Annotated in this window: 50 protein-coding genes (1 of these 50 running past the window's edge); 23 read left to right on the forward strand and 27 right to left on the reverse strand. The window is 63.3% G+C overall.

All coding sequences use genetic code 11. The features are described 5' to 3' along the window. Together FURADRAFT_RS04295 and FURADRAFT_RS04300 are read left to right on the forward strand one after the other, a co-directional pair. Positions 1–78, forward strand: the 3' end of a protein-coding gene (locus FURADRAFT_RS04295; protein ID WP_008952891.1) for a TIGR02450 family Trp-rich protein. Its footprint begins 147 nt before the window's first position; the window shows 78 of its 225 coding nt (coding positions 148–225); its start codon lies beyond the left edge, outside the window; its stop codon occupies positions 76–78. A 172-nt stretch (positions 79–250) separates the two neighbouring features. After that, on the forward strand, positions 251–688 hold the full coding sequence (locus FURADRAFT_RS04300) for an HIT family protein (protein ID WP_008952892.1): 438 nt from the start codon (positions 251–253) through the stop codon (positions 686–688). Positions 689–818: 130 nt separating this feature from the next. Here the strand turns inward: FURADRAFT_RS04300 and FURADRAFT_RS20425 are convergent, their stop codons facing one another. After that, complete coding sequence (locus tag FURADRAFT_RS20425) at positions 819–1,124, reverse strand: hypothetical protein (protein WP_150105006.1); 306 nt, start codon at positions 1,122–1,124, stop codon at positions 819–821. 8 nt (positions 1,125–1,132) lie between these two features. Here FURADRAFT_RS20425 and FURADRAFT_RS04305 point away from each other — a divergent pair, with 8 nt between their 5' ends. Further along, positions 1,133–1,609: an FKBP-type peptidyl-prolyl cis-trans isomerase gene (locus FURADRAFT_RS04305; protein ID WP_008952893.1), complete on the forward strand. Its 477-nt coding sequence runs from the start codon at positions 1,133–1,135 to the stop codon at positions 1,607–1,609. A gap of 374 nt (positions 1,610–1,983) precedes the next feature. Here FURADRAFT_RS04305 and FURADRAFT_RS04310 read toward each other — a convergent pair whose 3' ends face one another. From FURADRAFT_RS04310 to FURADRAFT_RS04325, 4 genes are all read right to left on the reverse strand, one after another. Continuing rightward, positions 1,984–2,412: a (R)-mandelonitrile lyase gene (locus tag FURADRAFT_RS04310; protein ID WP_008952894.1), complete on the reverse strand. Its 429-nt coding sequence runs from the start codon at positions 2,410–2,412 to the stop codon at positions 1,984–1,986. A gap of 42 nt (positions 2,413–2,454) precedes the next feature. After that, positions 2,455–3,306 (reverse strand): aldo/keto reductase, encoded by an 852-nt coding sequence (locus FURADRAFT_RS04315; protein WP_008952895.1) that lies wholly within the window; start codon positions 3,304–3,306, stop codon positions 2,455–2,457. A 21-nt stretch (positions 3,307–3,327) separates the two neighbouring features. Beyond that, positions 3,328–4,773 carry an MFS transporter gene (locus tag FURADRAFT_RS04320; protein ID WP_008952896.1) on the reverse strand — a complete coding sequence of 482 codons (1,446 nt, stop codon included), beginning with the start codon at positions 4,771–4,773 and terminating at the stop codon, positions 3,328–3,330. A 107-nt stretch (positions 4,774–4,880) separates the two neighbouring features. Next, a complete protein-coding gene (locus tag FURADRAFT_RS04325) occupies positions 4,881–6,029 on the reverse strand; it encodes an iron-containing alcohol dehydrogenase (RefSeq protein ID WP_008952897.1) in 1,149 nt (382 codons plus the stop codon). A gap of 135 nt (positions 6,030–6,164) precedes the next feature. On the opposite strand from FURADRAFT_RS04325, the gene FURADRAFT_RS04330 reads away from it, so the two are divergent. Beyond that, complete coding sequence (locus FURADRAFT_RS04330; RefSeq protein WP_008952898.1) at positions 6,165–7,127, forward strand: LysR family transcriptional regulator; 963 nt, start codon at positions 6,165–6,167, stop codon at positions 7,125–7,127. Between the two features lie 256 nt (positions 7,128–7,383). Here FURADRAFT_RS04330 and FURADRAFT_RS04335 read toward each other — a convergent pair whose 3' ends face one another. Continuing rightward, positions 7,384–8,424 (reverse strand): zinc-dependent alcohol dehydrogenase family protein, encoded by a 1,041-nt coding sequence (locus FURADRAFT_RS04335; protein ID WP_008952899.1) that lies wholly within the window; start codon positions 8,422–8,424, stop codon positions 7,384–7,386. Between the two features lie 134 nt (positions 8,425–8,558). On the opposite strand from FURADRAFT_RS04335, the gene FURADRAFT_RS04340 reads away from it, so the two are divergent. Next, positions 8,559–9,038, forward strand: coding sequence for an Lrp/AsnC family transcriptional regulator (locus FURADRAFT_RS04340; RefSeq protein WP_008952900.1), 480 nt, complete (start codon positions 8,559–8,561; stop codon positions 9,036–9,038). Between the two features lie 738 nt (positions 9,039–9,776). On the opposite strand, the gene acnB is transcribed toward FURADRAFT_RS04340, so the two are convergent. Next, positions 9,777–12,362, reverse strand: a complete 2,586-nt coding sequence (acnB, locus tag FURADRAFT_RS04350) for a bifunctional aconitate hydratase 2/2-methylisocitrate dehydratase (RefSeq protein WP_008952901.1) — start codon at positions 12,360–12,362, stop codon at positions 9,777–9,779. Between the two features lie 186 nt (positions 12,363–12,548). Here acnB and gcvA point away from each other — a divergent pair, with 186 nt between their 5' ends. The 7 genes from gcvA to FURADRAFT_RS04385 all read left to right on the forward strand — a co-directional run bounded on the left by gcvA (position 12,549) and on the right by FURADRAFT_RS04385 (position 22,708). Next, positions 12,549–13,451, forward strand: a complete 903-nt coding sequence (gcvA, locus tag FURADRAFT_RS04355; protein WP_008952902.1) for a transcriptional regulator GcvA — start codon at positions 12,549–12,551, stop codon at positions 13,449–13,451. A gap of 71 nt (positions 13,452–13,522) precedes the next feature. Then, on the forward strand, positions 13,523–16,330 hold the full coding sequence (acnA, locus tag FURADRAFT_RS04360) for an aconitate hydratase AcnA (RefSeq protein ID WP_008952903.1): 2,808 nt from the start codon (positions 13,523–13,525) through the stop codon (positions 16,328–16,330). 269 nt (positions 16,331–16,599) lie between these two features. After that, positions 16,600–17,154: a TRAP transporter small permease subunit gene (locus FURADRAFT_RS04365; protein WP_008952904.1), complete on the forward strand. Its 555-nt coding sequence runs from the start codon at positions 16,600–16,602 to the stop codon at positions 17,152–17,154. Then, positions 17,151–18,659, forward strand: coding sequence for a TRAP transporter large permease (locus FURADRAFT_RS04370; RefSeq protein ID WP_008952905.1), 1,509 nt, complete (start codon positions 17,151–17,153; stop codon positions 18,657–18,659). Before FURADRAFT_RS04365 ends, FURADRAFT_RS04370 begins: the two co-directional genes overlap by 4 nt. Positions 18,660–18,733: 74 nt before the next feature. Next, on the forward strand, positions 18,734–19,819 hold the full coding sequence (locus tag FURADRAFT_RS04375) for a TRAP transporter substrate-binding protein (protein WP_008952906.1): 1,086 nt from the start codon (positions 18,734–18,736) through the stop codon (positions 19,817–19,819). 334 nt (positions 19,820–20,153) lie between these two features. Continuing rightward, entirely contained in the window at positions 20,154–22,262 is a 2,109-nt protein-coding gene (locus FURADRAFT_RS04380) for a putative bifunctional diguanylate cyclase/phosphodiesterase (RefSeq protein WP_236261530.1), read from the forward strand. Positions 22,263–22,426: 164 nt separating this feature from the next. Next, complete coding sequence (locus tag FURADRAFT_RS04385; RefSeq protein WP_008952908.1) at positions 22,427–22,708, forward strand: hypothetical protein; 282 nt, start codon at positions 22,427–22,429, stop codon at positions 22,706–22,708. Here FURADRAFT_RS04385 and FURADRAFT_RS04390 read toward each other — a convergent pair. Further along, entirely contained in the window at positions 22,699–23,091 is a 393-nt protein-coding gene (locus FURADRAFT_RS04390; protein WP_008952909.1) for a cupin domain-containing protein, read from the reverse strand. The genes FURADRAFT_RS04385 and FURADRAFT_RS04390 overlap by 10 nt on opposite strands. Further along, complete coding sequence (gene argE / locus FURADRAFT_RS04395; protein WP_008952910.1) at positions 23,088–24,272, reverse strand: acetylornithine deacetylase; 1,185 nt, start codon at positions 24,270–24,272, stop codon at positions 23,088–23,090. The genes FURADRAFT_RS04390 and argE overlap by 4 nt, the downstream gene beginning before the upstream one ends. Positions 24,273–24,455: 183 nt before the next feature. On the opposite strand from argE, the gene FURADRAFT_RS04400 reads away from it, so the two are divergent. From FURADRAFT_RS04400 to msrB, 4 genes are all read left to right on the forward strand, one after another. Continuing rightward, on the forward strand, positions 24,456–25,820 hold the full coding sequence (locus FURADRAFT_RS04400) for a deoxyguanosinetriphosphate triphosphohydrolase (protein WP_236261531.1): 1,365 nt from the start codon (positions 24,456–24,458) through the stop codon (positions 25,818–25,820). Positions 25,821–25,941: 121 nt separating this feature from the next. Continuing rightward, entirely contained in the window at positions 25,942–26,817 is an 876-nt protein-coding gene (locus tag FURADRAFT_RS04405) for an AEC family transporter (RefSeq protein WP_008952912.1), read from the forward strand. Positions 26,818–26,850: 33 nt separating this feature from the next. Then, positions 26,851–27,498: a histidine phosphatase family protein gene (locus FURADRAFT_RS04410; protein ID WP_008952913.1), complete on the forward strand. Its 648-nt coding sequence runs from the start codon at positions 26,851–26,853 to the stop codon at positions 27,496–27,498. 127 nt (positions 27,499–27,625) lie between these two features. Then, the gene (msrB, locus tag FURADRAFT_RS04415) at positions 27,626–28,021 is read left to right on the forward strand and encodes a peptide-methionine (R)-S-oxide reductase MsrB (protein WP_008952914.1); all 396 of its coding nucleotides are present in this window, start codon (positions 27,626–27,628) and stop codon (positions 28,019–28,021) included. An 83-nt stretch (positions 28,022–28,104) separates the two neighbouring features. Here the strand turns inward: msrB and hflX are convergent, their stop codons facing one another. Next, the gene (gene hflX / locus FURADRAFT_RS04420; protein ID WP_008952915.1) at positions 28,105–29,493 is read right to left on the reverse strand and encodes a GTPase HflX; all 1,389 of its coding nucleotides are present in this window, start codon (positions 29,491–29,493) and stop codon (positions 28,105–28,107) included. A gap of 242 nt (positions 29,494–29,735) precedes the next feature. Between hflX and FURADRAFT_RS04425 the strand changes: the two genes are divergently transcribed. Then, the gene (locus tag FURADRAFT_RS04425; protein WP_236261532.1) at positions 29,736–31,004 is read left to right on the forward strand and encodes a DEAD/DEAH box helicase; all 1,269 of its coding nucleotides are present in this window, start codon (positions 29,736–29,738) and stop codon (positions 31,002–31,004) included. A 106-nt stretch (positions 31,005–31,110) separates the two neighbouring features. Here the strand turns inward: FURADRAFT_RS04425 and FURADRAFT_RS04430 are convergent, their stop codons facing one another. Then, positions 31,111–32,745: an APC family permease gene (locus tag FURADRAFT_RS04430; protein WP_236261533.1), complete on the reverse strand. Its 1,635-nt coding sequence runs from the start codon at positions 32,743–32,745 to the stop codon at positions 31,111–31,113. A 487-nt stretch (positions 32,746–33,232) separates the two neighbouring features. Between FURADRAFT_RS04430 and FURADRAFT_RS04435 the strand changes: the two genes are divergently transcribed. Continuing rightward, complete coding sequence (locus FURADRAFT_RS04435; protein ID WP_008952918.1) at positions 33,233–33,829, forward strand: TMEM175 family protein; 597 nt, start codon at positions 33,233–33,235, stop codon at positions 33,827–33,829. A 31-nt stretch (positions 33,830–33,860) separates the two neighbouring features. Here FURADRAFT_RS04435 and FURADRAFT_RS04440 read toward each other — a convergent pair whose 3' ends face one another. After that, the gene (locus FURADRAFT_RS04440; protein WP_008952919.1) at positions 33,861–34,763 is read right to left on the reverse strand and encodes a ribose-phosphate diphosphokinase; all 903 of its coding nucleotides are present in this window, start codon (positions 34,761–34,763) and stop codon (positions 33,861–33,863) included. Beyond that, positions 34,760–36,241, reverse strand: coding sequence for a thymidine phosphorylase family protein (locus FURADRAFT_RS04445; RefSeq protein WP_236261534.1), 1,482 nt, complete (start codon positions 36,239–36,241; stop codon positions 34,760–34,762). The genes FURADRAFT_RS04440 and FURADRAFT_RS04445 overlap by 4 nt, the downstream gene beginning before the upstream one ends. Before the next feature lie 400 nt (positions 36,242–36,641). Here FURADRAFT_RS04445 and mgtA point away from each other — a divergent pair, with 400 nt between their 5' ends. Both mgtA and FURADRAFT_RS04455 read left to right on the forward strand, forming a co-directional pair. Then, positions 36,642–39,257 carry a magnesium-translocating P-type ATPase gene (mgtA, locus tag FURADRAFT_RS04450; protein WP_008952921.1) on the forward strand — a complete coding sequence of 872 codons (2,616 nt, stop codon included), beginning with the start codon at positions 36,642–36,644 and terminating at the stop codon, positions 39,255–39,257. Between the two features lie 211 nt (positions 39,258–39,468). Next, positions 39,469–40,962 (forward strand): AMP nucleosidase, encoded by a 1,494-nt coding sequence (locus FURADRAFT_RS04455; protein ID WP_008952922.1) that lies wholly within the window; start codon positions 39,469–39,471, stop codon positions 40,960–40,962. Between the two features lie 24 nt (positions 40,963–40,986). Here the strand turns inward: FURADRAFT_RS04455 and FURADRAFT_RS04460 are convergent, their stop codons facing one another. From FURADRAFT_RS04460 to FURADRAFT_RS04470, 3 genes are all read right to left on the reverse strand, one after another. Continuing rightward, a complete protein-coding gene (locus tag FURADRAFT_RS04460) occupies positions 40,987–42,969 on the reverse strand; it encodes a sigma-54-dependent Fis family transcriptional regulator (RefSeq protein ID WP_008952923.1) in 1,983 nt (660 codons plus the stop codon). 257 nt (positions 42,970–43,226) lie between these two features. Then, positions 43,227–44,801: a GMC family oxidoreductase gene (locus FURADRAFT_RS04465; protein ID WP_008952924.1), complete on the reverse strand. Its 1,575-nt coding sequence runs from the start codon at positions 44,799–44,801 to the stop codon at positions 43,227–43,229. Positions 44,802–44,861: 60 nt separating this feature from the next. Further along, positions 44,862–45,407, reverse strand: coding sequence for a gluconate 2-dehydrogenase subunit 3 family protein (locus FURADRAFT_RS04470; RefSeq protein ID WP_008952925.1), 546 nt, complete (start codon positions 45,405–45,407; stop codon positions 44,862–44,864). A gap of 442 nt (positions 45,408–45,849) precedes the next feature. Between FURADRAFT_RS04470 and FURADRAFT_RS04475 the strand changes: the two genes are divergently transcribed. Next, on the forward strand, positions 45,850–47,046 hold the full coding sequence (locus FURADRAFT_RS04475; protein ID WP_236261535.1) for a 2,3-butanediol dehydrogenase: 1,197 nt from the start codon (positions 45,850–45,852) through the stop codon (positions 47,044–47,046). Between the two features lie 86 nt (positions 47,047–47,132). Here the strand turns inward: FURADRAFT_RS04475 and tatA are convergent, their stop codons facing one another. From tatA to FURADRAFT_RS20685, 8 genes are all read right to left on the reverse strand, one after another. After that, complete coding sequence (gene tatA, locus FURADRAFT_RS04480; protein WP_008952927.1) at positions 47,133–47,300, reverse strand: Sec-independent protein translocase subunit TatA; 168 nt, start codon at positions 47,298–47,300, stop codon at positions 47,133–47,135. Between the two features lie 87 nt (positions 47,301–47,387). Beyond that, entirely contained in the window at positions 47,388–47,963 is a 576-nt protein-coding gene (locus tag FURADRAFT_RS04485) for a VOC family protein (protein WP_008952928.1), read from the reverse strand. A gap of 95 nt (positions 47,964–48,058) precedes the next feature. Continuing rightward, positions 48,059–48,793: a lipoate--protein ligase family protein gene (locus FURADRAFT_RS04490; protein ID WP_008952929.1), complete on the reverse strand. Its 735-nt coding sequence runs from the start codon at positions 48,791–48,793 to the stop codon at positions 48,059–48,061. Between the two features lie 2 nt (positions 48,794–48,795). After that, the gene (locus FURADRAFT_RS04495; RefSeq protein ID WP_008952930.1) at positions 48,796–49,497 is read right to left on the reverse strand and encodes a dihydrolipoamide acetyltransferase family protein; all 702 of its coding nucleotides are present in this window, start codon (positions 49,495–49,497) and stop codon (positions 48,796–48,798) included. Between the two features lie 3 nt (positions 49,498–49,500). Then, positions 49,501–49,746 carry a lipoyl domain-containing protein gene (locus FURADRAFT_RS04500; protein ID WP_008952931.1) on the reverse strand — a complete coding sequence of 82 codons (246 nt, stop codon included), beginning with the start codon at positions 49,744–49,746 and terminating at the stop codon, positions 49,501–49,503. A gap of 11 nt (positions 49,747–49,757) precedes the next feature. Continuing rightward, entirely contained in the window at positions 49,758–50,795 is a 1,038-nt protein-coding gene (locus FURADRAFT_RS04505) for an alpha-ketoacid dehydrogenase subunit beta (RefSeq protein ID WP_008952932.1), read from the reverse strand. Positions 50,796–50,821: 26 nt separating this feature from the next. Then, entirely contained in the window at positions 50,822–51,832 is a 1,011-nt protein-coding gene (locus tag FURADRAFT_RS04510) for a thiamine pyrophosphate-dependent dehydrogenase E1 component subunit alpha (protein WP_008952933.1), read from the reverse strand. A gap of 61 nt (positions 51,833–51,893) precedes the next feature. Continuing rightward, positions 51,894–52,109: a hypothetical protein gene (locus FURADRAFT_RS20685; protein ID WP_160165306.1), complete on the reverse strand. Its 216-nt coding sequence runs from the start codon at positions 52,107–52,109 to the stop codon at positions 51,894–51,896. Positions 52,110–52,413: 304 nt separating this feature from the next. Here FURADRAFT_RS20685 and FURADRAFT_RS04515 point away from each other — a divergent pair, with 304 nt between their 5' ends. Next, a complete protein-coding gene (locus FURADRAFT_RS04515; RefSeq protein ID WP_008952934.1) occupies positions 52,414–54,135 on the forward strand; it encodes a PHA/PHB synthase family protein in 1,722 nt (573 codons plus the stop codon). A gap of 147 nt (positions 54,136–54,282) precedes the next feature. Here the strand turns inward: FURADRAFT_RS04515 and FURADRAFT_RS04520 are convergent, their stop codons facing one another. The 3 genes from FURADRAFT_RS04520 to FURADRAFT_RS20065 form a co-directional block, all read right to left on the reverse strand. Then, complete coding sequence (locus FURADRAFT_RS04520) at positions 54,283–54,807, reverse strand: hypothetical protein (RefSeq protein ID WP_008952935.1); 525 nt, start codon at positions 54,805–54,807, stop codon at positions 54,283–54,285. A 312-nt stretch (positions 54,808–55,119) separates the two neighbouring features. Further along, a complete protein-coding gene (locus FURADRAFT_RS20430) occupies positions 55,120–55,341 on the reverse strand; it encodes a hypothetical protein (protein WP_160165307.1) in 222 nt (73 codons plus the stop codon). 52 nt (positions 55,342–55,393) lie between these two features. Further along, positions 55,394–56,434 carry a GlxA family transcriptional regulator gene (locus FURADRAFT_RS20065; protein WP_008952936.1) on the reverse strand — a complete coding sequence of 347 codons (1,041 nt, stop codon included), beginning with the start codon at positions 56,432–56,434 and terminating at the stop codon, positions 55,394–55,396. Between the two features lie 447 nt (positions 56,435–56,881). Between FURADRAFT_RS20065 and FURADRAFT_RS04525 the strand changes: the two genes are divergently transcribed. Then, the gene (locus FURADRAFT_RS04525; protein ID WP_008952937.1) at positions 56,882–57,205 is read left to right on the forward strand and encodes a 2Fe-2S iron-sulfur cluster-binding protein; all 324 of its coding nucleotides are present in this window, start codon (positions 56,882–56,884) and stop codon (positions 57,203–57,205) included. Positions 57,206–57,319: the final 114 nt, after the last annotated feature.

Genomic DNA, 57,319 nt, shown 5'->3' on the forward strand with positions numbered 1-57,319 from the left:
GTCTACAGCCGACGCAGCCGCATCATTCCCTGGAAAACGCTGACCGACGCCACCCAGTGGCGGCAAGGCTGGCATTAACCGTCGGGGCAATCCGTTTCCTGAACTGCGCCATCGCCAACAGCGGTGGCGCTGGTGAGCATAGATCACACTTTGCTATCCGCTTCCTGGAACTGATGGCAAACCGTTCCGGAGCTTCGACCACGCCCGGCCTGCACTACAATGAACCTTGGTTCATCGAACGGAAAGTGCCATGTCTTACGACTCCAACAACATCTTTGCCCAAATCCTGCGTGGCCAAGCCCCATGCATCAAAGTTTTCGAAGACCAGATGACGCTCGTGTTCATGGACATCATGCCTCAGGCAGACGGCCATCTCCTCGTTATCCCCAAAGAACCCGCATCGCAGATTTTCGAGCTGTCCGACGATGCGGCGGCGGCCTGCATGCTGACCGCACGCAAGGCGGCCATCGCGGTCAGGGCGGCCCTGAACCCTCCCGGCATGATCCTGGCCCAGGCGAACGGCAGCGCGGCCGGCCAGACCGTGCCGCACTTTCACATCCACGTGATTCCGAGACACAGCGGGGAATTCCTCGCTCCGCATGCAGCACGGCGGGAAGACACGGAAAAGCTGAAGGAGCTTGCCAAGCGCATCATTGCCGCTTGGCCCGAACTCGACGAGAGCAATTGACCGGAACCACGGCTCCCTCCCGCCTCGTCAGGGGACGCCGCGGCGGATTGGCTCCTGCACGATTGTTGATGACATCGGAAGCGAGCTGAACATGCGCAAAAAAATGCCCCGCACCAGGCGGGGCATTTTTTCAAACCGGAAGCATCCGTGGCATGTCATTGACGGCTAGTTCGGCATGACGAGGGAACCTCAAGGAGACGGTACGGCGGAATTCCGCCTGCTTGCAATCCCAGTGAACCACTCCTGCCAGACAAACCGTCACTTCCTTGCTCATCCGCACCATTACCCAATCCAGTGTTAAGTGCCAATATTCAACAGCAGCCAACACTGCAACGGAAGCATATTCGGCGGATATCGGCGTGAGTGAGGTGACTCGCCCGCCAGTTGACACTCCCCCGCTGAACTGCGAACCTTCCCGCTCCAATTTATTTGCCATTGCCCGCCATGAAAATCACCCAAAACACCGCCGTCACCCTGCGAATGAAAGTCACAGACAGCCAGGGTCTGGTTTACGACGATGGCAAGAACCCAGTCTCCTACCTGCACGGCGATTACGACAACCTCTTCCCCAAACTGGAAGCCGCACTTGAAGGTCAGGAATCAGGCTTTCAAACCACGCTGGAACTCGCTACCGAAGACACCTTCGGCGAACGCGACGAAGCCCTGGTCACCACCATGCCCAAGGCCGAATTCCCCCCCGGCATCAAGGTAGGCGGCCAGATCCAACGCCCCGGCCCGGATGGCACCCCGCGCTATTATTTCGTCACCAAGATCAAAGGCCCAACCGTATTGCTGGACGGCAACCACCCGCTTTGCGGCAAAACCCTGCGCTTCGCCCTCAAGGTTGTGGACGTACGTGAGGCAACCGCCGAGGAAATTGCCCACCAGCATGTACATGGCGAGCACGGGCATCAGCACTGACACCACCCCGCCCCATACAAATAAAGCCCTCCCATCCAGGAGGGCTTTGTTTTGCCTGGACCCCACCTGCCATGTGGAATTGGTGATCTGCTCCTGATCCACTCGCCTCCTGCAAACCCAACTTCGAGTTCTCCACGCGCTCCCTCTCAGATGGCCACACTTAATCCCTAGTGCTGATAGTAGCCATTCTTGATTGCTGAGGATTCGTCTGAAGTTCGGCCAGGGAAGTCTTTCGCATCCGAGGTCCACGGCGGCCACTTTGGAAGGGGAAGCAGCCATAAAAGTACCTAGCAAGTAAGGTACGTTTCACAGTCCATTGTGACTTTCAATTTCTTGAAAAGAGGGGCATTTCAGCCCCCTGCACTTTCTAGAATTTAGCTTCTGTATTGTTCGTCACTAACTTTTTCCAGCCAGTTCGCGGCAATTCCTTGCAACTGCTCCTGAATGGCAATGTGGCTCATAGCGGTAGTAGGTGCTGCGCCGTGCCAGTGTTTAGTTCCAGCGGGAATACTCACCACGTCGCCGGGGCGGATTTCCTGTACCGGGCCACCCCACTGCTGCACGCAGCCGCAGCCGGCGGTCACGATCAGTGTCTGCCCCAACGGGTGGGTGTGCCAGTCGGTGCGTGCGCCCGGCTCGAAGGTTACCAGTGCGCCGGAGCCGGCGGCGGGTTGGCGGGCGGCGAACAGAGGGTCGACGCGCACGCTGCCGGTGAACCACTCCGCCGGGCCGCGGTAGGAGTCTTGCGAGCCAGCGCGGGCCACGGTTACGGCGTCGGCACTGGAGAGAGTTTGCTCAGTCATGATGCTTTCCTTGCTTGATGTCTGGATATAGGGATGCTTGGGTCAGGTGGGGCGATGCGCTTCATACAGCCACTTCACCATTGCCGGGTCGCGGTGGTCGAAGAACGCGCTGCTGCCGGTATCCAGCGTGGCAATGCTAGCCATGTCCTCGGCGCTCAGCTCGAAATCGGCGATGGCGAAGTTCTCGGCCATGCGTTCCGGGCGTACCGATTTGGGAATGGTCACCACGCCGCGTTGCAGCAGCCAGCGCAGCACTACCTGGGCCACCGTGCGGCCATGCCGCGTGGCGATGTCCTGCAGCAGTGCATTGCTAAACAGGTTGTTGCGCCCCTCGGCAAATGGCCCCCAGGATTCGATCTGTATGCCCAGCTGCTGCAGGAACTGCGCGCTAGCGGTCTGCTGGCAGAACGGGTGTGTCTCGATCTGGTTCACCGCCGGCACTACCCGGTTGCGCAGCATCAGGTCCATCACCCGGTCCGGCTGGAAGTTGCTTACGCCAATGGCGCGGATGCGGCCAGCCTGGTACAGCGCTTCCATTGCCCGCCACGAGCCATGCACGTCGCCATAGGGCTGGTGGATCAGGTAGAGGTCCAGGTAGTCCAGCTGCAGCCGCTCCATGGAGCGTTCAAAGGCCTGCAGAGTCTGCTCATAGCCGCTGTCGTGCAGCCACAGCTTGGTGGTGATGAACAGTTGCTCACGCGGGATGCCGCTGGCGGCGATGGCACGGCCAACCGCTACCTCGTTGCCGTAGGAGGCTGCGGTGTCGATGAGGCGGTAACCGATGCGCAGCGCGGCGGCTACGCTGACCTCGCACTCGGCAAGGTCGTGCATCTGGTACACCCCGAAGCCCTGCAGCGGCATCTGGATGCCGTTATTCAATGTGGTTGTCTGCATGTCGGTATTCCTTTTCCGAGGTTATTTGCCGCCCGCTACCTGGCCAATGGCAACCGGCATGCCCGCCGGCACCGGCTTGCGGGCATGCGCCGGCAGGATCAGCACCAAGGAGGCCAGCAGAGCCAGCGATAACATCACGGCGCTGCCATCCATCACCATGGCAATGCGATGTGCCAGCAGTGGCACACCGGCCAGCTGTACCGGCACTGCGGCGGCAAACACCACCACCAGCACGCCCAGGCCGATGGCGCCACCAAGCTGGTGAGCCACGTTCACTAGCCCCGACGCCGCACCGGCGTCCTGCCGGGCAACACCCGCAACGGCAAACACGGTAAGCGGCGGCAGCACCACGCCCTGGCCAAAGCCGATCAGCATCATGGGCAGGGCAACGCCACTGACGTAGTGCGTACCGGCCGACACCTGCCCCAGCCAGGTCAATCCTCCAAGGCAGGCCAGCAGCCCAAACGCCAGCAGCCTGGCGCTGCCTACCCGCGGAGTGAGCCGCGGCACCAGCATGGCGGAAAGGAAGTTGGGCAAGGTGGCAGGCAGAAACGCCAGCCCGGCCTGCAAGGGGGTAAAGCCCAACACGCCCTGTAGGAACTGGGTGGTAAAGAACCAGAATCCCACCATGCCGCCCAGGAACAACATCCGCGCGGCGTAGGCGCCGCTGCGCTCCCGGCTGGCAAACAGGCGCAGCGGCAGAATGGGCTGCCGGGCCCGCGCCTGTATCAGCAGGAAGATACCGAGCAGGCCTAGCCCGCCGGTCAGCGCCGTGATGGTGAGCCAATCGCCCCAGCCCTGCTCTGCCGCCCGCACCAGTCCGTAGACCAGCGCGGTCATGCCCAGGGTGGAGCTGGCAGCGCCGCCGATATCGAGCTGACCACTGTGGGTCGGCGTTTCTTGGATGTAGCGGCGGGTAGCCAGCATCAGCAAGGCACCTATCGGCAGATTGATGAAGAAGCCGGCGCGCCAGGACAACAGCTCGGCAAACAACCCTCCCAGCACCAGGCCCAGCGTGGCGCCTATGCCGGCGGTGGCAGCATACAGCGACAGCGCGCGGGTGCGCTCCGGCCCTTCGGCAAAGTGGGTGGACAGCAGCGCCAGCGTAGCCGGCGCCAGAATGGCGGAGCCCGCGCCCTGCACCGCCCGTGCGGCCAACAGCCAGGCCGGCGTTTGCGCCAGGCCGATGGCCAGCGAGGAAAGAGTGAAGATGGCCAGCCCCAGCAGCAGCATGCGGCGGCGACCGAGGATATCGCCTGCGCGCGCGCCCAGCAGCAACAGCCCGCCCAGTGCCAGCGTGTAGGCGTTCTGCACCCACGACAGCCCCACTGTGCTAAAGCCCAGCCCAGCCTGTATCTTCGGCAGCCCGGTAATGACGATAGACACGTCGATCAGGATCATCAGGTAACTGGCCATGATGATGGCCATGATGGCGCGGCGATTGTCTGGCAAGGTCTGCGTTGTCATGCGGTGTTCACCTCCAGCCTATTGCCTGCGTGGTGCATTTTCATGGTGTTGCTTCCGGATTAAGTGGCCACCGCGGGCGGCACCTGCTACCAGCGGTGGCAGGTGCATCACAGCGCGTTGCGCAGAATGGTAGCCACCACATCGCGGCTATAGATGTCGGCGATGCCAAACCACTTCGCATTGCCCAGTACGTTGTCGGTAATGGCCGGCAGGTCTGCCTCGCCAATGCCCAGCTGCGACAGGCGCGTGGGGGTACCCATCTTGTCGAACCAGGCTTCCAGCGCAGCAATGCCCTGCTGCGGGGTATCCACGCCGAACACGTATTGCGCCAGGCGCTGGAACTGCGCCGGGTTGCGGCCGTGGTACCACTTCATCCAGGCCGGCATGATCACCGACAACCCGGCGCCGTGCGGCACGTTGAACAGCGCCGACAGCGCGTGCTCGATCATGTGGTTTGGGTAGCTGAAGCCAGCCGTGCCGGCGTAGATCAGGCCGTTCAGTGCCTGGGTGGAGGCCCAGGCAAACTCGGCACGTGCCGCGTAGTCGGCCGGGTTGTCCAGCAGCGTTTCCGTGGTGTCGATCACGGTATTGATGAGGGCTTCCACCATGCGCGAGTGCAGCGTGGGCTGCACCGTGGCGGTGAAATAGCCTTCAATGCAGTGCGCGATGATGTCGGCGGCCGAGTACACCAGGTAGTCACGCGACACGGTCTGCATCAGCGCCGGGTTGACGATGGAGACGCGCGGGTAGGTATGCACCGACTGGATGGCGAACTTCTCTTTGGTAGCCTCGTTGGTCACCACCGCACCACTGTTCATCTCGCTGCCGGTGGCAGCCAGGGTAAGGATGGAGAACACGGGTAGCGCCGAGACAATATCTGCCTTGCCGATGAATAGGTCCCAGACATCGCCCTGGTACGGCACGCCGGCGGCGATGGCCTTGGAGCTGTCCAGCACCGAGCCGCCGCCTACGCTGAGCACGGCACCCACCTGGTGGCCGCGCGCCAGGGCGATGCCATCGCGCACTTTCGACAGCAGCGGGTTGCTGACAATGCTGCCAAACTCGATGAACTCGATATCGTGTGCGGCCAGGCTCTTGCTCACCGCCTCGAACAGGCCGTCGCGCTTGATGCGGTAGCTACCGAAGCAGAGCAGCACTTTCCGGATGCCGTGCTCGGCCAGGTGCTGGCCGATCAGCTGCTCCTTGCCGGTGCCGAAATCGATCTTGGTAGGGTTGTAGAAAGTAAAGTTGTCCATGCGTGTCCTCTACTGCCGTAATGGCCGGTGGTCTTGATGGACAGAACTTTAGTTTCCAGGAAAACATTAAACTAGAGCGTTATCATTTGAATAATCTACAACTTTTTGATGTTAATTTGCCGGCGGGATTGAAACATGTCCATGAACGAGCTCCGCTCCATTACCACCTTCGTGCGCACAGCCGAGTTCGGCAGTCTCAGCAAGGCCGCTGAAGCGCAGCAGATATCGCCTCAAGCCGCCAGCAAGGCGCTGGGGCAGTTGGAACAGTACCTGGGCGTGCGCCTATTCCACCGCACCACCCGCAGCATGTCGCTGACAGAGGAAGGCCAGCGCTTTCTGGAGGCAGTACATCCTTCGCTGGTCGGCTTCCAGCAGGCGCTGTCGGCGGTCCGGCAGACCAAGGACGACTTGGCCGGGCCATTGCGGATAGTCGGCCCGCGCACGGTGCTACAGTCGGTCATCGGCCCGGTAATGGACGAATACTGCCGGCTCTATCCCGAGGTGCAGCCAGATGTGCAGCTTGACGACCGTATCGGCAACTGGGTGGAAGACCGCATCGATGTCGGCTTCCGGCTGGGTAACTCGCCGCAGGAAGGCCTGGTGGCCCGGCGGCTGTTCCCGATGCAGCTGATCATCTGCGCCGCGCCCAGCTACCTGCGCAAGTACGGCATTCCGCAGAGTCTGTACGACCTGAGCTCCCACCGCTGCAGCGCCTTCCGCCGGGCAAGCGACGGCCGCGTGGTGCCATGGCGTGTCCGTGTCGGCGATAGCATGCAGGATCAGCCGGTCAACCCTTCTTTTTGTACCAATGACGAGGCGATGGAGTTGCGGGCTGTACTGGCGGGCGAAGTTATCGGTCAGTTGGCCGCTCCTACTGCTGCGCCGCTGATTCGCAGTGGCCGGCTGGTGCCCATCCTGCTGGAGCACATGGCCGATCACTACAGCCTGTTTGTGTATTACGGTAGCCGCGCAGCGCAGCCGGCCAGAGTGCGCAGATTCATCGACCTAGCCGTGGAGCGCCTGACAGAATGTGCTGATTTTGTACTGAGTAGCAAAGAGTTGGTGCAGGCCAATTCCAGAGGCGCAGAAACAAACTGAGTCGTCCCTCAATTACCAGATAGATTTATGGCTGGTTCCTTGAGTAAAGCAGTCATTTTTCATCTGACATTCGAAGGGCCGCTTTGGCCGAGGATCTACCGAAACTCCCTCCAGACCGGTAGTAGTGCCGCCTGAGCTATTTCGGAAGCCCATCATGAGCAATGGCTGCTCTCATACTGAAAAGCAGCCATTGATGTTTCTGGCAAACAAGGGCGATTCAAAACACAGTTACGAGCACCCTTCGCGTTGATGCATCTCAGAACTCCGTGACGACTGTTACGCCTGCAACTTCGAATTTGTCCATATTCATCAGCACATCGATCGACTGCTCAAGGTCGATCGTCCGGCCGATAAGCTTTTCCGGCGCCAACTTGCCCGACTTCATCATCGCGAACATCGCGTCGTAGCGGTGCGCCTGCATGCCGTGGCTGCCCAGAATTTCAAGCTCGTGCGCGATGACCTTGCTCATCGGAATGGCCGGGGTACTGTGCTCTCCCAGCATGAGTCCGACCTGGACATGCTTGCCGCGTTTGCGCAGGTTGCTGACCGAGTTGAAGCAGGTGACAGGGTTCCCGAGTGCATCCAGGGAGACGTGCGCGCCGCCTTGGGTGATTTCCAGCACGGCTTCGACCACGTTGGCCACTTTTGCTGCGTTTACAGTGGCAACCGCACCGAGAGAGCGGGCTAGATCGAGCTTGTCTTCCGAAATATCAATAGCGATGACATTCGCGCCAATGGCATTGGCAATCATGATGGCGGATAGGCCGACGCCACCGCAGCCATGAACCGCCAGCCACTGGCCGGCAAAGGTCTTGCCCTGATCCACCACAGCGCGAAACGAGGTGGCAAACCGGCACCCCAGGCTGGCTGCGGTCGTGAAATCCAGGGTTTCTGGCAAGGACACCAGATTGATGTCCGCCTGATGAATCGACACGTACTCGGCAAATGATCCCCAGTGGGTGAAGCCGGGCTGAAACTGATGGTCGCAAACCTGATGATTACCTGAGTGGCATTCAGGGCAATGGCCGCATCCGGCCACAAACGGAACGGTCACCCGGTCGCCCACCCTCCATTTTGTCACCTGCTTGCCAACCGCCTCCACGACGCCGGAGAACTCATGCCCCGGGACGTGGGGAAGACGAATGTCCGGATCATGACCGACCCAGCCATGCCAGTCGCTTCGGCAAACACCGGTCGCCATAACCTTGATGACCACGCCGCTGGATTCCGGCGTCGGGTCAGGGACAGTCGTAAGTTGCGGCGGGGCGGCAAAGGACTCGTAGACAACGGCTTTCATGAGCGGCTCCTGTGTTGAAGTGTTCCTTCATTGTGAAGCATTGCAGTGAATTTACCTTTCTATTTTCGATTGGAATAACAGGGAATATGAAATAGTATTTCGCCAATGAAAATGTATTGAAAGGTTGTTTCGCCATGACCGCGCTCGACAAAGTCGATATTGCAATTGCCGACCGGCTGCAACAGGATGGCCGCCTGTCCAATGCCAGGCTCGCCGAGCAGCTCGCCCTGAGCGAAGCCTCCTGCTGGCGGCGCCAGAAACGGCTGGAAGAGATGGGAGTTATCGAAGGCTATAAAGCGATACTGAACCGGCGCAAGCTCGGAATCGGCGTGATGGCTTTTGTGCAGATTGTTTGTACGCAGCACAGCGAGGAGGTCACTGCCGCATTCGAGAGAATCATTCAGGCCAGCCCCAATGTGCTTGCTTGTCACAACACAACCGGCGAGGCCGACTTTCTACTGCAGGTGGTCGCCAGGGATCTCGATGATTACAGCCGTTTTGTCGAGACCGTGCTGAGAAAATTGCCGGGCGTGTTGAGCATCCGTACGAATATTTCATTGAGGGAGATGAAAGCGACGAACAAGCTGCCGATTACGGATATTGAACTAAGCTAGATTGGCCCCAGGACTTTACCAACAGGATTATGGTAAACCGCTCATGGACTGCGGGTCACGTTAATGGCTGCTTTAGCCACGGAAGCAGCTACTTCTGGCCAAAAGGCCGGGCGACTCCTTTGGCCGAAGAGTTCTCATTGGCTGTTCGGCAGGTTTCAGAGTGAGCCGCCGCTTGAATGGCGGCTATGCCAAATGAGCGACTGGCAGCAGTTGGCCGAGAGCGGGACTTCATGTTGGTTTCCGATAGCCGACAGGTGGAAACTCAAGGGCCGCTTTCTGGATGCTGTCCGCTACGGCCGCCTTCGCGATCAGGACCGCCCAGAGGCCACCTGGCATTATCCTGGTGCAGGCTAACGGCAGCGCGGCCGGCCAGACCGCACGTACTTTCACATCCACCTGATTCCGAGATACAGCGGAGAATTCCTTGCTCCACATGCAGCACGGCGGGAAGGCACGGAAAAGCTGAAGGGGCGCGCCAAACGCATCATTGCCGCCTGGCCCGAGCTCAAGGAGAGCAATTGACCGGGGCCACGGTTCCTTCCCACCTCGTCAGGGGATACCGCTGCGGATTGGCTCCTTCACGATTGTTGATGGCCCCGGCGCTAGGCTGAGAATGTCCCAAAAAAATGCCCCGCACTTGGCGGGGCAGCTTTTTACATTGGGGGTATCTTTGGGGGTATCCATCCACTGATAAAAGACAGCGCCAGAATACCCAACCAACCGAAACCCTTGCTGTAGTTAGACGTTGACCGTGTCGGCCACTTCCTTGAACTCGTCGATCTGGTCGAAGTTCATGTAGCGGTAAACGTCGGCAGCCTGCTTGTTGATGACGCCGATGTCGGCCATGTACTCTTCCTTGCTCGGGATGCGGCCCAGCTTGGAGCAGATCGCAGCCAGTTCCGCCGAGCCGAGATACACGTTGGTATTCTTGCCCAGACGGTTCGGGAAGTTACGGGTCGAGGTCGACATCACGGTGGCGCCTTCGCGGACCTGTGCCTGGTTACCCATGCACAGCGAGCAACCCGGCATTTCGGTACGGGCGCCGGCAGAGCCAAACACGCCGTAGTGGCCTTCGTTGGTCAGCTGCTGGGCATCCATCTTGGTCGGCGGAGCCACCCACAGTTTGACCGGGATGTCGCGCTTGCCTTCCAGCAGCTTGGAAGCGGCACGGAAGTGGCCGATGTTGGTCATGCACGAACCGATGAACACTTCGTCGATCTTGGCGCCGGCGACTTCGGACAGGGTCTTCACGTCGTCCGGGTCGTTCGGGCAGGCCACGATCGGCTCGTGGATGTCAGCCAGATCGATCTCGATCACGGCGGCGTACTCGGCGTCGGCGTCCGGCTGCAGCAGTTCACCGTTGGCGATCCACTGTTCCATGGCCTTGATGCGGCGCTCCAGGGTACGTGCGTCCTGGTAGCCGTCGGCGATCATCACCTTCATCAGGGTGATGTTCGACTTCATGTACTCGACGATCGGGTCCTTGTTCAGGCGCACGGAACAACCGGCGGCGGAACGTTCGGCCGAGGCGTCGGACAGTTCGAACGCTTGCTCGACCTTCAGGTTCGGCAGGCCTTCGATTTCCAGGATGCGACCGGAGAAGATGTTCTTCTTGCCAGCCTTGGCCACGGTCAGCAGGCCCTGCTTGATGGCGTAGAGCGGAATGGCATTGACCAGATCACGCAGGGTGACGCCCGGCTGCATTTCGCCCTTGAAGCGCACCAGCACCGATTCCGGCATGTCGAGCGGCATCACGCCGGTCGCGGCAGCAAAGGCTACCAGACCGGAGCCGGCCGGGAAGGAAATGCCGATCGGGAAGCGGGTGTGCGAGTCACCACCAGTGCCGACGGTATCCGGCAGCAGCAGGCGGTTGAGCCAGGAGTGGATCACGCCGTCGCCCGGACGCAGCGCAACACCGCCACGGGTAGAGATGAAGGCCGGCAGTTCCTTGTGGGTTTTCACGTCGACCGGCTTCGGATAGGCGGCAGTGTGGCAGAACGACTGCATTACCAGGTCGGCGGAGAAGCCCAGGCAAGCCAAGTCTTTCAGCTCGTCACGGGTCATCGGGCCGGTGGTGTCCTGCGAGCCGACGGTGGTCATCTTCGGTTCGCAGTAGGTGCCCGGACGTACGCCCTGACCTTCCGGCAGACCACAGGCGCGGCCAACCATCTTCTGCGCCAGCGAGAAGCCCTTGCCGGAATCGACCGGTGCGGTCGGCAGGCGGAATTCGGTGGAGGCCGGCAGACCCAGCGCTTCGCGCGCCTTGCTGGTCAGGCCACGGCCGATGATCAGGTTGATACGGCCGCCAGCGCGCACTTCGTCCAGGATCACGTCGGACTTGAGCGCGAACTCGGCGATCTTTTCGCCGTTCTTCTCAATCTTGCCTTGATACGGGTAGATGTCGACCACGTCACCCATGTCCATCTTCGACACGTCGACTTCGATCGGCAGGGCGCCGGAGTCTTCCTGGGTGTTGAAGAAGATCGGAGCGATCTTGCCGCCGAGACACACGCCGCCGAAGCGCTTGTTCGGCACAAACGGGATGTCTTCGCCGGTCGCCCAGATCACGCTGTTGGTGGCAGACTTGCGGGAAGAGCCGGTGCCGACCACGTCGCCGACATAGGCCACCAGGTTGCCCTTGGCTTTCAGGTCTTCGATGAACTGGATCGGGCCGCGCTTGCCGTCTTCTTCCGGGGTGATGCCGGGACGGGCGTTCTTCAGCATGGCCAGGTAGTGCAGCGGGATGTCCGGGCGCGACCAGGCGTCCGGAGCCGGCGACAGGTCGTCGGTGTTGGTTTCGCCGGTGACCTTGAACACGGTCACGGTGATTTTTTCCTGCACGGCCGGACGGCTGGTGAACCACTCGGCGTTGGCCCAGGATTCGACTACTTCGCGGGCGAACGTGTTGCCGGCGTCCATTTTTTCCTTCACGTCGTGGAAGGAGTCGAACATCAGCAGGGTTTTCTTCAGTCCGTTGGCAGCGATCTGGGCCACGGAGGCGTCGTCCAGCAGGTCGATCAGCGGCTTGATGTTGTAGCCACCCAGCATGGTGCCGAGCAGTTCGGTGGCTTTTTCGCGGGAGATCAGCGCGCAGGTCACGTCGCCGTCGGCCACGGCGGCCAGGAAGGACGCCTTGACCTTGGCAGCGTCATCCACGCCCGGCGGCACGCGGTGGGTGATCAGCTCGACCAGGAAATCTTCTTCGCCCTTGGGCGGGTTTTTCAGGAGCTCGACCAGCTCTTCGGTCTGTTTGGCGGAAAGCGGCAGCGGCGGAATGCCGAGAGCGGCACGCTCGGCAACATGTTGGCGGTAAGCTTCAAGCATCGTTCTTAACCTTTACGCTGGAGATGTTGGTGATTGAGTCGGCCGGCAATTGGTATGACTCCTGCCAGCTAGCGCCCTGGGGAGATCGCATTCTCTCCCCTATTTTTTGATGCTGGAAGATTACGCGGTCTGGCCCACGCTTACAAACGAGTAATCGCCACAGCGCCTGTGAGTTAAAATCACAGTATGAATACCTATCCTCCTCTCAATGCCTTGCGCATTTTCGAAGCGGCAGCAAGGCTGGAAAGCTTCTCGGCCGCGGCCAACGAGCTCTTCATCACCCATGGCGCTGTGAGCAAGCAGATCAAGCAGCTGGAAGAATGGCTGGGCGTGAAGCTGTTCGACCGCACCGGCGGGCGGGTCAAGCTGAGCGATACCGGTTGGCGCTATCTGATCCAGGTGCAGGACGGGCTCGACCTGATCGCCAACGCCACCTCGCAGCTGTTGCAGCCGGACCGGCTGCGGCGGCTCACGGTGAACTCCACCCCGACCTTTGCGCGGCATTGGCTGCTTCCCCGGCTGACCCAGTTTCGCGACGCCTACCCGGACGTGGAGCTGCACCTGGTCACCTCCGACCGCGACATCGGCCGCCTCGACACCCCCTTCGATATCGCCATCCGGCGCGGCCCCGGCGACTGGCCGGGCCACATCGCCAAGCCCTTCCTGGAAGAGTGGGAGCTGCCGCTGTGCAGCCCCGCTCTGCTGGAGCGGGCTCCCGTCGCCAGCCCCGCCGACCTGGCCCGCCACACCCTGCTCTACGCCGACACCCGCCCCACCGCCTGGCAGCGCTGGCTCACGCTGGCCGGGGTGCCGGACCTGAAGCCGGCCAGCACGCTGCACTTCGATCGCTTCTCGCTGGCGCTGGAGGCGGCCATGGACGGACTGGGCGTGGTGCTCGGGCCGATGCCGATGGCGCAAGACGAAATTGCCCGCGGCCGCCTGACCACGCCGCTGTCGAGCCCTATCGTACCGGTACGGGCCTACTGCTGGGTCGCACCGCGCACCGCCGTGGACGACCCGACCGTCAGCGCCTTCTGCCACTGGCTGGAGACCTGCGCCGCCGGGCTCAGCGTGCCGCCCACCGCCTGAAGGCAGCGAAATCACGTCGATTGGCCATAATGAAAGGTAGGTTTTAGCGGCGCAACCGGCAGGGAGAGACCATGGACAACAACCCGTTCAACACCCTCAAGACCATCGAGACGCACCCCGGCAACCCCCTGCTCTACCATTCGTTGCCGGCCCTGGAGACGGCCGGACTGGGCGCGGTGTCGCGCCTGCCGGTGTCGATCCGCATCGTGCTGGAGTCGGTGCTGCGGCATTGCGACGGCAAGAAAGTCACCGAGGCGCATGTGCGTCAGCTGGCCGCCTGGCAGCCGAACGCCCCGCGTACCGACGAAATTCCCTTCGTCGTCGCGCGCGTGGTGCTGCAGGACTTTACCGGCGTGCCGCTGCTGGCCGATCTGGCGGCAATGCGCAACGTGGCCGACGAGATGGGCAAGAACCCGAAGCTGATCGAGCCCCTGGTGCCGGTCGACCTGGTGGTAGACCACTCGGTGATGATCGACCATTACGGCGGACCGGATGCGCTGCGCCTCAACATGGAGCTGGAATTCGAGCGCAACCGCGAACGCTACCAGTTCATGAAGTGGGGCATGCAGGCGTTCGATACTTTCAAGGTAGTCCCCCCGGGCATCGGCATCGTGCACCAGGTGAACCTGGAATACCTGTTCCGCGGCGTGCAGATCCGTGACGGTGTGGTGTTCCCCGACACGCTGGTCGGCACCGACAGCCATACCACCATGATCAACGGCGTCGGCGTGGTCGGCTGGGGGGTGGGCGGGATCGAGGCGGAGGCCGCCATGCTGGGTCAGCCGGTGTACTTCCTGACGCCGGACGTGGTGGGCGTGGAACTGACCGGCAGGTTGGCCGAAGGCATCACCGCCACCGATCTGGTGTTGACCGTGACCGAACTGCTGCGCCGCCAGAAGGTGGTCGGCAAGTTCGTCGAGTTTTACGGTGAGGGCACCGCCAGCCTGACCGTGACCGACCGCGCCACCATCGCCAACATGGCCCCGGAGTACGGCGCCACCATGGGCTTCTTCCCGGTGGACGAGAAGACAGTCGATTACCTGAAGAAGACCGGTCGCAGCGATAGCGAAGTGGAACACTTCGAGGACTATTTCCGCGCCCAGGGGCTGTTTGGCGTGCCCCGTGCGGGCGAGATCGATTACAGCATGACGCTGCGGCTCGATCTGTCCAGCATCGTGCCGTCGCTGGCCGGGCCGAAACGCCCGCAGGACCGCATCGAACTGGCGGCGATGAAAGAGAATTTCACCCACCTGTTTTCCTTGCCGGCGGCACAGAACGGCTTCAACAAGCACGCCGACGAGCTGACGCTGCGTTATCCCACCCAGGCCGCTGCCGGCGACGACGCCCCGGTGCCGGCTGTACGTCATCAGATCGAGATGGTCGATGACCACCCCATGCTCGACCGCAGGGAGCCGGGCACGGACACCGAACCCGAAACGCCGGCCATGGATATCGGCAGCGGTGACGTACTGATCGCCGCCATCACTAGCTGCACCAACACCTCGAACCCCAGCGTGCTGCTGGCGGCCGGTCTGTTGGCGCAAAAGGCCGTCGCCAGGGGGCTGACGGTCCATCCGCGCGTCAAGACCAGCCTGGCGCCCGGCTCGCGCGTGGTCACCGACTATCTGGAAACGACCGGCCTGCTGGAGCCGCTGGCGCGCCTCGGCTTCAACGTCGCCGCCTACGGCTGCACCACCTGCATCGGCAACGCTGGCGACCTGCGCCCCGAGTTCAACGAGGCCATCACCCGCCACGACCTGGTCTGCGCCGCGGTGCTGTCCGGCAACCGCAACTTCGAGGCACGCATTCACCCCAACCTGCGCGCCAATTTCCTCGCCTCGCCACCGCTAGTGGTGGCGTTCGCGCTGGCCGGACGCGTCACCATCGACATGACGCGCGAGCCGCTGGGCATCGGCCGGGATGGCCAGCCGGTCTACCTCAAGGACATCTGGCCCAGCTCGGAGGAAGTGGCCGCGCTGCTGCCGCGTGCCATGGACCCGGACACCTTCCGCCGCCTGTACGGCGACTTCACCCACGACCACGATCTGTGGAACGCCATCGCCGCGCCGCTCGGCAACGTCTACAGTTGGCCGAAGTCGACCTATATCGCCCGTCCGCCGTTCTTCGACGGCTTCGCGATGCAGCCCGGCAAGGTCGGCGACATCCGGGGAGCGCGTGCCTTGCTGATGCTCGGCGATTCGGTGACCACCGATCACATCTCCCCGGCCGGCTCATTCCGTGACAGCACCCCGGCCGGGCAGTATCTATTGGCCGAAGGGGTCACGAAAAAGGACTTCAACAGCTACGGCAGCCGGCGCGGCAATCACGAGGTCATGATCCGTGGCACCTTTGCCAACGTCCGCGTCAAGAACCTGATGCTGCCGGGCAAGGACGACGGCAGCCGGGTCGAAGGCGGCTACACCCTGTTCGACGGCCACCAGACCACGGTCTACGACGCGGCGATGAAGTATTGTCACCGCGGCACCCCGACCATGGTGTTCGCCGGTGAAGAGTACGGCACCGGCTCCAGCCGCGACTGGGCCGCCAAGGGCACCCAGCTGTTGGGCGTCAAGGCCGTGGTGGCAAAGAGCTTCGAACGCATTCACCGTTCCAACCTGGTCGGCATGGGGGTCTTGCCGCTGCAGTTCCAGAATGGGGACAGCTGGGAAAGCCTGGACCTCGGCAGTGACGACAGCTTCGACATCGTCGGTATCGAACAGGGCCTCAAGCCTCAACAGGAACTGATGCTACGCATCACCCGTCCGGACGGGAGGCAGCGCGACGTCATCTTGCGCTCTCGCATCGATACCCCGATCGAGGTCGAATACTACCTCCACGGCGGCATCCTGCCCTACGTATTACGGGAACTGATGCAGTAACCCCCTCCCGATTCTTCCCTCTGCTGCAACACAAAGCGGTGCGTCCCGAGGCCGAGCGCGGGCCCGGGACGCACCGCTCTTTCCATCGCCTTCCTTCGCCCGCAGCAAGGCAACCCGGCACGCCCAAGGGTAAACCCGCATACCTAAACACCTTCTCAAAGACTATTCCATATGCTTAGATAGTTCGAACCGGCGCAGACCGGCCTATCGCTCGAACGATAAGGTTCCGCCCAGCGGCGGCATCAGGAAGAACTACAAAGGAGACTTACGTGCACTCGTTGCTCGCCTTGTCGCGTCTCATCGACGGGATCACCGCACGCATCGGCCGTTCCGCCTCATGGATCGTGCTGATCGTCGTGCTCATCAGCGCCGGTAACGCCGTTATCCGGAAACTGTTCAACGTCAGCTCCAACGCCTTTCTCGAAATCCAGTGGTATTTGTTCTCGGCCATGTTCCTTTTGGCTGCCGCCTACACACTGCAACGCAACGAGCACATCCGCATCGACCTCTTGGCGGGCCGGCTCTCCAAGCGCGGCCAGGCCGTGCTCGACATCGTCTGCACGGTGCTCTTCCTGCTCCCGATGACCTCCATCATCGCCTGGTACGGCTGGCCGATCTTCATCGACGCCTTGCGCAGCGGAGAGATGTCGTCCGACCCCGGCGGGCTGATCCGCTGGCCGGTCCTGATGTTGATCCCGATCGGCTTCACGCTGCTGTTGCTCCAAGGGGTATCCGAGATCATCAAGCGCGTCGCGTTCCTGCAGGGCCTGGCACCCGACCCTGCCGAGAAGACGCTGGATCCGCACAAGGAGGAGCACGTATGAACCTGGAAATGATGGCTCCCGTCATGTTCGGATCGCTGATCGTGTTTCTCTTGATCGGCTATCCGGTGGCCTTCGCGCTGGGCGCGGTCGGCCTGCTGTTCAGCTGGATCGGCATTCACTTCGACCTGCTGCGCCCCGAGCTGCTGCAAGCCCTGCCGCGCCAGGTGTTCGACATCATGAAGAACGACACCTTGCTGGCCATCCCCTTCTTCACCTTCATGGGGCTGATCCTCGAGCGCAGCGGCATGGCGGAGGACATGCTCGACACCATCGGCCAGCTGTTCGGCCGTATCCGTGGCGGACTGGCCTTCGCCGTGATCTTCGTGGGCGCCCTGCTCGCCGCCACAACCGGCGTGGTGGCCGCTTCGGTGATCTCGATGGGCCTGATTTCGCTGCCGATCATGCTGCGTTACGGCTACGACAAACGCATTGCCACCGGCGTCATCGCCGCTTCCGGCACGCTGGCGCAGATCATCCCCCCGAGCCTGGTACTGATCGTGCTGGCCGATCAGTTGGGCACGTCGGTAGGCGACATGTACGCCGGAGCAATGGCCCCGGGGCTGCTGCTGTGCCTGTTCTATGCCGTGTTCATCTTCGCCGTGACAATGGCAAGACCGCACTGGGCGCCGGCCTTGCCCGCCGAGGCGCGCACCCTGCACGGACTGGCTCTGGCCAGCCGCGCCCTGTTCGTGATGGTGCCGCCGCTGCTGCTGATCTTCCTGGTGCTGGGCACCATCTTCCTCGGCATCGCCACCCCGACCGAAGGCGGTGCGATGGGCGCCGTCGGCGCGCTGATCCTGGCCATCCTGAACCGGCGCCTGAGCCTATCGCTGCTGCAGCAGGCGATGGATTCCACCCTCAAACTGTCTACCTTCGTGGTGTTCATCCTGATCGGTGCACGGGTGTTCCGCATCGCCTTCCTCGGCGTGGACGGCGACCGTTGGGTAGAGCACCTGCTGACCTCGCTGCCGGGTGGCCCGACCGGCTTCCTGATCGTGGTCAACCTGTTGGTGTTCTTCCTGGCCTTCTTTCTCGATTTCTTCGAGATCGCCTTCATTCTGGTACCGCTCCTGGCTCCCGTGGCCCAGAAGCTCGGTATCGATCTGGTGTGGTTTGGCGTGATCCTCGGGGTCAACATGCAGACGTCGTTCATGCACCCGCCGTTCGGCTTCGCCTTGTTCTACCTGAAGAGCGTGGCCCCCAAATCGATCAAGACCACCGACATCTACTGGGGCGCCATCCCCTACGTCGTGATCCAGCTTTTCATGGTGGGCCTGATCATCACCCTGCCGGGGCTGGTAACGTCGTTCGTCGGCCATGAAGCCCTGACCAGTGCCAGCGAGGCCGAAGCCACGCTGCAGCAGATGGGAGACACCGCTGCCCCAGCCTCATCGGGAGCCATCGAGATACCATCAGCCCCTCAGGAAAGTTCTGCCCCAGCGGGCGAGGAAGCCAGCGACGCCAGCGCCGAGCTGCTCAAGCAACTCACCGGCGACGGCAAGTGAATCACCATTCCTTCAGCCAGGGCGACACCGATCGCCCCAGTGACGACAGCAGCACACAACAAAGGAGACAAAACGTGGAACGACGCTCATTTCTGAAGAAAGCCGGTGCCACCGGCCTCGCTGCAGCGGCCGTTTCGGCCCCCGCCCTCGCCGCCGACACACCGACCGTCCGCTGGCGCCTGGCCTCCAGCTTCCCCAAGAGCCTGGACACCATCTACGGCGGCGCCGTGACCCTGTCCAACCGCATCAGTCAGCTCACCGGCGGCAAATTCCAGATCCGGGTATTCGCTGGTGGGGAAATCGTGCCGGGCACCCAGGTGCTGGACGCGGTCCAGAACGGCACCGTCGAATGCGGCCACAGCTGCGGCTATTACTACGTCGGCAAGAACAAGGCCTTCGGCTTCGATACCTCGGTGCCGTTCGGTCTGACCTCGCGCCAGCAAGCCGCCTGGATGTACTACGGCAACGGCCTCAAGCTGCTGCGCGAGCTGTACGCCCAATACAACATCGTCAACTTCCCGGGCGGCAACACCGGCACGCAGATGGGCGGCTGGTTCCGCAATGAAGTGAAGTCGCTGGCCGATCTCAAGGGCCTGAAGATGCGCATCCCGGGCCTGGGTGGCGAGGTCATGGCCCGCCTGGGTGCCGTACCGCAGACCATCGCCGGCGGGGATATCTACCCGGCACTGGAAAAAGGCACCATCGACGCCACCGAGTGGGTCGGCCCGTACGACGACGAGAAGCTCGGTTTCTACAAAGTGGCCAAGCACTACTACTACCCCGGTTTCTGGGAGCCGGGCCCGCAGATCACCTTCTTCGTCAACACCAAGGAATGGGCCAAGCTGCCGAAGGAGTACCAGGCGGCCTTCGAAGCGGCGGCAGCCGAAGCCAACATCCTGATGCAGGCGGAATACGATGCCAAGAACCCGCAAGCGCTGGTGAGCCTGTTGCAGAAAGGCGTCAAGCTGCACAAGTACCCATTGGACATTCTCAAGGCGGGGCAGAAGGCGGCCTTCGAGATGTACGAGGAAGAAGCCGCCAAGAACCCCATCTTCAAGAAAATCTATACCGACTGGAAGAAATTCCGCACGCTCGAACATGGCTGGTTCAACCTGGCGGAAGCGTCGATGGAAAGCTTCATGTACAGCAACCGCAAGTAAACCAGCCCACCCGGCCCCGGGTGCGTCAAGCCCTCGCCGAGATACGGCGAGGGCTTTTTTTGCGGTTGTTCCACACATGCCGCAGACGTAAAGGCAAGCCCGCACGCCAGGTCTCACGTCTTGCCCGTGACCGTCGAACACAGTGCGGCCTGCCGCACCGTCGCCCGCTTACCCGCCACGATTTCGCTAACGAGTCCGCAAGTATCCCGGATAGATGCAGTAGAATATGGCCAGTCTGGCGCGGCAATTGCCACTGCCGACGCGTCGCTCAGCCCCTATCCAACTCATGGTTTATCCCGACCGGGACAGATCCGCCCCTTGTGATTACCGCCAGATGGAAGCCTCCCGCCTCGATTCACTGACCGAAGACCTGCTGCGAGAGGCGGACAGCCTGTTCCTCGAGCTTCTGCACAACGATCTGGTCGGGGTGTATATCATCCAGGACAACCGCTTTCTCTACGCCAACACCCATCTGGCCGAACTTTTCGGCTACACGCAGGCGGAATTGTGCGGAACACTCGGACCGATGGACCTGACGGCGCCAGAGTTTCGACACATCGCCAAACGTGCCATCGACCGCCGCATCAACAACGAAGCAACGACCAGCCGCTATTCATTCGACGGTCTGTGCAAAGATGGCCGCCGTATACAGGTCGAGGTTTTCGGCATCCGTACCGAATTTGCCGGCCGGCCGGCGATCATCGGCATGATGATCGACAATACCGACCGCCGCCAAGCCGAGCACGCGGTGGAAGAACAGCTGAACTTCACCTCCCAGCTCATTGAAACCATCCCCAGTCCTGTTTTCTACAAGGACGAGGCGGGGCGCTATCTGGGCTGCAACGAGGCGTTCGAGCACTATATTGGGCTCCCGCGTGAAGAGCTGATCGGCAAATCGGTTTTCGATATCTCCCCCCGCCACTTGGCCGAACGCTACCACGCCGCCGACCAGGCCCTGTTCGACGCCCCCGGCACCCAGACCTACGAGGCAGAAGTGCAGTCCACCGACGGGACGCTCAAGAACGTCGTGTTCTACAAGGCGACCTTCAACAAGTCGGGTGGCCAGCTTGGCGGCCTGGTGGGCGTCATCCTCGACATCACCGACCGCAAGCGAAGCGAGAAAACCATCTGGCACCAGGCCAATTACGATCTCTTGACCGAGCTGCCGAATCGCCGCCTTTTCCTCGAGCGGCTACAGCAGGGTATCGAGCACGCAAAAGGCTCGGGCAGCGCGCTGGCACTGATGTTCATCGATCTCGACCGCTTCAAGGAGGTCAATGACATGCTGGGGCATAAGGTGGGGGACCAGCTACTGTCGCAAGCCGGCCAGCGCATTGCCGACTGCGTGCGCGAGACGGGCCTGGTGGCCCGCCTGGGAGGTGACGAATTCACGGTCATCCTCGAGAACCTGTCGCAACCGACGCCTATCGAGCAGGTGGCGCAATCGATCATCGAAACACTCAGCAAGCCATTCCAGCTGGGGCCGGACGTGGCCTATGTCTCGGCCAGTATCGGTGTCACCTTGTATCCCAAAGACGCGCAGGACATGGATACGCTGCTGATCAACGCCGACCAGGCGATGTACCACGCCAAGGCCCTGGGCAAAAACCGTTTCTGCTACTTCGTGCCGTCGATTCAGGCAATATTTGCGGAACGGCTCCAACTCGGCCATGACCTGCGCAGTGCCATGGCCCAGGGCCAGCTGGACGTGTACTACCAGCCCATCGTCGATCTCGCCACCGGGCACATCGTCAAGGCGGAAGCCTTGGTGCGCTGGCACCACCCGCGTCGGGGCTGGATCAGCCCGGCGCAGTTCATCCCGATTGCGGAGGACATCGGCCTCATCAACGGGATCGGCGACTGGGTGTTCCGGCGGGCTGCGGGCATGGCCAAGCGCTTATGGGAGTCTGGCTGCAGCGGAACCCCCGCAGGCGCGCCGCTGCAGATCAGCATCAACAAATCGCCACGCCAGTTTTTCACCGGCCACGCCCATGAAACCTGGATCGACCATCTGCAGGAAATCGGTCTGCCCGCCGAGTGCATTGCCATCGAAATCACGGAGGGGCTGTTGCTGGACGAGCGTCCGGACGTCACCAGCAAGTTGCAGCAATTCCGCAGGGCGGGCGTCCAGGTCTCGCTGGACGATTTCGGGACCGGCTATTCGGCCATGGCGTACCTGAAGCGGCTCGATATCGACTATCTGAAGATCGACCAGTCCTTCGTGCGCGACATGACGTCCACCCCCAGTGACCGGGCCATCACCGAGGCTATCATCGCCATGTCCCACAAGCTCGGCCTCCGGGTGGTGGCGGAGGGGGTCGAGACGAGGGAGCAACGGGATTTATTGAGTGCGGCAGGCTGTGATTTTGGCCAAGGCTACTGGTTTTCCAGGGCGCTTCCCGAGGACGAGTTTTTCAAGCTCCTGCAGCGCTGGCCAGACTGACGCCTATCCGCCAAGGAGGCCAGGCACCACGAGAACGGCGACCGGTGCCGGGCCCAGGCAGCGCCCGGAGGTTCGGGCGTTTTTTGCTTTTGGCCCACTCCCTGACTAGGCTGGAACAGGAAGGCCGGCTTCGGCCAACCATGATCTAAAGGGGTGTTGTCGTCATGAAAAAAGCCATCCTGCTGTTCTGGCCGTCGTTCCTGATCGCCGGTTTCGCCACCATGATGTTCTTCTCGATCTTCGATCCCTACGAACTGAGCCTGCACGGTGCCCGGCTGTTCGCCGACAAGTTGACGGCCTATTCGGTATTCTTCCTCATCGCCTGGTCGTTCGGTGCACTCAACACCGCGATCGTGCTGCTGCTGGAAAAGCCGGTGCAGGACGTCAACCGCTTCTGTCCCGTGCCGCCGCCCTCTGCCAGCATGGGCGATCCGGATCAGGCGTGAGAGGCGTTGTGCTCCACCACGACAAAATACTTGCGCACCGGCTCCACCACCTCGAACACCCCGGTAAAGCCGGCGGGAATGACCGCGGCCTCGCCGGCACGGACGTCCACCGCCTGGCCGTCGGCTTCGTGCAGCCGGACGTGACCTTCGATCACGGCAAAGAACTCGTCCTTGTGCTCGGCAAAGGCGATGCGCCAGGCCCCCTTTTCGCATGACCAGATGCCGGCGCTGACTTCACCGGTCGGGCTCTCGAAATGGCTCCAGGTGAGGCGCCGCGGATTGCCGGCGACCAGCCGGTCCGGCCGGGGGTAATCGACGGAGGGCTCAACGGCGAGGTCGGCAAACAGGGTAATGCGCTTGGGTGCCACGGAGTGATCGGTCATGCGGGTCTTTCTGCTGCCGGGGTGCAGAGCAGCTCGCCCAGCCTGGCAAGCCACTCGCTGCAGGCGTAGAGCTGCTCCACTTCGACGTACTCGTCGGGGCGGTGGGCCTGCTGGATCGAGCCCGGGCCACACACCACGCTCGGCATCCCCGCTTGATGGAACAGGCCGGCTTCGGTGGCGTAGGCCACACCCTCGCCCTGGCAACAACCGGTCAGCGTTTCGACATACTGCATCACCGCACTCTCCGGCACCGCCTCGAACGCCGGGCAGTACACCGTGGGCTCGATGGTGATGTTGCTCTCCTCTGCCACCGCGCGCATCTCTTCCAGCAGGTTGGAAGCGTAGTCGCGCACCGAGTCGACGTAGCGCTCCGGCTGGTCGCCAGGCAGCCAGCGACACTCGAACACGAACTCGCAGTCCTTGGGGACGATATTGGGCGCGGTACCGCCCTGGATGGTGCCGGTCTGCAAGGTGGTGAACGGTACATCGTACAGGGTATGGCGATGCCCGAACGACGCCTCGGTATCGGCCAACTTGCGGATGTGCGTGATCAGCCGGGCCGCGTACTCGATGGCGTTGACCCCGTACGGCGTCAGCGAGGAATGCGCCGCGCGGCCGCTGACGTGGCAGCGGTAATGGGCAATGCCCTTGTGCGCGACCACCGGCTTCATGTCGGTCGGCTCGCCGATGATGCAGCCCGCCACCTTGATGCCGGATTGCTGCAAATCGTCGATCAGTCCGCGAACGCCGAGGCAGCCGACTTCCTCGTCGTAGGACAAGGCGATGCCGACCGACTGGGTCAGGCGCCCGGAGTCGGCCAGTTCGAGGAAGAACGGCACCTTGGCGAGCACGCAGGCGATGAAGCCTTTCATGTCGGCCGAGCCGCGGCCGTACAGCTTGCCTTCGCGCTCGACCAGCTCGAACGGCGGCGTCTGCCACGCCTGGCCATCGACCGGCACCACGTCGGTGTGCCCGGACAGCACCACGGCCGGCAGCGCGGGGTTCCCGATCTGGGCGAACAGATTGGCCTTGCTGCCGTCGGCATTGAAGGTCAGCCGCGACGCCACGCCAAACGAGTCCAGATAGCGTTGCACCCAGCGGATCAGTTCGAGGTTGGAATGGCGGCTGGTGGTGTCAAACGCCACCAGCGTGGCGAGCAGGTCATGAACGGAAGCGGTCATGCGATTTCCAAGGGCAAGATGTGCCCTAAGGATAATCCAAGCGCGCCCCCTTGCACCATGCCCAACCGGCCGGTTTGGCGGGGGTGCGAAGTTGGCCGAAGACCGGCTTGCCGCCGCCATCGGCGCTGCGTCCGGCGCCGGCAAACTGTTATGATCATGACAAACCACTGCGCGCACACTGCCATGACCAAGCCACACCGCATGAAATGGGAGCACCTGCTGTCGGCCCGGCGCTTCAAGCAGATCGACGGCGAGGTACTGCCCACCCGCACCCCTGCGACCAGCGAGGGCGCCTCCGGGTTGCGCAGCGATTTCCACATCGACCACGACCGGGTGGTGTTCTCCGGCGCCTTCCGCCGCCTGGGGCGCAAGACCCAGGTCCACCCCTTGGCGCAGAACGACCACACCCACAACCGCCTGACGCATAGCGTCGAAGTGGCCAGCGTCGGGCGCAGCCTGGGCAACCGTGCCGGAGTGATGATGCAGCACGCCGGCCAACTGCCCGCCGGCTACACGCCGCACGACATCGGCGCCGTGGTGCAAGTGGCCTGCCTAGCACACGACATCGGCAACCCGCCGTTCGGCCATACCGGCGAAGACGCCCTGCGCGACTGGTTCCGCGACGAGCGCCACGCCCCGCTGATGGCAGGCCTGAGTCCGGCCGAGCGGCGCGACGTCGAAACCTACGAGGGCAACGCGCACAGCCTACGCATGCTCGCCACGCTCGAGATGTACGCCGGCGAAGGCGGCATGCGCCTGACTGCGGCGGCAATCGGCGCGCTGATCAAATACCCGTGGACCTCCAGTGCCGAACCGGCCTACCTGCGCGACAAGTTCAACATCTACCAGACCGAACTGCCCTACTTCCGCCAGATTGCCAGCGAACTCGGCCTGATCGAGCGCGGTGCCGACCAGTGGGCACGCCACCCGCTGTCCTATCTGATGGAAGCGGCGGACGACATCTGCTACGCCATCCTCGACCTCGAAGACGCGGTCGAGATCGGCATTCTCGACTATTCCGAATTCGAGAATCTGTTCACCAAGTTCGCCGAGGTCGACAAGCTCTGGGCCACACCGTCGGTGCGCCAGAAATGCGCGATGCTGCGCGGCATGGCGATCGGCCGCTGCGTGGCCGAGGTGGCGGAAAAATTCATGCTGCACCAGGACACGCTGCTGGCAGGCGCCTTCCAGGGCAAGGACCTGATCGACGTATGCGCGCCGGAAATCCGCGAGACCCTGCTGGAGGCCAAACGGCTGGCCAGCCAGAAAGTGTACCGGCACCGCACCAAGCTGGTGACCGAAATCGCCTCCTTCCCCTGCCTCTCCACCCTGCTAGACGTGCTGGTCCCGGCCGTAGCGGCCAGAGTGCGAGGCGAACGATTGTCGGCGCGCCACACGCTGGCGCTGGGCCTGATGGCGGAAACCCCCTTCACCGACAAGGACACCCCCTACCTGGCCTACATGAAGGTGCTGGACTTCGTCGGCGGCATGACCGACAACTACGCCGCCAACCTGGCGCGTGAAATCTCCGGCGTCGGCATTCTCTGACCGGCTCTTCGGCCAACCTTGACAACAAGGTTGGCCGAAGCACGGCAAGCCATGGCTTACCTCGCTTGTCCGGTCAAGATATTTGACCAATAATGGCACCATCCCACCCCGCCTGAGTCCCATGTTCGAACGCATCGTCACCATCATTCTTCCCGTCCTGATCATCGTGCTGATCGGCTGGCTCTACGGCCGCAAGATGCGCCCCGACATGCGAGCCGCGAACACGATCAACATGGACGTCTGTGTGCCGCTCCTGGTGTTCTCGGCGCTGGCGGCAAAGGATTTCGATCTCGTCAGCCAGTGGAAGCTGCTGCCGGCCTCCGCTGCGGTGATCCTGCTGTCGGGCCTGCTCGCCTGGCCGGTGGCGCGCGCCACCGGCAACCAGGTGCGTACCCTGCTGCCCCCGTCGATGTTCAACAACTGCGGCAACATGGGCCTGCCGCTCGCCCTGCTCGCCTTCGGCCGCAGCGGCTTCAACGCCTTCGTGGTGCTGTTCGTGGTGTCCAACCTGCTGCACTTCACCCTGGGGGCCTTCATCTTCAACCGCCACACCCGCTTCAGCGGCCTGTTGAAGAACCCCATCGTGCTCGCCACGGCGCTGGGGCTGATATTTGCACTGGCGGGCTGGCATCTGCCCGACGGGCTGATGATCGGTCTCAAGATGCTGGGCGACGCCTCCATTCCGCTGATGCTGTTCGCACTGGGAGTGCGCATGGTGGACGCCAACCTGCGCGACTGGAAGATAGGCCTGCTCGGCGCCGCGCTCTGCCCGCTGAGCGGCCTCGCGGCGGCGGCCGTGACCGTGCCGCTGCTGCGACTGTCGCCGGCGCAGGCCGGCCTGGTCTATCTGTTCGGCGTACTGCCGCCGGCGGTGCTCAATTTCATGATGGCGGAAATCTACCGGCAGGAACCTAGCAAGATGGCGTCGATCGTACTGATTGGCAACCTGGCCTGCCTCGCCTTCGTACCGTTCGGGCTGTGGCTGGCGCTGGGCTGATCGCAACCCGAACCTGACTGCTAGAATGAATCGATGGACCACACTCCGCTGACCCGCTTCTGCTTCGTGCGCCACGGCGAAACCGACTGGAACCGCGAGCGCCGCCTGCAAGGCCAGATCGATACCCCGCTCAACACCACCGGCCAGGAACAGGCGCAAACATTGAGCTTGGCCCTGACGGCCCGGGCACTGCGTTTCGACGCGCTCTACTGCAGCGATCTGGTGCGCACCCGCCAGACCGCCGTTCCCATCGGACAGGCTACCGGGCTCGACGTCAACCTCGACCCCCTGCTGCGCGAGCGTCACTACGGCCGCCTGCAGGGCCTCACCTATCACGAGGCCGGCGAGGTCATGCCCGACGCCTACCGCCGCCATCGCAACCGCGACCCGCACGACGTCCCGGAAGGGGGCGAGAGCCTGTACGCCTTCCACGTCCGGATTCAGGCCTTCCTGGAGCGGGCGGTGCTCGAACACCCCGGCCAACGGCTGCTCGTCGTCACTCATGGCGGCGTGCTCGACATGGTCTACCGCATCGTCACCGGCAAGCCGCTGACCGAACCGCGCGATTTTCCCATCCCCAACGCCGCCTTCAACTGGATCATCCACCATCAGGGGGCCTGGCAGCTGGAGAAATGGGCGGATAGCGAGCACCTTGGTGGCTCGCTGGACGAATTGCTGTAAGAACCGCCCATCGGCCACGACCAACCGACGCAACCGGCGCAACCGGCGCAACCGGCGCGAACCGCGGCCCGGATAGCCGTGCCGACGCCAACAGCCTTCGGCCAAGACGCCCCCACAGGAGCCCACCATGACAGACAAGATAGACAAGAGCGACGCCGAGTGGCGCGCCCAACTGACCCCCGAGCAATACCGCGTCACCCGCCAGGCCGGCACCGAACGCCCCTACAGCGGCGAGCACTACTACCGCCACGCCAGCGGCGATTACCATTGCATCTGCTGCGACGCGCTGCTGTTCCACTCCGACACCAAGTTCGATGCCGGCTGCGGCTGGCCCAGTTTCTGGGAAGAAGCCTTCCCCGGCAGCATCACCCGCATCGAAGACCGCTCGCACGGCATGATCCGCACCGAGGTGCGCTGCGCCCGCTGCGACGCCCACCTCGGCCACGTGTTCCCGGATGGCCCGGAACCCACGGGCGAGCGTTATTGCATCAACTCGGTGGCGATCAGCTTCAAGGAGGGCTGAGAGGGCTGTTGCCGTGTTGGTTGCAGGCTGACCATCGCAGCAAGGCCTGGGCCGAACCGCTCAGGCCTTGCTACGACAGCGCCTCAGACTTCCCAATATTCCTTTTCCCGACCCGGCAAGCCGGGATTGAGCTGCTCGTGCAGACTGCGCAGTTTTTCCTGCTCGCCACGCACGCGGAACCAGCTGCCATCTTCCTCGGCACGCTCTTCCAGCACTTGGCAGTGGCTGTAGATTTCACCGCGCAGCTGTTGTGCCGACCACGGCAGCAGCAGCTCCTCTTCCACCAGATCCTGCTGGAAAAAGGAAACGATGGTCGCATGCAGGCTGGCCACATCCTCCGGACAACGCGCACTCATCACTACGCAGCCTGGATAGCGTTCCTGCAGTTCGGCCGTCCAGGCAGCCTGCTCCGCCTCATCGCCGACATGGTCGATCTTGTTGAACACGCGAATTCTCGGCACGTCGTCGGCGCCGATTTCCTGCAGCACCTCGTCGGTCACTTCCAGCTGGCGCTGGAAACCGGGGTCACTGGCATCAATCACATGCAGCAACAGCGCTGCATCCAGAGCCTCTTCCAGCGTAGACTTGAACGAGGCTACCAGTCCGTGGGGCAGGTTCTTGATGAAGCCGACAGTATCGCTGACCAGCACGCGCGGCACACTTTCCGGATAAAGGGCGCGCACTGTGGTGTCCAGCGTAGCGAACAGCTTGTTGGCCACGAGCACCTCGCTGCCGGTCAGTGCCCGCATCAGCGTGGACTTGCCTGCATTGGTATACCCCACCAGCGACACCCCGCCCAGGCCCAGGCCCTGACGTTCCAGACGGCGCGCGCGTTGGGTCTTGCGCTCCAGTTCCATCGCGATGATTTCGCGTTGCAGCTCGGCGATGCGGTCACGCACCTTGCGACGGTCCAGCTCGGTATGCGATTCACCGGCACCACGACCACCCGTACCGCTGCGCTGCCGGCCTTGCGGGCCGGCCAGCTTGGCCGCTTCGCGCAGGCGCGGCGCCATATAGCCGAGACGGGCGATTTCCACCTGCGCGCGTGCCGCACGCGAGCGGGCATTGCGATGGAAAATCTCCAGGATGACCATGGTGCGGTCCATCACTTCACAACCAACGGCCAGCTCCAGATTGCGCGCCTGTGAGGGCGAGATTTCGTGGTCCACCAGCAACACGTCGAACTCGACCGTGCTGGAATCCAGCTCTTGCGGGTCTTCTTCCAGTTCGTCGTTACGGATACCACGATTGACGAACATGCTGATTTCTTCCAGCTTGCCCACGCCCAGATAGGCCGTGCGGTCGAAGCTGTTACGCTTTTGAACAAAGGTCTGCATCACCTGGAAACCCAGCGTCTTGGCCAACTCGCTCAGTTCGTTGAGCGAGGCCTCGAACTCGCTATCGCTGACATCCGGCAACTGGACCGAGGTCACAAGGGCATAACGAGGCTTCTCTTTGACTTCTGTTTGCATGTGCAGATTGCTTTACTTGGTGACGAGCCCAGATAGTACTCACAAATAGCACTTTCCGCTGGCAGGATGAGTGACTGGCCATCGATCCGCTACCACCCGCAGCCCCCTGGCAAGCAAGAGCCGCCATCTGGGCGCACACTGGCTGCAGCCACGCAACGCCTTCCTTGACCGCGTGGCTGGCGCAGCCGATACTCCTGCGGCCCCAGGCCGCAAGGCCCTCACACTCATACCCGTCACCATTCATGCCATTCTCTTCCATGGGCCTGCAACCCTCTCTGGCCCAGGCCGCCCTCAGTCAGGGCTACCTTGCCCCCTCTGCCATCCAGACCTCCGCCATTCCTGCCATTTTGCAGGGCCGTGATGTACTGGCCACCGCACAGACCGGCTCCGGCAAGACAGCGGCCTTCTGTCTGCCGCTGCTGCAGCAATGGCTGACAAGTCGCCAGGGTTCGCCACGTCAGGTCCAGGCGTTGATCCTGCTACCCACTCGCGAACTGGCAGTTCAGGTCGGCAACACCCTGCGTGAACTGGCCCTGTCCCTGCCACGGCGCGTGAAGGTGGCCGTGGTCTATGGCGGCGTCTCCATCAACCCGCAAATGATGGCCTTGCGCGGCGGTGCCGACATCGTGGTGGCCACCCCCGGACGACTGCTGGACTTGATCGGGTACAATGCACTGAGTATTTCCACCGTCGGTACCTTGGTACTCGACGAGGCCGACCGTCTGCTCGACCTCGGTTTTGCCGACGAACTTGGCCGCCTGCTGGCCTTGCTGCCCCCCTACCGGCAGAACCTGCTGTTCTCCGCCACGTTTCCGCCCGCCGTTCACTCACTGGCGGAACAACTCCTGAGCCAGCCACTGCGCATCGACATTGCGCAGACCGCCGCCACGGCACCGGATATCCACCAGCGCGCCATCGAAGTGGACGCCAGCCAGCGCACGATGCTGCTGCGCCACCTGTTGCAGACGCATGGATGGGACCGGGTACTGGTGTTCGTGGCTAGCCGGCAGGCTGCCGACCGTGTGACCGGCAAGCTGCAACGTGCCGGTATCCGTGCCGCGGCCCTGCATGGCGATTGCAGCCAGGGACAGCGCGGCCAAGTGCTGGCCGATCTCAAGTCGGGACAGTTGCAGGTACTGGTGGCCACCGACGTGGCGGCTCGCGGCATCGACATCCCCCTCCTGCCGGTGGTGGTCAACTACGATCTGCCACGCTCGCCGGTGGACTACACCCACCGTATCGGCCGCACCGGCCGGGCCGGTGCTCGCGGCGAAGCCATCAGTTTCATCAGCGCCGACTGCGCCGCCCATTTCCAGCTGATCGAAAAGCGCCAGCAGCAACGGCTGCAGCGCGAACAGATTGCCGGTTTCGAGCCGACCGCCACCTCGAATGTCGCGAGCTTAGGCCACACGGCCGAACACGTCGGCAACGGCGGCATCAAGGGCAAACGCAAAAGCAAGAAAGACAAGCTGCGCGAAGCCGCCGCTCAACAACAGGCTGACAACAGCTAGGACGAGTCACGGCGGCAGAACTCCGCCATCACCACCCGATGAGTAACAGCAGCGCAGGCGGCAGAGGAAGGAAGACGCTGCCCCCACCCTCTACCGCCACCCCCGGCTAGCCAATGACCGTCAGCTTGGCCGAAATCCAGATCACGGCAACCGCCAGCAGGAGCGCAAGGTACGGCAGGACGCCGGCGCGGGCATGCGGCAACTCCATGTCCTTGCGCATGGATGCCGGAAACTGCCCCTTGTCTTGCCAGTAATGACGGTAGATGAACACCGGCACGATCAGGAAAGTGGCAATCAGCCCGTTGCGCAGCGTGTTCTCACCCTGGAAGTTGGCACCGGCGCCGACGAACACCAGGTCGAGATAACCGCACAGCACGCCAAGCGCCAGCAGCCAGTTGGCGCACTTGTACGGACGCGGCCAGTCGGCACGGTCGAGGCGGTGAATCCAGCCGGACTGCAGGTTGAGGAAGACGAAGATCATGTAGCAGACGTTGGAAATCGACAGCACGGCCATGTAGTTCGACATCAACAGCAGGAACAGGTTGAACACCAGGTCGGTCCACATCGCCCGGGTCGGGGCACCGTGCTCGTTGACGTGCGACAGGTATTTCGGCAGCCAGCCGTCGACCGAGGCCTGGTACAGCGTGCGCGACGATCCCATCATTGACGTCATCACGATCAGCAGGATCGACAACACCAGCATCACCACGATGGCGTTGAACACCACCACCCCGCCACCGACAAACCTGGCCATCGCGGCGCCGACGCCCGAGCCGTCGACGATGGCCGGGGCGAGCATGCCGGAGAGACCCAGTTCACCCTGGAAGGCGATCGGCACCGCGATGAACATGAACAGGCACAAGAGCCCCGACGAGACGATCGCCTTGAAAGTGTCCTGCTGCGGGTTCTTGAACTCCCGGGTGTAGCACACGGCAGTCTCGAAGCCGAAGGTCGACCAGCAGGCCAGGAACATGGCACCCATCGCGGTACTGATGCCGGCGGAGTTCCAGCTTCCCATCACCGAGGCGCCGGTGGCGTCATGCATCAGCGGCAGCAGCGGCAGGAAATTCGTCGACGGCATGTCACCGGTAAACAGGGGAACCAGCGCAATCACCACCAGCGGCGTCAGCGAGGCGATGCCGAGAATGCGCTGGGTTCGGGCCGCGGCGGAGGCGCCGCTGTGCTGCAGCTTGAACGTGATCAGCAGGAAGATCACCGCCAGAACGAAGGTGGAGTTGATCCGCAGCGTCAGATCCTTGCTGATGAAGCCCAAATCCAGCAGCGTGACCTGCCAGGTGTTGATGGCGGCATCGGCCGGGAACAGGTTGCTCAGCATGTAGCCGGCAGCCAGACTGGTGCCGAGCGCCAGCATCGGCGACCAGGCGATCCAGTTGCACCACACCGATACCGGGGCCACGAACTTGCTGTAGCGGACCCAGCCGAGTGCGCCGTACACCGACGCCCCGCCCGACTTGTGGGGGTAGAGCCCGGAGATTTCGGCATAGGTAAAGCACTGGGCGAACCCGACCAGGATGGCCAGAATCCAGATGATCCATGCCGGCTGGCCAATGGTGGCAGACACGCCACCGATGGTGAACAGTACACCGGCGGGCACGCCGCTGGTCACCCAGAACGCATCCTTCCAGGTGAGGTTACGATGCAGGTCCTGGGTTTGCCCGGCAACGTGCGTCCGGGCACCGCCTGCTGTGGGAAAAGGCAGTACTTCTTCTTGCAAACTCACACTTTCTCCTTTGGTGCTGCATTTCATGGTTTGGCCCGCGATACGCAGGCGCAAACTTTTGCTGCCTGTATTGGCAGTCATTTTTATATGCAGGGAAATGTAGCCGGCTTTTCTCATTCCTTGTAGCCAGCCAACGAAAAGGCAAACCACGCGACTGTCCGGACAACCGCTGTTTGTCCGGACAGTGCATCCTGCCCCGTGGGGGCAGGGCAATGTTGCACGGTTACCGTTGTAAGGTATGCGGGGCTCGCTCTCTTGTCCTTACCGGTACTGCACTGGCCAAATTGCGTCATCGAGAGAGCTGACGCCACGAGAGCCGTCAATCGGTCAGAAAGAGAAAGGACATGGAGAGGCGCGCCCTCCGATCCGATACGCATACCAACACAAAGCAACTGGAGAAGCCAGCGCGGCTCGGGGTATGCTCAAGCACGGAACCGCACCATGGTGACGGCTCCGTCCCTCGTCCTTCTTCCTGTTAGCGGGTGCCATGGAAAAAAATCGGCTTGAAGCGTTCAGCGACGGCGTACTGGCGATCATCATCACCATCATGGTGCTGGAACTCAAAGTGCCGCATGGCGAATCGCTCTCCGCCCTGCTGCCCTTGTGGCCGGTCGCCATCAGCTACGTGCTGAGCTTCATCTACGTCGGCATCTACTGGAACAACCACCATCACATGATGCACGCCAGCAAAAGCGTCAACGGTGCCATCTTGTGGTCGAACCTCCACCTGCTGTTCTGGCTGTCCTTGCTGCCTTTTACCACGGGCTGGATGGGCGAGAATCATTTTGGCCGCTGGCCGACCATGCTCTATGGCCTGAATCTGCTGCTGTGCGCGGTGGCCTATAACCTGCTGCAGACGTCCCTGATCCGCCATCACGGGCCGGACAGCCTGCTCGCACGAGCGATCGGACGGGACCTGAAGGGCAAGGCGTCGCCCGTGCTCTACCTGCTAGGCATCGTGACCGCCGGGCTGGATTACCCCTGTGGCGGGATGATTTTTTTCGTCGGCGTCGCCTTGCTGTGGCTGGTGCCTGATCGACGGATGGAAAGGGCCATGGCGGGGCATCAACGCAGTACGCCATAGCCCTCAAGATTAAGAGGGCTGACCAGTCGCCTCACCGCGTGCCCATGTTCTGGATCGCTTCGGCCAACCAACGCTCGAGCGCGATGGCGTTGCTGGAATGGACCACCGTATTGCAACTGACCACCTGTGCTGCCCCGGCACCGTTCAGCAGCTCGACAGCTCCCTCGGTGAAGATGGCATGCACGGCGACGCACACCGCCGGGTTGGCCCCGAGTTGCCGCAGCTGCTGCAAGGTTTCAGCCATGGTGTGGGCGGTGGACACGATGTCGTCGACCAGAACCGGCGTGCGGCCGGACAAGCGGGTCATGTCGGGGCGGGAAACCTCCACCTGCCGGTCGCCATGCCGGGTCTTGCTCAGAACCAGATAAGGCGCCTGGGCCAAGGCCGCGACCTCGGCAACCCATTGCTGGCTTTCCTGGTCCGGACCGATCAGGAGCGGCTTGGGCACGTTGGCGGCGATCCACTCGGCCATGGCCGGCGCGGCATGGACCACGCACGTGGCGCAGCGGTAGACCTGCTCCAGGCGGGCAATGCGGTGCAGGTGCGGGTCGACCGTGACCAGCCAGTCAAGACGTGGCGACAAGGTCTCGGCGAAATAGCGCGCCGTCACACCCTCTCCGGGATGGAAGCGGGTGTCCTGCCGCATATAGGCGAGGTAAGGCGCCAGCAGACCAACCTCCGCCGCGCCGTAGTCGCGCACCAGCGCCGCGGCGAACAACAGGGGCAGCAGCTTGCCGTCGGGACGGTCCAGCGTGGCGACCAGGACGACCCGCGCACCATCCACCTCGCTCAACAGCTGCAGGTGGGTTTCGCCATCGGGAAAGGAGCGCACCATGAGCTCCCCACGTTCAGCCTGGCCGGCGAGCGCCGGCTGCGCCAGCAAGGCGGCAGCCATCGCCTCGTTGCCGGGCAAAGGCAGCAGCACGGTCTTCATCGCTCCTCCACCACCACGATCTGAGGGTGCATGTCCAGATAGCTGAGGGCATACTCGAGCTCGCCCGGTGTCTCGGCGTGCACCGTGAACAGCGGCATGCCGATGTCGACGTGGCTGTCGACCATCACGTGCAGGTCGATACCGGCTGACGCCGCGCGTGGGGCACCGGCCAATTTGGCGGCGCGGCTGACCAGGCGATTGTCGATGGCGGTGACGCGGCCGCCCTTCACGGCGCAGACAGGGTGAGTGTGGGTAGCCACGGGCGGCGTGCGCAAGCCGCCCTGGGCATTGGCAATGGCGACGAATTTCGCCCACGCCTGCCCCGAATCGAGCAGGCGCCGGGCGTGGGCCACGCCGGTGCCGATCGCGGCGGTGCCGCAAAACTCGAGCAGGGTGCCCGCCAACGTCAGCGAGCGCTCGCGCAGATCGGCCGGCGCATCCGCTTCATTGCGCAATACCGCCAGAATGTCGCGGGCCTCCAGGGCCGGCCCCACACCCCGGCCGACCGGCTGGCTGCCGTCGGTGAACACCACCTGAATGGCCAATCCGAGGTTCCCCGCCACGTATTCGAGCAGGGTTTTCAACACGGTCGCCGCGTGCTGCGAGCGTATCTTGGCGGTGTAGCCGACGGGAATGTCGATCAGCGCATGGCTGGAACCGGCGGCCACTTTCTTGGACAGCACGGAGGCAACCAGCTGGCCTTCGCTGTCGAGATCCATCGGGCGTTCGACACGGATCAGGATATCGTCGGCCGGGCTCAGGTTGACGGCGCCGCCCCAGACGATGCACCCGCCCTCTTTCCCGACGACACGGCGGATGGCCGGCAGATCGAGGGCGACGGGTGCCAGGGTTTCCATGGTATCGGCCGTGCCCGCCGGCGACGTGATGGCACGGGAAGAGGTCTTGGGCATGATCAGCCCGGCCGCGGTCACGATCGCCACCACGATGGGGGTGGTGCGATTGCCCGGCAAGCCGCCGACACAGTGTTTATCGACGACGGGGGCGCTGCCCCAATCCAGGCGTTGTCCCACATTCACCATGGCACGCGTCAAGGATACGGTCTCGTCGGCATCCAGGCGGCCGCCGGCGCAGGCCGCGACGAATGCGGCCAGATAGATGTTGGGGTAGCGCCCTCGCGCCACGTCCTCGATGATGCAATACATCTGCTCATCGTTCAGACGATGGCCGTAGATCTTGCTGCGCAAGGCAATCAGCGATTCCAGCGGCGGCAGAGGCCGGACCCGGATGGTATCCCCTTCACGGCCGTCCAGCTGACGCCAGGCCGCCGAGGACAGACTGGCCTGATGCGGAGCGAGCAGGTCGGAATCGATGACATTGAGCGTGGCGACGATCTCGATGCCGTTGCGCGCCACGCGCACGCGCGACTGAGCCTCGAAGCCCTCCGAGCGGCATACCTCGCAGTCGCGCCGCATATAGATCACGGCTTCCTGGTAGGTGTCGATACCAAGCCACTTCAAGCGCAATTTATGACCGGCATTCACCGTTAGCTCCCCCCTTTGATTCTTCTTTTTGCCGTTGATCGATCATGCCGAGCTGCTGAAGCGAAACGCGCTGTGTTTATTTTTGAAAATTAGACGAATTCGAATCGGACTGGCAACGGCAATTCCCCTGCCAGCGAAGGGGGGCGGGCAGGCGCAGACGCCTGATTAGCTGGCGATCATCAGGGAACGCGCCATGCGGCATGGCGACCCCGGCCGACGCAAGGGTTTGGCAGGGGACGAAGCATTGCGTGCGCTAGTATCAAGGAAGGGGCCACCCTGCCCGCTCCGAACGCCTGATCGACGTCCACCGCCGTCGCAGCGAAGCGGCCCTCTCTTGGGCGCGCCATCCACGGGTTCTCCGGCGCTGGAGCAATGGATGCCCTGCCCCAAACTCACTGACCGAGGACTCGCCTTGCACGAACCGCTCGACGCACAGCCGGTCCCGTTCTGGACCCGATCGCTGACCGCACTCAAGACCGAACTCGGCGCGGACGAGCGCGGCCTGTCGGAGGAAGCCGCCTTGGCGCTGCGTGCGCGATACGGCGACAACGTGCTGCGCGCCCGGCGCCGGCGCCACCCAGTACTGGAGTACCTGGCCCACTTCCGCAACCCCCTGGTGCTGCTGTTGTTGAGCGCCAGCGCGGTATCGGCCCAGTTAGGCGACGTCACCAGCTTTGTCGTCATCAGCCTGATCGTGATCGGCAGCGTGACCCTGGACTTCGTGCAGGAGCACCGGGCCGGCAACGCGGCCGAGCGCTTGCGCGAATCGGTGGCCTTGCGCGCCAGCGTGCTGCGCGACGGCCACGTCGTGACGCGGCCGGCAGCCCAGCTCGTTCCGGGTGACCTGGTGCAACTGGCCGCGGGCGACCTGGTTCCGGCCGACGGGCGCATCGTCGAAGCGCGCGACTTCTTCGTGCGTCAGTCGATGCTCACCGGCGAGTCGTACCCGGTCGAAAAGCATGCCGTGGAGCTGACGGCGGAGGCGCGCGAGATCGCCGATGCCGTCAACGCGGCGTTCATGGGGTCGTCGGTGCTGAGCGGCAGCGCCACGCTGCTGATCTGCCATACCGGGCCGGCCACCTTTCTGGGCGGGATTGCCGACACCTTGCGGGCACCGGCCGAACCGACCGCGTTCGAGCTCGGCACCCGTCGCTTCGGCCAACTCATCATCAAGATGACCTTCGCCCTGGTGCTGTTCATCGTCTTCGTGCACACGCTGGCGCACCGCCCGGTGCATCAGACCTTCATGTTCGCGGTCGCCCTGGCGGTGGGGCTGACCCCCGAACTCTTGCCGATGATCGTGTCGGTGACCCTGTCGCGCGGGGCCCTGCGCATGGCGGCCAAGAAGGTGGTGGTGAAGCGGCTGGCGGCGATTCAGGATATGGGCAGCATGGACGTGCTGTGCACCGACAAGACGGGCACCCTCACCGAGGCAACGATCCGCCTCGAACAGCATGTCGACCTCCAGGGACACGACAGCGCGCGCGTGCTGCAGCTGGCGTACCTCAACAGCTTTTTCGAGTCCGGACTGCGCAGTCCGCTCGACGACGCCATCCTGCAGCACGAGGAAATCGACATCGGCGGCTGGAGCAAGATCGACGAGGTGCCGTTCGGTTTCGAACGCCGGCGCGTCTCGGTGCTGGTGGAACGCGCCGGGGAACGGCTGCTGATCGTCAAGGGCGCGCCGGAGGACATGCTGCGCCTGTGTGCCGAGGTCGAAACCGGTGCACCGGATGCGCCGCCCGTGCTGCAGGCGATGGACGAGGCCACGCGCGAGCGCGCCCTGGCGCAATTCGAGGCGCTGAGCCGCGACGGCTTCCGCGTGCTGGCGATCGCCTGGCGCGCCGTGCCGCCGGACCATGGGCACGCCGTGGTCGACGACGAGACCCGGCTGGTGCTGTGCGGCTTTGCCGCCTTCCTCGACCCGGCCAAAGCCAGCGCGGCGACCGCGCTGGAGGAGCTGCGACGCAGCCATGTCCACGTCAAGGTGCTAACCGGCGACAACGAGTGGGTGACGCGTCACGTCTGCGCCCAGGTCGGCCTGCCGGTGAAGACGTTGCTGACTGGCGCGCAGATCGACCAGCTCGACGACCCCGCGCTGGCGGCGCAAGCCCAGCACACCGACGTGTTCTGCCGCGTCTCGCCGCCGCAGAAGAGCCGTATCCTGCGCGCGCTGCGCCGCCGCGGGCACGTGGTCGGCTTTCTTGGCGACGGTGTCAACGACGCGCCGTCGCTGCACGACGCCGACGTCGGCATCTCGGTGGACTCGGGGGTCGACGTGGCCAAGGACGCCGCCGACATGATCCTGCTCGAGCACGATCTCGGCGTGCTGCACGACGGCGTGATCGAGGGACGCCGCACCTTCGCCAACGTGATGAAGTACATCATGATGGGAACCAGCTCGAACTTCGGCAACATGTTCAGCATGGCCGGCGCGTCGCTAGCCCTGCCCTTCCTGCCGATGCTGCCGGTGCAGATCCTGCTCAACAACCTGCTCTACGACACGTCGGAAATCCCGATCCCGCTCGACGACGTCGACGCCGCCTATCTGCGCTACCCGCACGACTGGGATGCCGGCTTCATCCTGCGTTTCATGCTGACGCTGGGGCCGGTGAGTTCGCTGTTCGACTTTCTCACCTTCTACCTGCTGCTCAGCGTCTTCCATGCCCAGGAGGCGCTGTTTCACACCGGCTGGTTCATCGAGTCGATCGCCACTCAGGTGCTGGTGATCTTCATCATCCGCACCCGTGCCGCCCCCTGGCTCAGCCGGCCCAACCCGTGGCTGGCCGGCACGGCGCTCGCGGTGGTGGGGGCCGCCGTGCTGCTGCCGTTCACCTCGCTGGCCGATCTGCTGGGCTTCGTCGCGCCGCCGGCGGAACTGTTGCTGCTGATCGCGGTGTTGACCCTGGTCTACCTGTGCGGCGCGGAGGCGGCCAAGCGCTGGTTCTACCATGCCGGGCGACGACACCGGGCGCATGCCCGGCACGGCTGAAGACAAGGCGCACTCGACTCGCTGGCTTCATCGCGCCGCCGTCGGCAGTTGTCGCAGGAAGGGCTTTGCCCAATAATCGCCAGCGAAAACGTCGCTCTGCTTGGGGGCTGACAGGCCACATGACGGCAACACGTTGGCTCCCGTCCCCGCTCCGCCAGACGCCCTGGACGGAGCAGCACTGCACCGAACACGTCTCCAGGAGACTGGCGTCATGCCTTATTTACCTACGTTCATCCCACCCAGCCGTTTCGATGACCCCGCCGCCGCGCTGGCCCAGGTGCGCCACATTTACCAGAACAGCCTCGCCCACTTGCGCGAGACGATGCAGCGCTTTGTCGATGGTGAAGACTTGCCCGGCCATGTACGGGCCTGCTACCCCTTCGTCCGTATCCAGACCGGCACCGTGTCGCGGCTGAAACCGCTGGAGAGCAAACGCCGCAGTTACGGCTTCGTGGCCGGGCCGGGCCGCTTCGAGACCACGCTGACGCGACCGGACCTGTTCGAGGACTATTACCTCGAGCAGTTCACCTTGCTGCTGCAAAACCATGGCGTGGCGCTGGAAGTCGGCAGCAGCTCGCAGCCGATCCCCATCCATTTCTCGTTTGCGGAGAGCGATCACCTCGAGGGCAGCCTGAGCGCGGAGCGCCGTGAACGGATGCGCGACGTGTTCGATCTGCCCGACCTCACGGCGATGGACGATGGCATCGCCAACGGCACCTACGAACCGCGTGGCGGCGAGCCGCGGCCGCTGGCGCTGTTCACCGCGCCGCGCGTCGACTATTCGCTGCATCGCCTGCGGCACTACACCGGCACCCAGCCCGAGCACTTCCAGAACTTCGTGCTGTTCACCAACTACCAGTTCTACATCGACGAATTCATCCGCCTCGGCCACGAATGCATGGCCGACCCCGACAGCGACTACACCGCCTTCGTCGAGCCCGGCAACGTGATCACGCGCCGCGTGGGGATGGCGGCCGAAGCCGGCGATGCCTTGGGGAAAGCACCGGCGCGCCTGCCGCAGATGCCGGCCTATCACCTGATGCGCGGCGACCGCAGCGGCATCACCATGGTGAATATCGGTGTCGGCCCGGCCAACGCCAAAACCATCACCGACCACATTGCCGTGCTGCGCCCGCACGCCTGGATCATGCTGGGCCACTGCGCCGGCCTGCGCCAGACGCAGCAGCTTGGCGACTACGTACTGGCGCACGGTTACGTGCGGGACGATCACGTGCTCGACCAGGACCTGCCGCTGTGGGTGCCGATTCCCGCCCTGGCGGAAATCCAGCTGGCGCTGGCCGCCGCCGTGTCCGACATCACGCAGATTCAGGGGTCCGAACTCAAGCGCATCATGCGCACCGGCACGGTGGCCAGTACCGACAACCGCAACTGGGAGCTGCTGCCGGAGAATGCGCCGCAACGCCGCTTCAGCCAGAGCCGCGCGGTGGCGCTGGACATGGAAAGTGCCACCATCGCCGGCAACGGCTTCCGCTTCCGGGTGCCCTACGGCACCTTGCTGTGCGTGAGCGACAAACCCCTGCACGGCGAGATCAAGCTGCCGGGAATGGCCGATCAGTTCTACCGGGAACGCGTCGATCAGCACCTGCGCATCGGCATTCGGGCGATGGAGTTGCTGCGCGAACAGGGCGTCGACCAGTTGCACAGCCGCAAGCTGCGCAGCTTTGCGGAAGTGGCGTTCCAGTAGGGCCCTGCTCGCATTGAAGGCCGGTCACAGGTCGAGCGGCGAGACGATGCTGAACTTCTTCATGTGGCGGTACACCGTGGCGCGACAGATGCCCAGTTCGGCCGCCGCCGCGGTGACGTTCCACTTGTTGCGCCTGAGCGCCGCCAGCAGCAGCCCGGCTTCGTCCAGCGCCGCCGGGAGGCTCTCTTCCCTTTCCGCCTTCGGCGGGGTCAAGGTCTCCTCCAGCGGCGGCCGCCCCTCCATCAGTTCGTGCGGCAGGTCGCCGAGTTCGACGCTGCCGCCGTCCGACAGCGCCAGCGCAAAGCGCAGCACATTGCGCAGCTGCCGCACGTTGCCCGGCCACGGGTAGTCCATCAGACAGGCCAGCGCCGCTTCGGCGAGGACGGGAGATTGCCCGCTCTGGGCCGCTTCCTCGGCGAAGAGGCGTTCGATCAGGTAGCGCTTGTCCTGGCGTTCGCGCAGCGGCGGCAGGAACAGCGTGGCGCCGCACAGCCGGTAATAGAGATCCTCACGGAATTGCCCGCCGGCGATCAGCTTGCGCAGGTCGCGGTGCGAGGCGGCGATCACGGTCAGCTCCACCCGCACCGGCTTGTCGGCCCCCAGCGGCAGCACTTCGCGCTCGGACAGCACGCGCAACAGCCGGGTCTGCAGGTGCAGCGGCATGTCGCCGATTTCGTCGAGGAACAGCGTGCCGCGGTCGGACTGCTGGATCAGGCCCTTCATGCCCTTGCTGCGCGCCCCGGTAAAGGTGCCGGGGGCGTAGCCGAACAGCTCGCTTTCGATCAGCGAATCGGGAATGGCGGCACAGTTGACGGCGATGAACGGGCGCGCCGCGCGCTCGCTCGATTCGTGCAGGGCTTTGGCGAACACTTCCTTGCCAGTGCCGGTCTCGCCGTGGATCAGGATATTGACGCCCTTGTTCACCAGGCGCTTGGACTGTTCCAGGATGCGCTGCATTTGGCGGTCATCGCCGGCCAGCCGGTCGAGCGCGGGACAGGCGGGTAACGGCACGCTCTCGCGGGCCGTGGCGGAGACGGCCGGCCGCGGGGCAATGCGCGGCGGAATGACCGAGGCGTGGAAGAGGTCGTGGTCGAACGTGGCCAGGAGCGCGGCGTCGCCCAGGGCGGGCGTGCGGGCGAGCTGGCGGATGTCGTCCATGCTGCAACGGAAGATGTCGGTCAGGAGATGACCGATCAGACCGCCGCCGGCATCGTTGGCCTGCATCCTGCCCAGCCGCTGACGGGCACCGGAGTTGGCCCCCACCACGACGCCGTCGGCGTCGAAGGCCAGCATCAGTTCGCCGCAGACGTCGACCAGCGCCGCCGCCGTGCCCAGGCGCAGGATCCAGCGGTTGGCGAAGTGGCGCAGGAAGTTGGCATCCTCGATCAGTTGCGCATAGAGCAGGGTCAGGTGCAAGGCGAGGTGCTGGCTCTCGCGCGCCTGCGGCGAAGCGAGCATGGAGACGTCGAGCACGCCCATGAATTCGCCGTCGGGCTGGAACAGCGGCGCGGAGTTGCAGCTCAGGGTGATGTGGGTGGCGTCGAAGTGGTCCTCGCGGTGGCAGGTCAGCGGCGCCTGCTCGACGATGCAGGTACCGACGGCGCAGGTGCCGGCGTGCTCTTCGTTCCAGTCCGCACCGAGGTAGAGCCCGGCTTTTTTCAGGTCCGTTTCCAGCGCGTCGTTGCCGATGTAGTCGATGGTGACGCCCTGGGCATCGGTCAGCAGCAGCACGTAGCCCAGCGACGAGACGCGCTTGTAGAGCTGTTCCATGCCGGCGCGGGCGACGTGCAGGAAGTCTTCGGCCTGCTCGCGATGGTCGCGCAGTTCGTGCGCGGTCAAGATGCGCGCGTGGCGGCGGGCAGCCGGGTCGAGGCCGTAGTCGTGCACGCAGCGCGACCAGGAGCGCTTGATCAGGTCGTACGCCGACGAATCCTGGCTCAGCCCGCTGTCGTGCGTGGCGACCGCCAGCACGCGCTCGATGTGCTGGCGCTCGGAAAGGTTCGCCATCTGTTCTCCTCCATGGGTACCCCATCATCGTGTGCGCTACGCGCCTGGGCTGTGCCGCCCCGGGGTTCTTTATCTTTGCCGCAACCGCTCGCATCGTGCGCCGGCCACGCATTGCAGTATAGCCACCCTCGCCCCTCCCCGAGCAGTCCCTCGGAATGTCGCCCCGGCTCAGTATCGTGACACCAGAAAAAAAGGGCGCCCCAGCAGGCGCCCGAACACCACGACAAAGGGGAGGATGTCCTACGTGGTGGGAGTGATCAGAGCTCCTTTCTCTGCATCGCGCCCGCGATGTACTCGGCCTGGCGGATTGCCAGCGCGACGATGGTGAGCGTCGGGTTGGCCGCCGAGCTGGAGGTGAACTGGCTGCCGTCGGAGATGAACAGGTTCTTGATGTCGTGCGCCTGCCCCCACTTATTGACCACGCCGTCGCGCGCCTTGGCGCTCATGCGGTTGGTGCCCATGTTGTGGCTGGCCGGGTACGGCGGCATGTCGATGACGCGGGTGGCGCCGACCGCCTCGGACACCTTGCGGAACTGCGCCAGGCCGTGCCGACGGATGGCGGCGTCGTTGGCGTGGTCGGTCTTGCTGACGATGGGCACCGGCAGGCCGTACTGGTCCTTCTCAGTGGGGTGCAGGGTGACGCCGTTCTGCTCCTGCGCGAAGTCTTCGCCGCACACCCAGACGCAGCTCATGTGGTCGTACATCTCCAGCGCCGAGGTGACGTCGCGCCCCCAGCCGCCGGGCTTCATGAAGGCGGCGGTGTACGGCAGGCCGAGCGACAGCCCTTCGAGGTGATAGCCGCCGAAGAAGCCACGCTCCGGGTTGGGGTCGGCCTCGTCCGAGATCACCGCCGCCAGCGCGGTGCCGCGGTACATGTGCACCGGTTTCTGGTGGATGGCCACGGCGGCGGCGGTGGTGTGGGTGAGGTAGTTTCGGCCAACCTGACCCGAGGAATTGGCGAGCCCGTCCGGGAACAGTGACGAGGCCGAGTTGAGCAAGAGGCGCGGCGATTCGATCGAGTTGCCGGCCACGCATACCACGCGCGCCGCCTGGCGCTGCGTGTGGCCGTGCGGGTCGACGTAGACCACGCCCGTGACCTTGCCGCTCTTGTCGTGCTCGATCTTCAGCACCATGCTCTGCGGGCGCAGCTCGACGCGGCCGGTGTCGAGCGCCTTGGGGATTTCGGTGTAGAGCGTCGACCACTTGGCGGTCATCTTGCAGCCCTGCATGCAGAAGCCGAGCTGCTGGCAGCCGGGGCGGCCGTCGTACGCCTGCGAGTTGATCGCCATCGGCCGCACGATCTGCTTGTAGCCGACCTTGCGCGCCCCGGCGGCGATCACCTTGTAGTGGTTGTTCTCGGGCAACAGCGGCAGGCCGCTGGCTGCCGTGCCGGCCACGCCCATCTTCTTCTCGGCGCGGAAGTAGTAGGGTTCGAGGTCGTCGTAGCCGATCGGCCAGTCGAGCAGGTTGGCGCCGTCGACGTGGCCGTAGGTCGACTTGTTGCGAAAGTCGTGCGGCAAAAAGCGCAGCGCCAGGCCGGCCCAGTGGATGGTGGAGCCGCCCACGCCCTTGACGATCCAAGCGGGCAGATTGGGGTAGGTCTTGGTGTGATGCCAGCCACCCGCCGAGATGCGCTTGTCCAACCAGGAAATCTTGTTGAACATCGCCCACTCGTCGTTCTCGAAATCGTCGGGCTGGTAGTGCTTGCCGGCCTCCAGTACCACGCACTTGACGCCCTTTTGCGCCAGTTCGTTGGCCAGCGTGCCGCCGCCGGCCCCGGAGCCGACGATCACCACCACTTCGTCATCATCCAAACGGAATTGCGTTGCCATTGCTTGTGTCTCCTCAGCGTGCCGGTCGCCCGTGAACGCCGGCTTGTGCTCGTTGGCCGCTTACAGCCAGTCGATGTCGTCGAAACCGCGATGCAGGTAGCCGCCCTTCTCCCAGGACGAGCCTTCGTAGCCGAACTGCGGCCACAGCGCCTTGTTGTTGTAGAGCCCGGTCACCAGGTTGCCGCGCACCTTCTGGAAGAAGGGGCCGGATTCGATGGCCTTGAGCAGCGCCACGCGATCTTCTTCCTTGGCGACCGCGGTGTAGGGGCGTCCATAACGCTGGCGTGCGGAGGCATCCAGCGCGCTCACACCGTCGGCCAGCAAGCTGGCGGTAGCCGCATTTTTGCCGGCCTCGACATCCAGCGGCGCGATGGCTTGGCGGTAGTACGGGTCGGCCAGTTTGTCGTGGGGGAAGATATCCCGCGCCATCTTTTCCAGGGTTTTGGCCGTGGCCGGGCTGAGCGTCTTGAACGGCTTGGCCGCCATGGCATTCGGGCTGACCAGCAGCGCCGACAGCGGCACCAGGGTGACGCCGAGCGCGGCCAGCCCGCTGCCCTTGAGGAAGCTGCGCCGGCTCAAGCCGGTTTCGTCAATCGATGTTGTCATCTTTGTCTCTCCCAATCTCCAAATCAGGCTGAATCAGCCTGTCGTGACGGCACCATCCGTTTTAGGGGTGCCCTCCTCGCTTCAAGCGCGCTTGGTGGGCGCCGGGCAATAGGGGCGGGGAATAACCCTGGCCTTATCGGAATTAACCTGAAGCCCGGTTCAATCAGCAAAATCGGTGCCAGTTTTTACATTCGCCTTAGCAACGCCGAAAACGTGATGAATTTTCAATTGATTGCACGGCGAAACCCCATCATTTGGGGGTACAGGAAGTTTGAAGCGAGGTTGACATGGCAAAGCACGTCGAATAGGAAGCGACACCTGTTGCTTATTCGGTAGCTCGATGCGACAGGTGTAACAGGTGAAATGACTCAGGAGACAAAACGAATCAATAGACCGACACACGCTCTATGCCGGTTTTGAATGGATTAACCGACTCGAGTGAGTGCTAATTTATATCTGCTCGAATCTGGCATATGGATTGCATAAAGCCTCTTCGGCCAACCTGCCTTCATGCAGTGGCCGTTCAAACCAAATCGAGGAGACAACCATGAATCATCCTGAATCGATGCCCACCATGCGTGCAGCGGTGTGGCACGGTAAAAACGATATCCGCGTCAGCGATGTTCCCCTTCCGCTCCCCCCCGGCCCTGGTCACGTCCAGATCCGGGTCGAATGGTGCGGCATATGTGGTTCGGATCTGCACGAATACCTGGCTGGACCGATTTTTATCCCGGTCGACATGCCGCATCCGCTGACCGGACATAAGGGCCAGTGCATTCTTGGCCATGAATTTTGTGGCGAGATTACCGAACTCGGCAGCGGGGTCAGCGGTTTCAGGACAGGGCAACGGGTGGCGGCCGACGCCTGCCAGCATTGCGGCCAATGCCATTATTGCCAGCACGGCCAGTACAATTTATGCGAAAGCCTGGCGTTTACGGGACTGATGACCAATGGCGCCTTCGCCCAATACGTGAACGTGCCGGCCAACCTGCTGTATCCCTTGCCGGAGCACTTCCCGCCGGAGGCCGGCGCGTTGATCGAGCCTTTGGCCGTGGGGGTGCACGCCGTCAAGCAGGCCGGCTCGCTGGTCGGCAAGACGGTGGTGGTGATCGGCGCCGGCACCATCGGCTTGTGTACCATCATGGCGGCCCGGGCGGCGGGCGCCAGCAAGATCATCACCCTGGAAATGGCCGATGCCCGCAAGCGCAAGGCGCTGGAAGTGGGCGCAACACAGGTGCTCGATACCTCGCAATGCGACGCCGTGGCCGTCATCAAGGAAATGACGGGCGGCTACGGCGCCGATATTTCTTTCGAATGCATCGGGCACAAGGCCACCGGGCCGCTTGCGGTCGAGGTGATCCGCAAGGGCGGCAAAGCGATACTGGTCGGCATTTTCGAAGAGCCGAGCCAGTTCAATTTCTTCGATCTGGTCGCCACCGAGAAACAGGTGATTGGCTCCCTCGCCTACGCCGGCGAATTCGCCCATGTCATCGACCTGATCAGCGATGGCCGCTTCGATGTCACCCCGCTGATTACCGGCAGGATTCATCTCGAGGATATTGTCGAAAAAGGCTTCAAGGAACTGGTCGCCAATAAGGACAAGAACGTGAAGATTATCGTCAGCCCACAACCGAAGTAGGCCTGCTCGTCGGATTGATGCTCGTCCACGGCCACCTCGGTGCGTGGACGAGCCCATCGCCCTCATCTTCCAGAGCAACCCGCGGTTTATTTGCCGCCTTTTTCACCCTCTTTGTTTTCTTCCCCCATACCCTTCTTAAACCCCCGTACGGCCCCACCCAAATCCTCACCGACATTGCGCAATTTTTTGGTTCCGAATAGCAACACGATGACCAGCAAGGCAACGACCCAATGCATGATGCTGAACGACCCCATGGTCTGCTCCTTTTTCCGCCTGCAGTAAAAAAAGGCGCCCCGACGAGCGCCCAATACTCCACCATCACCCGATGCCTGGACGAGCGGTCATCTTTCCGGGAACCGGGGGTCCCACAGCAGGCGCGGCTGGTCCCGCTCGTACCCCATACCGGCCGGAAAACTCACCAACTCCAGCTGCAACCCCCAAGGGGCGAGAAAATAGACCCAGGTCAGTCCGGCGGCGGGACCGTCCGTAAACGTGCTGGGTGTATCCAGTACCGTGACATGGCGTGACTTGAGATAGGCCACGGCCTGGTCCATATCATCGACATAAAAAGCCAGATGATGCCCACCGACATCGCTGTTGCGGGGCAGCCTGGTGTTTTGGTCCGGCGCGGCGTATTCGAAGATTTCCAGATTGGTGCCGTTGCCGCAGCGAACCATCTGGAAATCCCGGATTTCGGCACGGGGGTGAACGTTGAGGTGCCGCGTCATCCAGTCGTCGTCGAATTTGAACGGGCCAAACGTGAAGTACGGCTCGCACCCGAGCACCTCGACGAAGAAATCCACCGCCTCTTGCAGGTTCGGCACCGTGATGCCGATATGCTGCAATCCGCGCAGGCCGGGAAGGCCGGCTGTGGACGGTCTGGACTGTTTCAACTCCGGATCTTTCAACAAAGACATGCTGTCCCTCCTTATGATTTGGCAGGCGTCGGCGACGCCCGCTGTTGCTCGCACTACCCTTGCACTCACATTTCAGGTCGGGCCGGGCAAGCCGGTCACCATGGCTCATTCGGACCGGACGGATCCCCCAGGCTCGCCCACAGCCTCTGCTGCAAAGAGCACAGCAAAGCCAGCGGCGACAACGTCTCTCCGGCCTCGTCCACGCAGCAGGTGTTGCCGTCGGCCAGCCGCTGCGCCTCGCCGGGCGGGCGCCCGAAGGCGCGGCACAGCAGGGTCCAGTCGGTCCGTCCAAACAGCAGGCCGGCCACGAACAACACCCCCTTGGCACGACGCACCTGGGCGAGCCCCACCAGCTTGCGCCGCCCCACTACCACCTCGCCGGGCGAGAAGCCGCCATAGCAGGCCCAGCCGATATCGGGGTCGGCCTCGCGCTGCAAGCGGCGCGCCGTCTCGGGGGTCAGCACCTCGCTGGCGATGCCGACTTCTGCCAGCACCGCGCGGTAGGCCTCGCCCAGCCAGTGGTAGCTCAGCGCCGGTGGCTGCTGCGCGTAGCGGTGGCCGAGCGGCAGCAGGATCGAGGCGCTCAGCATCCACGGCCCGACCAGCACCGCACCGCCACCGGCATCGCGCGCGGCGAGATCGAGCCCGGCCCGCTCGCGCACCGTCTCCGCCGAGATGGCGCGGCGCTGCGAGCAGCCCAGCACCAGCGCCGGCTCGCGGTAGCCCCAGAAGCGGATGGCCGGTGCCGTCACCGGTTCCGCCAGGTGGCGCCGGTTCCAGGCCTGCTCCTCCTCGGCCGAGACGATGTCCAGCGTGAGCGGCGCGTCCATGGCTAGAGCTCCTCGGCGCTTTCCAGGCGGCGCTTGAGGTCGCCCAGGAACAGCGCCGCCGGGTAGCCGTCCACGGCGCGGTGGTCGAACACCAGGCTCAGCCCCATCAGCGGCGCCGCGACGATGCCGCCGTGGCGCACCACCGGCTTGTCGATCACCCGGCTGACGCCGAGGATGGCGACCTGCGGCGGGTTGATCACCGGCGAGAAGCCGTCGATGTCGGTCATGCCGAGGTTGGTGACGGTGAAGGTGCCGCGCTGGAACACGCCGGCGCCGAGGCTGCCGTTGCGCGCGCCCTCGGCCAGCCAGCGTGACTCGGCCGCCAGTTCCAGCACCGACAGGTTGTCGGCCTGGCGGATCACCGGCGCCATCAGCCCGCCCGGCACGCTCACCGCCAGCGCGAGGTTGATGTCGTCGACCAGTTCCACCTCCTTGTCGCGCATCAGGGCGTTGAGGTGCGGGTGCTCGCGCAAGGTCAGCGCCAGGGCGCGCAGCACGAAGGCGGTGAGCGTGACCTTGAAGCCGGGATGCTCGGTCATCAGCCGGGCACGCTTGAGCTGGCAGGCGGTAACGTCGACCTCGGCCCACATCGCCACGCGCGGGGCCTGCCAGCCCTGGCTCATGTTGCGGGCGATGGCGCCGCGCAGGCCGGTGAGCGGGATGCGCTTCACTTCCGCGTGCGCTGTCTCTACAGCAGTGGACATGGCCTAGTCCTCCAGCACGATCAGCACCGCGCCGCGCGGAAAGGTCTCCTGCGCCGCCACCTTGATCGCCGCCACGGTGGCGTCCACCGGCGCCATCAGCTCGTGGCTGGTCTTGACCAGCTCGACGGTGCCCAGCACCTGGCCGGCGGCGACGCGGTCGCCCACCGCCACCGTCCACTCGTCCACCAGCGCCTCGGTGCCTTCTTCCACGTCGGCCCAGGCCGCGTCGTCCAGAATGATGTCGATCATGTTTCTTCCTTTCACAGTCCGATGGGGGTAGCCAGTTGCGCCTTGACCGCGGCGACGATGCCGTCGACCTGTGGGATGACGTGCTGTTCGAGCGGGCGGCTGAACGGGATCGGCACGGCGTCGACCGCGAGGCGGCGCACCGGGGCCTTCAGGCGAATGGTGTCGAGATGCTCGGCCACCAGCGCGGCAATCTCGCCGGAGAGGCCGAAGTGCAGGTAGTCCTCGTCCGCCACCAAAAGGCGCCCAGTCTTGGCGACCGAGGCCAGCACGGTCTCGGTGTCGAGCGGGACGATGGTGCGCAAGTCGATGATCTCGGCGCTGATGCCCTCTTCGGCCAACGTGTCGGCCGCCAGCACCGCCTTCTGCACCATCTGGCTCAGGGTGACGATGGTGACGTCCGAACCCTCGCGCACCACGCGCGCCTTGCCGAACGGGATGGCGTAGGCTTCCTCGGGGACTTCGTTGGTGCTGCCTTCGAAGTAGGACATCCACGACAGCCCCATGATGCCCTTGTGGTAGCAGTACACCACCGGGTTGTCGTCGCGGATCGCCTGGATCATCAGGCCCTTGGCGTCGTAGGCGTTGGACGGCACCACCACCTTCATCCCCGGCATGTGGGCGAAGCTGGCGTAGAGGCACTGCGAGTGCTGCGCGGCGTCGTTGTAGCCGCCGCCGATGCCGGTCATCACCACCGCCGGCAGCTTGATGTTGCCACCCGCCATGTAGGTGTTCTTGGCGAGATGGTTGTAGATCTGGTCGAAACAGACGCCGAAGAAGTCGACGAACATCAGCTCGGCGATCGGGCGCAGGCCCTCGGCGGCGGCGCCGATCGCTGCGCCCATGAAGGCGGTCTCGGAAATCGGCGTGTCCATGATGCGTTCTTTGCCGAAACGCTCGTAGAGGCCGGTGGTGGCGCTGAAGATGCCGCCGTACTTGCCGACATCCTCGCCCATCACGAACACGCGCTCGTCGCGCTCCATCTCCTGGCCGATGGCTTCGGAAATGGCCTGCGCCATGGTCAGCGTGCGGGTTTTCTGTTGCGTAGTCATAGTCTCTCTCCTCGCTGTGCGCTGACTTAATCGACGAACACGTGCCGGTGGGCTTCCGCCACGTCCGGATAGGGGCTGTGGCGGGCGAAGTCGAACGCCGCCTGCACCTTGGACCTGATTGCCTCGCGCAGCTCGGCGTCGCGCGCGTCGTCGAGCAAGCCCTGCTCGCGCAGCACGGCACCCAGCGCCGGGATCGGGTCGTGTTCGCGCAGCGCCTTCACCTCGCCCTTGGGACGGTAGGTTTCCGGGTCGCCCTGGAAGTGGCCGTAGTAGCGGTCGGTCTTGACCTCGATCAGCGTCGGCCCCTCGCCACGGCGGGCGCGGTCGATGGAGACGCCGGCCGCCTCGAACACCGCCAGCGCGTCGTTCTTGTCCACCAGCACACCCGGCATGCCGTAGCCGGCGGCGCGGTCGGCGTTGCTGGCGATGGCGGTGGAATCGCCCTTCTCCACCGAGATGCCGTACTTGTTGTCCTCGCACACGAACACCACCGGCAGCTTCCACAGCGCCGCCAGGTTCAAGGCCTCGTGGAAGGAGCCCTGGTTGGCCGCGCCCTCGCCGAAGAAGGCGATCGCTACCCAGTCCTTGCCGAGCTTCTTCGCCGCCAGCGCCGCGCCGCAGGCTTGCGGCGCACCGGCACCGACGATGCCGCTGCAGCTGAACTTGTGCGCCGGATCGAACAGGTGCATGTGCCCGCCCTTGCCGCGCCCGAGCCCGGTGACCTTGCCGAACATCTCGGCGGTCATCTCGTTCAGCGGCACCCCCTTGGCGATGGCGAAGTGGTGCGGACGGTGCGCGCCGACCACGCTGTCCTCGTCGCGCAAGTGGGCGCAGACCCCTACCGCCACCGGCTCCTGCCCGGCTGCCAGGTGCATCTCGCCCGGCACCGGCCCGGCGCCGATATCGAAGGCCAGCCCCTTCTGGATCTTGGGCGGCAGCTTGCCCTCCAGATAGACCTTGGCCATGGTCTCTTCGTATTCGCGGATTTCCACCATCGTCCGGTACATCCAGAGCAGGCGGTCTGATGTCGTTTCCATGTCTCTCGTCCTCCTTTGCGAACGTGTTGCCGGAGCCTCTCGTCGACGCACTGCGCGACTGTCACGGACACCGAGCTCCTGATCCCTTAATGGCAAGAACGGTGCCAGCTCCAGCGCGACGTCCGGCCCGCGCCGCGAAAATCCATTTATTCATATAAAAATCAATGGCTTGGATGTAATAAACTAGCCCGCCCGGCATCCCGAACGCACTGCCGGCGCCGATCTCAAACGGGAAAACAAGAAAAATCGGGAAAGAAGGCTGCGACAGCTGTCGCATGTTGACGGCCCGGTTGCGACAGGTGCAGCAGGCATACCAGATGGGGTGACGGTGGCGGGATAGGCGGGCCGACCCGCCGTAGATTGAAATAGATGGTTTAAGGTTCTTTAATTAATTGCATCCTCTCCCCCCTCCGCGCACCGCTCTCTCCTGGCGCTGGCGCTGGAGAACGGCGTGGCGAGCGGACGGGCAGCCTCGCGCCCCAGCCACGACATCGCACCTCAGACCTGGACCAAGGGTAACGATCATGACCACACCGCGTTCTTCCGCAGGCGCATCGCCCAAACAGGGTCGCCGGCCAGCCATGCCAGCGGACAACGAGCCTCCGGCCCAGCACGCGACGGAAGCACAGGTAAACGGGGCCGCCGGCACCATCGACCCGCTCGGCATGGCCACCCCGATCATCCAGGCGCAGCTGAGCTGGCTGCTGCACCCGCAAGAGCTGGCCGAGCGCCTGACCCGGCTGTCATCCGACCTGTGGCAGCTGCAGCGGCACAGCTGGCAGCGCCAGCTTGGACTGGCGGATGCCGATCCGATCCCGGCCAAGGCCGACGACGCCCGCTTCGCCGACCCGATCTGGTCCGACTCGCCGGCGTGGGATCTGGTCAAGGAGTGGTATCTGGCCTACACCCACCATACCCAGGACATGCTCTACGACACCCCCGGCCTCGCGGACAAGGAACGCCGGCGCGCGGCCTTCTGGTGGCGCAACTGGCTGAATGCGGCCGCCCCCACCAACTACCTGTGGAGCAACCCGGTGGCGCTGCGCAAGGCGCTGGAGAGCCATGGCGAGAGCCTGGTGCAGGGATTCCAGAACTTCCTCGCCGATGCCCGCGCCGGCAGCGTGCGCATGACCAACCCGGAGGATTTCGCGGTCGGCGTCAATCTCGCCACCACACCCGGTGCCGTGGTGTACCGCAACCGCCTGCTCGAGGTGATCCACTACGCCCCACGCCAGCCGCAGGTACACGCCGAGCCGGTGGTGATCGTCACGCCGTGGATCAACAAGTTCTACGTGCTCGACCTCACCCCGAAAAACAGCATGATCCGCTTCCTGCTCGATCAGGGGCTGGACGTTTTCATCACCAGTTGGAAGAACCCGGACGCCTCGATGAGCGAGGTGCGCTTCGACGACTACCTCACCGAGGGCGTCGACACCATCATGCAGCTGGCCCGCCAGTTCAGCGGCGCCGCCAAGGTCCACGCCGTCGGCTACTGCATCGGCGGCACCGCGCTGGCGATGTACCTGGCCTGGGCCAACCGGCACTACGGCGCGGACGCCACGCCCGTGGCCGACGCCACCTTGCTCACCACGCTGGTCGACTTCCACAAACCGGGCGACATCGAGGTCTTCATCGACGACGCCAGCGTGCGCCACCTGTGCGCGCGGATGGAGCAGCAGGGCTTCCTCGACGGCAAGGACATGGCCGCGGCCTTCCGCCTGTTGCGCACCAACAGCCTGATCTGGCACTACGTGGTGCATGGCTGGCTGTACGGCGAAACGCTGCCCGCCTTCGACGTGCTGTACTGGAACATGGACACCACGCGCATGCCGAAGGCCATGCACGCCTGGTACCTGACCGAGCTCTACCTCAACAACCGGCTGATCGTGCCCAACGCGCTGACGGTGGCCGGCGAGATGCTCGACCTCGCCGCAATCGACCAGCCGCTGTACGTGGTGTCCGCCGAGGACGACCACATCACGCCGTGGGACCAGACCTTCAAGATCATCAACCACGGCATCGGCGAGAAGCGCTTCATCCTGTCGAGTTCCGGGCACATCGCCGGCATCGTCAACCCGCCGGTCACCCCGCCCAAACGCCGCTACTGGGCCGACATCGCGCACCGCTCCGACCGCCCCGAGCACTGGCAGCAGCGCGCCGAGGAGCACCCGGGCAGCTGGTGGGAAGACTGGATGGCGTGGCTCAAGCCGAAAGCCGGAGCACTGGTCGACGCCCCGCCGCTGGCGACGACGGACTTCCCCGCGCTGGACGCCGCCCCCGGCCGCTACGTGCTGGAACCCTGAAACGGCGCGGGGCCGAGGCCCTGCCCGCGGCGGCCTGACGGCGACACGGCGGGCGAACCTGCGGCCCCTCCCCGGAACCCTCGCCGCTACGCACGCTGCCCGACGCCGTGTTGCGACGCCGGCGGCAGGCACTCGCGAACTATCGGCTTACTGGGTCTCGGTCTTTTCCTTATAACCGGGCGAGGTTTTCAGCTTGAAGTCGAGCCAGCCCGAAGGCGGGTTGCGGGGAACGTGATAGTGGATGAATCCATAGCCCAACGCGGTATGGCAGGCATTACAGCCCCTTTCGGCCTCGGCAAAGCGAGGATTGAACTGACTGAGGTCCTTCTTGTTGATGGCGGCCTGGAGCGGTACCAGAAAATTCTCTTCAAGCGCTTTCAACATGGGCGCCCGCCCGGGCCGCGTCGCCTCGCCCACCTCCTGGGCTTCCAGCAACTCCTTCAACTGATAATCGGCCAAGCCCCAGTTACCGCCGTTGGCCGCCCAGTAGAGGTTGGCAAACCGCGTGCCGATTTCGTTCATGACGACCCCGAGGCCGGGTTGAATCTCGGCCAAGGCATCGATCCGCTGCTCCGGGGGTCCGTCAAAAATGCTCTTGCCGACCTTCTCTTCGGCCAACGTTGGCAAACAAGCCAATAAGGCCGCGCAACCGCCTAGCAACCAGTGTTTCATAGCCACCTCCCCAGAAAGAGTCCATTCGGACGGTGCCCACACCATTTTCGGCCCGGAATGCGGAGTGAGCGCTTCCAGCTTAGGTCGCCTCATTTGCTCCAGCCACATCGATAATCGCACTCCGGCCGGCAACGGTAGTTACTGTCGATCACATCGCACCCGTTGTGCCCGAAAAAACAAGGGATGGCGATCCACCCGCTCGACCGGGCCCCGGCCATGGAGAAGCGCTTGCGAGCGCCATGCACCGATTCTGCCTGCCGCCAAGCAGCGGGGCGCCGTATTCGCCGATTTCTCCACGAACGACGTCGAAACCTACAGGAAGATGCCCAAGGCAGTGATCACACAGTGCGGAGCAAGGGTACCGCCGCCACAGGCGAAAGGCGGCTTGACGGGAAAGGACTGACGCTGCTCAAAACCAAAGAGGCCCCTGGCCTCTTTAACACGGTTGGAAAAATCCGTATCGGGCTGTTTTTTATAAATACCATGCAAACGTTCCGGCTCTTCGAATAGCTCTCCATTGTGAATGATTGCCACCTCATTCAAAAGCAAGGCTTTTCGACGCGCCCAAAGAAGCTGCCCGGGATTGTCAGCCCCCGCTATGATGCATGATTTTGACAGTCCCTCTATTTCTCATTTCCGTCGGAGTGATGCCAAACTCCGCCTTGAAAGAACGAGTAAAATGGGAAGACCCGATAAATCCACACTCGAATGCAATATAAGATATTTGATGCTTGGTGTTCAGCAAGAAATGCCGGGCGTGGTTTAACCTTAGCTTCAAGGAAAAAGACGCAGGCGTCATACCAAGCTCAACATGAAACAATCTTTCGAGCTGCCTAAGGCTGACATTGACCTTCCGAGAAACATCCTCAATTGACAGTGGATTACTCAGGTTGCGCTCAATCAAAAGCATGGCTTTTCGCACCACCAGGTTCGATACTTTTTCTGTCAAAACAGGCTGTGGCTGAGGAGTGGCTGCCGGCAGAGGCATTTCCTCAAGCATAATGCGGAGAGCCCGTGCCGCTTCGAATTTTCCACAGTGTTTTTCGATGAGATGCGCAGCCAGATGCGTTACCCCCGCCCCGCCGGCACACGTCATTCTCTTGCCATCTATGATGAATAGTTCATCCGAACTAACCGGCAGCTTTGGAAATTCGGCCTCAAAATGTTGATGGTGAAACCAACTAACACAGCAATTATGGCCTTGCATCAGCCCTGCGCGTGCCAATATAAAGCTTCCCGTGCAAATACCCACAAGCGGCACATCCAACTCCGCTGCGCCTTTCAGATAGCTTAGCAATTGATTGGATATTTTCTTCCCGGAGTGCAATAGACCACCGACGACGACAATATAGTCAAATGACTTTGGATCTTCCAGCCCTGCGGTGGGGATCACCTCCAGGCCACAACTGGAGGCAATCGGTCGACTGTCATGGCTTAAAACTTTCCATTTACAACGAATCTGCCGGCTAAAGTCGCCGTCATCTGCTGCCAGCCTCAGCGCATCAACGAAGTTTGAAAACGCACTCAGCGTGAACTGAGGCGCGAGTATGAAGGCAACCGACAATGGCTTTGCTACTTCATTCTGCTTGGACACTAAATGATTGTTACCCATAACCATACTATCCATTCTTGATAGCCCTCCCACGCAGCTTTAAATGATTGCCATTTGCTGGTGAAGTCTTTCCCTTCGATGACCCGGATGCCCCTGCACAATCGTGAGCATCTTTCTGTTTGTTACGTTCGATAATTGCAACGCTTGCCAAGGCCAGTCAAGTTCTCACTGGAAGTCCGGGGCGTCCCCCGAGAGGCTGGTTGTTGGCGCTCCATGCCGCTGTAGTGGGGCGGTTGCGGGTCTTCCCTGTCCGCAATCTCCCGTCAATACACGCTTTTCAGGTACCCCACATCCTCCTGCTTCATTTGCGCGAACACTCCGCACTCGTGATGCATTACCAAAAGTCAGTGAAAGGGTGCAGGAAATGTAACTGGATGCTGGGGGCAGACTTGATACGCTGTAGTCAAGCATTACACACAGATCACGGGTGATTCTGAAAGCGCTTCTTCTACGGTTGGTAGGGTGCGGCTGCGGGCCGAGGAGCATGCGGCCGAGGCCCACGAACACGAAGAGACCGCACAGGACACTCATTGCGTAAGCTTCAAGGAATCCGGCAAGTCGGTGCAGGTGGCGAGCGGGATGACCCTGCATGCGGCCGCGGCCAGTGCCGGTCTCACCATCCCCAAAGCCTGCGGCATGGGCATCTGCGGCACCTGCCGGGTGAGGGTGCTGGAGGGAGAGACGGAGATGAATCACAACGGCGGCATCACGGAGGAAGAAATCGACGAAGGCTATGTGCTCACTTGCTGTACCAAGGCCAAATCGGATGTGAGTCTGGAGTACTGATTCGGCGTAAGCCATCTAGGGGCGGGGTCGTATTCGGACGCGAACGCTTCGTAGACCGCCCCGCCCGGATCGAGGCCCGGCCCGCCTCCCTGCCCCCAGCCGTACACCACCTAT

Origin of the sequence: Pseudogulbenkiania ferrooxidans 2002 (genome assembly GCF_000174355.1) — a bacterium.
Lineage (GTDB): Bacteria > Pseudomonadota > Gammaproteobacteria > Burkholderiales > Chromobacteriaceae > Pseudogulbenkiania > Pseudogulbenkiania ferrooxidans.

Excerpts from the sequence above, each read along its gene's own strand:
- FURADRAFT_RS04300 (WP_008952892.1), top strand. The coding sequence starts at position 251 with ATGTCTTACGACTCCAACAACATCTTTGCCCAAATCCTGCGTGGCCAA.
- FURADRAFT_RS20425 (WP_150105006.1), bottom strand. The coding sequence starts at position 1,124 with ATGGCAAATAAATTGGAGCGGGAAGGTTCGCAGTTCAGCGGGGGAGTG.
- FURADRAFT_RS04305 (WP_008952893.1), top strand. The coding sequence starts at position 1,133 with ATGAAAATCACCCAAAACACCGCCGTCACCCTGCGAATGAAAGTCACA.
- FURADRAFT_RS04310 (WP_008952894.1), bottom strand. The coding sequence starts at position 2,412 with ATGACTGAGCAAACTCTCTCCAGTGCCGACGCCGTAACCGTGGCCCGC.
- FURADRAFT_RS04315 (WP_008952895.1), bottom strand. The coding sequence starts at position 3,306 with ATGCAGACAACCACATTGAATAACGGCATCCAGATGCCGCTGCAGGGC.
- FURADRAFT_RS04320 (WP_008952896.1), bottom strand. The coding sequence starts at position 4,773 with ATGACAACGCAGACCTTGCCAGACAATCGCCGCGCCATCATGGCCATC.
- FURADRAFT_RS04325 (WP_008952897.1), bottom strand. The coding sequence starts at position 6,029 with ATGGACAACTTTACTTTCTACAACCCTACCAAGATCGATTTCGGCACC.
- FURADRAFT_RS04330 (WP_008952898.1), top strand. The coding sequence starts at position 6,165 with ATGTCCATGAACGAGCTCCGCTCCATTACCACCTTCGTGCGCACAGCC.
- FURADRAFT_RS04335 (WP_008952899.1), bottom strand. The coding sequence starts at position 8,424 with ATGAAAGCCGTTGTCTACGAGTCCTTTGCCGCCCCGCCGCAACTTACG.
- FURADRAFT_RS04340 (WP_008952900.1), top strand. The coding sequence starts at position 8,559 with ATGACCGCGCTCGACAAAGTCGATATTGCAATTGCCGACCGGCTGCAA.
- acnB (WP_008952901.1), bottom strand. The coding sequence starts at position 12,362 with ATGCTTGAAGCTTACCGCCAACATGTTGCCGAGCGTGCCGCTCTCGGC.
- gcvA (WP_008952902.1), top strand. The coding sequence starts at position 12,549 with ATGAATACCTATCCTCCTCTCAATGCCTTGCGCATTTTCGAAGCGGCA.
- acnA (WP_008952903.1), top strand. The coding sequence starts at position 13,523 with ATGGACAACAACCCGTTCAACACCCTCAAGACCATCGAGACGCACCCC.
- FURADRAFT_RS04370 (WP_008952905.1), top strand. The coding sequence starts at position 17,151 with ATGAACCTGGAAATGATGGCTCCCGTCATGTTCGGATCGCTGATCGTG.
- FURADRAFT_RS04380 (WP_236261530.1), top strand. The coding sequence starts at position 20,154 with ATGGAAGCCTCCCGCCTCGATTCACTGACCGAAGACCTGCTGCGAGAG.
- FURADRAFT_RS04385 (WP_008952908.1), top strand. The coding sequence starts at position 22,427 with ATGAAAAAAGCCATCCTGCTGTTCTGGCCGTCGTTCCTGATCGCCGGT.
- FURADRAFT_RS04390 (WP_008952909.1), bottom strand. The coding sequence starts at position 23,091 with ATGACCGATCACTCCGTGGCACCCAAGCGCATTACCCTGTTTGCCGAC.
- argE (WP_008952910.1), bottom strand. The coding sequence starts at position 24,272 with ATGACCGCTTCCGTTCATGACCTGCTCGCCACGCTGGTGGCGTTTGAC.
- FURADRAFT_RS04400 (WP_236261531.1), top strand. The coding sequence starts at position 24,456 with ATGACCAAGCCACACCGCATGAAATGGGAGCACCTGCTGTCGGCCCGG.
- FURADRAFT_RS04405 (WP_008952912.1), top strand. The coding sequence starts at position 25,942 with ATGTTCGAACGCATCGTCACCATCATTCTTCCCGTCCTGATCATCGTG.
- FURADRAFT_RS04410 (WP_008952913.1), top strand. The coding sequence starts at position 26,851 with ATGGACCACACTCCGCTGACCCGCTTCTGCTTCGTGCGCCACGGCGAA.
- msrB (WP_008952914.1), top strand. The coding sequence starts at position 27,626 with ATGACAGACAAGATAGACAAGAGCGACGCCGAGTGGCGCGCCCAACTG.
- hflX (WP_008952915.1), bottom strand. The coding sequence starts at position 29,493 with ATGCAAACAGAAGTCAAAGAGAAGCCTCGTTATGCCCTTGTGACCTCG.
- FURADRAFT_RS04425 (WP_236261532.1), top strand. The coding sequence starts at position 29,736 with ATGCCATTCTCTTCCATGGGCCTGCAACCCTCTCTGGCCCAGGCCGCC.
- FURADRAFT_RS04435 (WP_008952918.1), top strand. The coding sequence starts at position 33,233 with ATGGAAAAAAATCGGCTTGAAGCGTTCAGCGACGGCGTACTGGCGATC.
- FURADRAFT_RS04440 (WP_008952919.1), bottom strand. The coding sequence starts at position 34,763 with ATGAAGACCGTGCTGCTGCCTTTGCCCGGCAACGAGGCGATGGCTGCC.
- mgtA (WP_008952921.1), top strand. The coding sequence starts at position 36,642 with ATGCCCTGCCCCAAACTCACTGACCGAGGACTCGCCTTGCACGAACCG.
- FURADRAFT_RS04455 (WP_008952922.1), top strand. The coding sequence starts at position 39,469 with ATGCCTTATTTACCTACGTTCATCCCACCCAGCCGTTTCGATGACCCC.
- FURADRAFT_RS04460 (WP_008952923.1), bottom strand. The coding sequence starts at position 42,969 with ATGGCGAACCTTTCCGAGCGCCAGCACATCGAGCGCGTGCTGGCGGTC.
- FURADRAFT_RS04465 (WP_008952924.1), bottom strand. The coding sequence starts at position 44,801 with ATGGCAACGCAATTCCGTTTGGATGATGACGAAGTGGTGGTGATCGTC.
- FURADRAFT_RS04470 (WP_008952925.1), bottom strand. The coding sequence starts at position 45,407 with ATGACAACATCGATTGACGAAACCGGCTTGAGCCGGCGCAGCTTCCTC.
- tatA (WP_008952927.1), bottom strand. The coding sequence starts at position 47,300 with ATGGGGTCGTTCAGCATCATGCATTGGGTCGTTGCCTTGCTGGTCATC.
- FURADRAFT_RS04485 (WP_008952928.1), bottom strand. The coding sequence starts at position 47,963 with ATGTCTTTGTTGAAAGATCCGGAGTTGAAACAGTCCAGACCGTCCACA.
- FURADRAFT_RS04490 (WP_008952929.1), bottom strand. The coding sequence starts at position 48,793 with ATGGACGCGCCGCTCACGCTGGACATCGTCTCGGCCGAGGAGGAGCAG.
- FURADRAFT_RS04495 (WP_008952930.1), bottom strand. The coding sequence starts at position 49,497 with ATGTCCACTGCTGTAGAGACAGCGCACGCGGAAGTGAAGCGCATCCCG.
- FURADRAFT_RS04500 (WP_008952931.1), bottom strand. The coding sequence starts at position 49,746 with ATGATCGACATCATTCTGGACGACGCGGCCTGGGCCGACGTGGAAGAA.
- FURADRAFT_RS04505 (WP_008952932.1), bottom strand. The coding sequence starts at position 50,795 with ATGACTACGCAACAGAAAACCCGCACGCTGACCATGGCGCAGGCCATT.
- FURADRAFT_RS04510 (WP_008952933.1), bottom strand. The coding sequence starts at position 51,832 with ATGGAAACGACATCAGACCGCCTGCTCTGGATGTACCGGACGATGGTG.
- FURADRAFT_RS20685 (WP_160165306.1), bottom strand. The coding sequence starts at position 52,109 with ATGCGACAGCTGTCGCAGCCTTCTTTCCCGATTTTTCTTGTTTTCCCG.
- FURADRAFT_RS04515 (WP_008952934.1), top strand. The coding sequence starts at position 52,414 with ATGCCAGCGGACAACGAGCCTCCGGCCCAGCACGCGACGGAAGCACAG.
- FURADRAFT_RS04520 (WP_008952935.1), bottom strand. The coding sequence starts at position 54,807 with ATGAAACACTGGTTGCTAGGCGGTTGCGCGGCCTTATTGGCTTGTTTG.
- FURADRAFT_RS20065 (WP_008952936.1), bottom strand. The coding sequence starts at position 56,434 with ATGGATAGTATGGTTATGGGTAACAATCATTTAGTGTCCAAGCAGAAT.